The 56,800-nt window shown below is 70.4% G+C and carries 48 protein-coding genes and 1 pseudogene (1 of these 49 only partly in view); 20 read left to right on the top strand and 29 right to left on the bottom strand.

Going from position 1 to position 56,800, the window contains the following annotated elements; translation table 11 throughout:
* Positions 1-205, bottom strand: the start of a protein-coding gene (locus MUN74_RS12090) for a GIY-YIG nuclease family protein (RefSeq protein WP_244852457.1). Its footprint begins 410 nt before the window's first position; only the first 205 of its 615 coding nucleotides appear in the window; its start codon is at positions 203-205; its stop codon lies off the left edge, out of view.
* 187 nt (positions 206-392) lie between these two features.
* Between MUN74_RS12090 and MUN74_RS12085 the strand changes: the two genes are divergently transcribed.
* Positions 393-956, top strand: a complete 564-nt coding sequence (locus MUN74_RS12085) for a DUF1643 domain-containing protein (RefSeq protein ID WP_244852456.1) — start codon at positions 393-395, stop codon at positions 954-956.
* A 152-nt stretch (positions 957-1,108) separates the two neighbouring features.
* Complete coding sequence (locus tag MUN74_RS12080) at positions 1,109-1,918, top strand: nuclease-related domain-containing protein (RefSeq protein ID WP_244852455.1); 810 nt, start codon at positions 1,109-1,111, stop codon at positions 1,916-1,918.
* 507 nt (positions 1,919-2,425) lie between these two features.
* On the opposite strand, the gene MUN74_RS12075 is transcribed toward MUN74_RS12080, so the two are convergent.
* The 5 genes from MUN74_RS12075 to MUN74_RS12055 form a co-directional block, all read right to left on the bottom strand.
* The gene (locus MUN74_RS12075; RefSeq protein ID WP_244856439.1) at positions 2,426-2,776 is read right to left on the bottom strand and encodes a hypothetical protein; all 351 of its coding nucleotides are present in this window, start codon (positions 2,774-2,776) and stop codon (positions 2,426-2,428) included.
* A 119-nt stretch (positions 2,777-2,895) separates the two neighbouring features.
* Positions 2,896-3,096: a hypothetical protein gene (locus MUN74_RS12070; protein WP_244852454.1), complete on the bottom strand. Its 201-nt coding sequence runs from the start codon at positions 3,094-3,096 to the stop codon at positions 2,896-2,898.
* A 152-nt stretch (positions 3,097-3,248) separates the two neighbouring features.
* Complete coding sequence (locus MUN74_RS12065; protein ID WP_244852453.1) at positions 3,249-3,677, bottom strand: Hsp20/alpha crystallin family protein; 429 nt, start codon at positions 3,675-3,677, stop codon at positions 3,249-3,251.
* A gap of 237 nt (positions 3,678-3,914) precedes the next feature.
* The gene (locus MUN74_RS12060; protein ID WP_244852452.1) at positions 3,915-4,292 is read right to left on the bottom strand and encodes a hypothetical protein; all 378 of its coding nucleotides are present in this window, start codon (positions 4,290-4,292) and stop codon (positions 3,915-3,917) included.
* Positions 4,293-4,434: 142 nt separating this feature from the next.
* Positions 4,435-5,628 carry a hypothetical protein gene (locus MUN74_RS12055; protein WP_244852450.1) on the bottom strand — a complete coding sequence of 398 codons (1,194 nt, stop codon included), beginning with the start codon at positions 5,626-5,628 and terminating at the stop codon, positions 4,435-4,437.
* A gap of 274 nt (positions 5,629-5,902) precedes the next feature.
* Here MUN74_RS12055 and MUN74_RS12050 point away from each other — a divergent pair, with 274 nt between their 5' ends.
* Positions 5,903-6,238: a putative antibiotic biosynthesis monooxygenase gene (locus tag MUN74_RS12050; protein ID WP_244852448.1), complete on the top strand. Its 336-nt coding sequence runs from the start codon at positions 5,903-5,905 to the stop codon at positions 6,236-6,238.
* Between the two features lie 55 nt (positions 6,239-6,293).
* Here the strand turns inward: MUN74_RS12050 and MUN74_RS12045 are convergent, their stop codons facing one another.
* The 3 genes from MUN74_RS12045 to MUN74_RS12035 form a co-directional block, all read right to left on the bottom strand.
* Positions 6,294-6,758 (bottom strand): pyridoxamine 5'-phosphate oxidase family protein, encoded by a 465-nt coding sequence (locus tag MUN74_RS12045; protein WP_244852446.1) that lies wholly within the window; start codon positions 6,756-6,758, stop codon positions 6,294-6,296.
* A 106-nt stretch (positions 6,759-6,864) separates the two neighbouring features.
* Complete coding sequence (locus tag MUN74_RS12040) at positions 6,865-8,175, bottom strand: MFS transporter (protein WP_244852445.1); 1,311 nt, start codon at positions 8,173-8,175, stop codon at positions 6,865-6,867.
* Positions 8,176-8,381: 206 nt separating this feature from the next.
* Complete coding sequence (locus tag MUN74_RS12035; protein WP_244852443.1) at positions 8,382-8,642, bottom strand: hypothetical protein; 261 nt, start codon at positions 8,640-8,642, stop codon at positions 8,382-8,384.
* Between the two features lie 162 nt (positions 8,643-8,804).
* On the opposite strand from MUN74_RS12035, the gene MUN74_RS12030 reads away from it, so the two are divergent.
* A complete protein-coding gene (locus MUN74_RS12030) occupies positions 8,805-11,738 on the top strand; it encodes an ATP-binding protein (protein WP_244852441.1) in 2,934 nt (977 codons plus the stop codon).
* 9 nt (positions 11,739-11,747) lie between these two features.
* On the opposite strand, the gene MUN74_RS12025 is transcribed toward MUN74_RS12030, so the two are convergent.
* The 4 genes from MUN74_RS12025 to MUN74_RS12010 all read right to left on the bottom strand — a co-directional run bounded on the left by MUN74_RS12025 (position 11,748) and on the right by MUN74_RS12010 (position 15,679).
* Complete coding sequence (locus tag MUN74_RS12025; protein WP_244852439.1) at positions 11,748-12,026, bottom strand: nickel-binding protein; 279 nt, start codon at positions 12,024-12,026, stop codon at positions 11,748-11,750.
* Between the two features lie 207 nt (positions 12,027-12,233).
* Positions 12,234-13,400, bottom strand: a complete 1,167-nt coding sequence (locus tag MUN74_RS12020) for an RtcB family protein (RefSeq protein WP_244852437.1) — start codon at positions 13,398-13,400, stop codon at positions 12,234-12,236.
* Between the two features lie 372 nt (positions 13,401-13,772).
* On the bottom strand, positions 13,773-14,537 hold the full coding sequence (locus MUN74_RS12015) for an HAD-IIB family hydrolase (protein WP_244852435.1): 765 nt from the start codon (positions 14,535-14,537) through the stop codon (positions 13,773-13,775).
* Between the two features lie 29 nt (positions 14,538-14,566).
* Positions 14,567-15,679, bottom strand: coding sequence for a LacI family DNA-binding transcriptional regulator (locus tag MUN74_RS12010; RefSeq protein ID WP_244852433.1), 1,113 nt, complete (start codon positions 15,677-15,679; stop codon positions 14,567-14,569).
* 218 nt (positions 15,680-15,897) lie between these two features.
* Between MUN74_RS12010 and MUN74_RS12005 the strand changes: the two genes are divergently transcribed.
* The 3 genes from MUN74_RS12005 to MUN74_RS11995 are packed head-to-tail and all read left to right on the top strand — an operon-like array spanning position 15,898 to position 18,824.
* Positions 15,898-16,839, top strand: a complete 942-nt coding sequence (locus MUN74_RS12005; protein ID WP_244852431.1) for a carbohydrate ABC transporter permease — start codon at positions 15,898-15,900, stop codon at positions 16,837-16,839.
* Positions 16,836-17,708, top strand: a complete 873-nt coding sequence (locus MUN74_RS12000) for a carbohydrate ABC transporter permease (protein ID WP_244852430.1) — start codon at positions 16,836-16,838, stop codon at positions 17,706-17,708. The genes MUN74_RS12005 and MUN74_RS12000 overlap by 4 nt, the downstream gene beginning before the upstream one ends.
* Before the next feature lie 30 nt (positions 17,709-17,738).
* Positions 17,739-18,824: a glycoside hydrolase family 130 protein gene (locus MUN74_RS11995; protein ID WP_244852428.1), complete on the top strand. Its 1,086-nt coding sequence runs from the start codon at positions 17,739-17,741 to the stop codon at positions 18,822-18,824.
* Positions 18,825-18,999: 175 nt separating this feature from the next.
* Here MUN74_RS11995 and MUN74_RS11990 read toward each other — a convergent pair whose 3' ends face one another.
* The gene (locus MUN74_RS11990; protein ID WP_244852426.1) at positions 19,000-22,815 is read right to left on the bottom strand and encodes a galactose-binding domain-containing protein; all 3,816 of its coding nucleotides are present in this window, start codon (positions 22,813-22,815) and stop codon (positions 19,000-19,002) included.
* Between the two features lie 130 nt (positions 22,816-22,945).
* Complete coding sequence (locus MUN74_RS11985) at positions 22,946-24,241, bottom strand: ABC transporter substrate-binding protein (protein ID WP_244852425.1); 1,296 nt, start codon at positions 24,239-24,241, stop codon at positions 22,946-22,948.
* 443 nt (positions 24,242-24,684) lie between these two features.
* Here MUN74_RS11985 and MUN74_RS11980 point away from each other — a divergent pair, with 443 nt between their 5' ends.
* From MUN74_RS11980 to MUN74_RS11970, 3 genes are all read left to right on the top strand, one after another.
* A complete protein-coding gene (locus MUN74_RS11980; protein WP_244852423.1) occupies positions 24,685-27,258 on the top strand; it encodes a glycoside hydrolase family 5 protein in 2,574 nt (857 codons plus the stop codon).
* Positions 27,259-27,347: 89 nt separating this feature from the next.
* The gene (locus tag MUN74_RS11975; protein WP_244852421.1) at positions 27,348-27,836 is read left to right on the top strand and encodes a GNAT family N-acetyltransferase; all 489 of its coding nucleotides are present in this window, start codon (positions 27,348-27,350) and stop codon (positions 27,834-27,836) included.
* Positions 27,837-27,890: 54 nt separating this feature from the next.
* The gene (locus MUN74_RS11970) at positions 27,891-28,232 is read left to right on the top strand and encodes a hypothetical protein (RefSeq protein WP_244852420.1); all 342 of its coding nucleotides are present in this window, start codon (positions 27,891-27,893) and stop codon (positions 28,230-28,232) included.
* A gap of 27 nt (positions 28,233-28,259) precedes the next feature.
* Here the strand turns inward: MUN74_RS11970 and MUN74_RS11965 are convergent, their stop codons facing one another.
* The 6 genes from MUN74_RS11965 to MUN74_RS11940 all read right to left on the bottom strand — a co-directional run bounded on the left by MUN74_RS11965 (position 28,260) and on the right by MUN74_RS11940 (position 33,565).
* Complete coding sequence (locus tag MUN74_RS11965) at positions 28,260-29,915, bottom strand: hypothetical protein (protein WP_244852418.1); 1,656 nt, start codon at positions 29,913-29,915, stop codon at positions 28,260-28,262.
* A gap of 163 nt (positions 29,916-30,078) precedes the next feature.
* Positions 30,079-30,501 carry a VOC family protein gene (locus MUN74_RS11960; protein WP_244852416.1) on the bottom strand — a complete coding sequence of 141 codons (423 nt, stop codon included), beginning with the start codon at positions 30,499-30,501 and terminating at the stop codon, positions 30,079-30,081.
* Positions 30,502-30,510: 9 nt separating this feature from the next.
* Positions 30,511-31,608: a LacI family DNA-binding transcriptional regulator gene (locus MUN74_RS11955; RefSeq protein ID WP_244852415.1), complete on the bottom strand. Its 1,098-nt coding sequence runs from the start codon at positions 31,606-31,608 to the stop codon at positions 30,511-30,513.
* Positions 31,609-31,636: 28 nt separating this feature from the next.
* Positions 31,637-32,224 (bottom strand): PfkB family carbohydrate kinase, encoded by a 588-nt coding sequence (locus MUN74_RS11950; RefSeq protein WP_244852413.1) that lies wholly within the window; start codon positions 32,222-32,224, stop codon positions 31,637-31,639.
* A gap of 2 nt (positions 32,225-32,226) precedes the next feature.
* Positions 32,227-32,529, bottom strand: coding sequence for a PfkB family carbohydrate kinase (locus MUN74_RS11945; protein WP_244852411.1), 303 nt, complete (start codon positions 32,527-32,529; stop codon positions 32,227-32,229).
* 34 nt (positions 32,530-32,563) lie between these two features.
* Positions 32,564-33,565, bottom strand: coding sequence for an SIS domain-containing protein (locus MUN74_RS11940; protein ID WP_244852409.1), 1,002 nt, complete (start codon positions 33,563-33,565; stop codon positions 32,564-32,566).
* A gap of 282 nt (positions 33,566-33,847) precedes the next feature.
* Between MUN74_RS11940 and MUN74_RS11935 the strand changes: the two genes are divergently transcribed.
* From MUN74_RS11935 to MUN74_RS11920, 4 genes are read left to right on the top strand one after another with little or no spacing between them, the layout of a single operon-like run.
* On the top strand, positions 33,848-35,170 hold the full coding sequence (locus tag MUN74_RS11935; protein WP_244852407.1) for an ABC transporter substrate-binding protein: 1,323 nt from the start codon (positions 33,848-33,850) through the stop codon (positions 35,168-35,170).
* Positions 35,139-36,143, top strand: coding sequence for a carbohydrate ABC transporter permease (locus MUN74_RS11930; protein ID WP_244852405.1), 1,005 nt, complete (start codon positions 35,139-35,141; stop codon positions 36,141-36,143). Before MUN74_RS11935 ends, MUN74_RS11930 begins: the two co-directional genes overlap by 32 nt.
* Positions 36,143-36,976, top strand: a complete 834-nt coding sequence (locus tag MUN74_RS11925; protein WP_244852403.1) for a carbohydrate ABC transporter permease — start codon at positions 36,143-36,145, stop codon at positions 36,974-36,976. Before MUN74_RS11930 ends, MUN74_RS11925 begins: the two co-directional genes overlap by 1 nt.
* Complete coding sequence (locus tag MUN74_RS11920; protein ID WP_244852401.1) at positions 36,976-37,827, top strand: TIM barrel protein; 852 nt, start codon at positions 36,976-36,978, stop codon at positions 37,825-37,827. The genes MUN74_RS11925 and MUN74_RS11920 overlap by 1 nt, the downstream gene beginning before the upstream one ends.
* A gap of 115 nt (positions 37,828-37,942) precedes the next feature.
* Here the strand turns inward: MUN74_RS11920 and MUN74_RS11915 are convergent, their stop codons facing one another.
* The 5 genes and pseudogenes from MUN74_RS11915 to MUN74_RS11895 all read right to left on the bottom strand — a co-directional run bounded on the left by MUN74_RS11915 (position 37,943) and on the right by MUN74_RS11895 (position 42,761).
* Complete coding sequence (locus MUN74_RS11915) at positions 37,943-39,118, bottom strand: NAD(P)/FAD-dependent oxidoreductase (protein WP_244852400.1); 1,176 nt, start codon at positions 39,116-39,118, stop codon at positions 37,943-37,945.
* Between the two features lie 48 nt (positions 39,119-39,166).
* Complete coding sequence (locus MUN74_RS11910; RefSeq protein WP_244852398.1) at positions 39,167-40,249, bottom strand: Gfo/Idh/MocA family protein; 1,083 nt, start codon at positions 40,247-40,249, stop codon at positions 39,167-39,169.
* Positions 40,249-41,019, bottom strand: coding sequence for an amino acid ABC transporter ATP-binding protein (locus tag MUN74_RS11905; RefSeq protein ID WP_305038246.1), 771 nt, complete (start codon positions 41,017-41,019; stop codon positions 40,249-40,251). The genes MUN74_RS11910 and MUN74_RS11905 overlap by 1 nt, the downstream gene beginning before the upstream one ends.
* Positions 41,016-41,804, bottom strand: coding sequence for an amino acid ABC transporter permease (locus MUN74_RS11900; protein ID WP_244852396.1), 789 nt, complete (start codon positions 41,802-41,804; stop codon positions 41,016-41,018). The genes MUN74_RS11905 and MUN74_RS11900 overlap by 4 nt, the downstream gene beginning before the upstream one ends.
* An 81-nt stretch (positions 41,805-41,885) precedes the next feature.
* A pseudogene (locus tag MUN74_RS11895) lies at positions 41,886-42,761 on the bottom strand (ABC transporter substrate-binding protein).
* A gap of 212 nt (positions 42,762-42,973) precedes the next feature.
* Between MUN74_RS11895 and MUN74_RS11890 the strand changes: the two are divergent.
* The 3 genes from MUN74_RS11890 (at position 42,974) to MUN74_RS11880 (ending at position 46,081) form a co-directional block, all read left to right on the top strand.
* Positions 42,974-44,038: a LacI family DNA-binding transcriptional regulator gene (locus MUN74_RS11890; protein ID WP_244852394.1), complete on the top strand. Its 1,065-nt coding sequence runs from the start codon at positions 42,974-42,976 to the stop codon at positions 44,036-44,038.
* Positions 44,039-44,132: 94 nt separating this feature from the next.
* A complete protein-coding gene (locus tag MUN74_RS11885) occupies positions 44,133-45,245 on the top strand; it encodes an epoxide hydrolase family protein (RefSeq protein WP_244852392.1) in 1,113 nt (370 codons plus the stop codon).
* A 155-nt stretch (positions 45,246-45,400) separates the two neighbouring features.
* A complete protein-coding gene (locus MUN74_RS11880) occupies positions 45,401-46,081 on the top strand; it encodes a DUF305 domain-containing protein (RefSeq protein WP_244852390.1) in 681 nt (226 codons plus the stop codon).
* A 162-nt stretch (positions 46,082-46,243) separates the two neighbouring features.
* Here MUN74_RS11880 and MUN74_RS11875 read toward each other — a convergent pair whose 3' ends face one another.
* Positions 46,244-48,046 carry an LVIVD repeat-containing protein gene (locus tag MUN74_RS11875; protein ID WP_244852388.1) on the bottom strand — a complete coding sequence of 601 codons (1,803 nt, stop codon included), beginning with the start codon at positions 48,044-48,046 and terminating at the stop codon, positions 46,244-46,246.
* Positions 48,047-48,303: 257 nt separating this feature from the next.
* Complete coding sequence (locus MUN74_RS11870) at positions 48,304-48,888, bottom strand: dihydrofolate reductase family protein (protein WP_244852387.1); 585 nt, start codon at positions 48,886-48,888, stop codon at positions 48,304-48,306.
* A 231-nt stretch (positions 48,889-49,119) separates the two neighbouring features.
* Here MUN74_RS11870 and MUN74_RS11865 point away from each other — a divergent pair, with 231 nt between their 5' ends.
* From MUN74_RS11865 to MUN74_RS11855, 3 genes are all read left to right on the top strand, one after another.
* Positions 49,120-49,683 carry a hypothetical protein gene (locus MUN74_RS11865; protein WP_244852386.1) on the top strand — a complete coding sequence of 188 codons (564 nt, stop codon included), beginning with the start codon at positions 49,120-49,122 and terminating at the stop codon, positions 49,681-49,683.
* A 61-nt stretch (positions 49,684-49,744) separates the two neighbouring features.
* The gene (locus MUN74_RS11860; RefSeq protein ID WP_244852385.1) at positions 49,745-51,967 is read left to right on the top strand and encodes an ATP-binding cassette domain-containing protein; all 2,223 of its coding nucleotides are present in this window, start codon (positions 49,745-49,747) and stop codon (positions 51,965-51,967) included.
* Entirely contained in the window at positions 51,964-52,797 is an 834-nt protein-coding gene (locus MUN74_RS11855; protein WP_244852384.1) for an ECF transporter S component family protein, read from the top strand. The genes MUN74_RS11860 and MUN74_RS11855 overlap by 4 nt, the downstream gene beginning before the upstream one ends.
* A gap of 167 nt (positions 52,798-52,964) precedes the next feature.
* On the opposite strand, the gene metH is transcribed toward MUN74_RS11855, so the two are convergent.
* A complete protein-coding gene (metH, locus tag MUN74_RS11850; protein ID WP_244856437.1) occupies positions 52,965-56,558 on the bottom strand; it encodes a methionine synthase in 3,594 nt (1,197 codons plus the stop codon).
* Positions 56,559-56,800: the final 242 nt, after the last annotated feature.

Genomic DNA, 56,800 nt, shown 5'->3' with positions numbered 1-56,800 from the left:
CCTTGCCCACATAGAGCGGGCCGTCAGACGATTCCAGTCCGAGAAGGAGCCACACTGAGGCATCCGCGTGGAACGCGTACAGGCCTGGGAGGTCGGGGACGGATGTGCGTAGGACGTCGATTTGTTCACCCCGCCTCGCGAGCATCTCGGCTGCCTCGTTCACGGCGTCTTCGTCGATGTCGAGATTCTCGCCCCTGCGCGGCATCCAACGCCCCTCCCCTTGGTACGGATACGAGCGTACGAAGAAGCCCCGGGCTCGTCAGCCACTTGCGCCGAGTTGCGCCCCGGAATGGGGGCGACCGGTCTCCACTCAACCTCGGGTCGCCACCGATTTGCATCCTGCCCGCTTCGGTACTGGGTGGCACGTCCGAGGCGTCCGGTACCTTCGCAGCGTGGATGAGTTGATCGCAAGCCCTGACATCCCGGCAGTTGACCAAGAGTGGATTTACGAGCATGCTGCTGACGGTTCAGCGAGGTTCGTACTCGGAACCGTGGGCTCCAACCCGCTGGTCTGTTTCGGGATCAACCCCAGCACCGCGGTACCGAACGCGCCTGACCGCACCATCTCGCGGGTGAGCAGCTTCGCGGCGCACAACGGCTTTGACAGCTGGACGATGCTCAACGTGTACCCACAGATCGCGACGGACCCGAAGGACCTCGACCGGGTGTATCGCCCAGACCTCAAGGCTGAGAACGATCGCCAGATCACCAGATTCATCGACGGCCGGCCGCTGACTCTGCTGGCGGCATGGGGCGGGCTGATCGAATCCCGGCCCTATCTCCAGCCGATGCTCCTCGACATCCTTCAGCTGACGGCGTCCGCAGGCTGCGACTGGATGTCACTTGGACAACCCACGAAGCGTGGGCACCCTCGCCATCCTCTCTACATGCGAGGCGACACGCCACTTGAGTCCTTCGACACGGGCCGCTATCTCAGCAGCTCCCCGCAGCCGTAGCGAGCTGGCCCCTTCCGTTGGCCGTTGTGTGCCACACGGCAGGTGTGTTTCACACGCGAACGGGGGCTCACGAACACGTGACGCCGCCCAATACGGTCGAATTCAAGCGTTCGCCAGCCGAGCGACCGCGCGACGGGGAGGGCGAACTCATCATGACTTCCACCGCGCCTGTCTCGCTCGCCGCACGTCAGCCCGCGGCATCCGTGATCACCGAGTGCCTTCGGGCGCAATCGAACGCAACGCCGCGATCGGCGGGAGCACGCCTGTTCGGACGCACCCCGCTGAGCGCGGACTCGGAGCCCTGGTACCTCGGTGCGCTCGGCGAGCTCGAGGTCGCCCGCCGGCTCGATGCGCTCGGGCCCGACTGGCGCGTGTTCCACTCGGTGCCGATCGGCCGCGGATCGAGTGACATCGACCACGTCGTGATCGGCCCGCCCGGCGTCTTCACGATCAATGCGAAGCACCACGAGGGCCGAGACATCTGGCTCGGCGCGAAGCGACTGCTCGTCAGCGGACAGCGCACCGATCACCTGCGCAACGCCGGCTTCGAGGCGAAGCGGGCATCGCAGCGGCTGTCGGTCGCGGTGCGCGCACTCGTCGATGTCACGCCGATCATCGCGATCGTCGGAGCCCGCAAGATCATCGTGCGCGAACGACCGACGACCGTCGTCGTGCTGCGCGAGCGCGAGTTGGTCAAGTGGCTGGGTTCGCGGCCGGCGACGGTTCCGCCCGGTGAGATCGAGCGGCTCGCGGATGCCGCGGCCCGACCGTCGACGTGGCATGAGGCGCCGACGCTCGACGTAGCCGATGTCGCCGCGTTCGAGCGGCTGCGGCGCGAGGTCGACGGCGCGCGCGGGCGTCGGCGGTGGTGGGCGGTCGGCGGCCTGCTCGCGATGTTTGCGGCGTTGCCCATCGCGGCGGTCGCGGCGTGGACGTCGGTGATGTCGGCGTTGATGCCCTGACGTTCGTCGGCCTGCCGGGTGATTGGCGACCGGCGACAGAGTGACCCTCGGAGAGGGGTCTTTACGAAATCACCTCACAATCGAAGACTTTCGCACATGCGCCAGAGGGCGCATCCGCAAAGGAGCGCATATGAGAGTGTCACCGTATTACTCGATCAACCCGTCTGACCCGGACGTTCACCACAATCAGAGCGAATGTCCTAGCGGCCAGCAGATCCCCGGGTACAACAAGCGTCAGGGGACTGGTGGTCACCCGCTCTGCAAGCACTGCGCGTCGATGTGAACCGCGGAGCGTCGGCGGTCTGCTCGTGGCGTGGACCGTCGGCGCTCCCACTACCGTGTACGAACCAGGGCGTGAGGGGTCAGCGTCACCTTGACGAGGTGCAAGTCCGCTGCTGGCGAGACACGGAGCCGCCATCGACCGACGGCCCGAGGCGGCGGCCGGCCAGCACATCCGCGCCACAGCACCCGGGCTCCCGCCACTCATGGGGCCGCCTTCAAGCCAGTTCACTCCCCGTAGATGAACCGCTCCGCGTGCGCGACCGCCTTCTGGAACGAGTCGTTGCGCAGGGTCACTTCGTCGCCCACCCGCCCCGATGCGGATTCGATGTAACTGGTCAGACCCGGTGGCCGGAGCACCCAGATCCCGCCGCTCGGCGGAAGGTAGAAGACCGCGAACGAACGGGTCGTCGGGTCGTCCTCCCAGACTGGTACCACCGCGACGGCGGCCCCCGTGTCGACGTTGATCCATTGGGCGCGGGGCCGGGGTTGCTCCGCGTCGTAGACGCTCGGATCGAGGAACGGCGCCGTGCCCTCGCCCCACTTCTCCTCGAACCGCTCGTGGAACACGGGGAACATCGTGTGATCGTATCGACGCCAGCCCGCACCGCTCTGGTTCACGATTCTCTCCTCTGGTCGTCGAGCAGACACACCCGGGAGCGGGGTGCACCGCACACCCGCATCCCGGATGCGACTGCTCAATGCCGCCGGCAGCTCACAGTCCGCCACCCCTGCGGAACCCGCGCCTTCGCCACCGCGAGCGCGTGCTCCTCGCTGACGCCTTCGCCCTCGAGGACGAGCGCGTCGCCGGTCGGCGGGTTCGTCGCGATGATCGACACCTTGACTGTGTCGACCGTCGACGTACGCCGGCCACGGAGTCGGGTCAGCGGTGCGGGCACGCTCGCACGATTCGGCGATGCGACGTCGGAAACGGCAATCCCTTGCATCATCAGCTCCCTGTCGGGGGCCGGCCACCGGGCCCGGCGGACGACGGCCGTTCGCAGCCGAACGCGCCACGAACACCGGGCACCGGATGGCCGCCCGGTGCGATCTACTTCGCAGTGACTTGCTTGTCGGCGTGCGGCGTCGACGTGACCGCGATCTTGCGCGGCTTCGCCATCTCGCTGATCGGGATGATCACGCTCAGCACCCCGTTGTCGTAGTGGGCGCTGATCTGCGTGGTGTCGAGCCCGTCACCCAGGGTGATCCGACGCTGGAACGACCCGCTCGGGCGCTCGCGAACGAGCCACTCGGTGCCGCTCTCCGAACGCAGGGTGCGCTCCGCCCGGATCGTCAGCAGCTGCCCGTCGACATCGACGTCGACCGACCCCGGATCGACACCGGGAAGGTCGGCTGCCAGAACGTAGTGATCTCCGTCGCGGTGCAGATCGATGGGCATCACCCGCGGCCCCTGCGTCGCGTCGCGCATGGACTCGGCGAGGCGGTCGATCTCCCGGAACGGATCCCAGTACATGGCCATTGGTCTCGTCTCCTTCCAGTTCACCATTGACCTGAGTGAGTCATCCTCACCCGCCTACCAGATTAGCACTCTCGGCACGCGAGTGCTAAGTGCGAAGAGCGTGCTGCGAGCCGCCGGATCGTGTCGCTCGCCTACGGAATTCACGAGTGCGGGGCATCCGTCATCGCGGAGAAGGGTCGAATGGTCGGAACGAGAACGGTAGCGAGTCCGTCGCGAGGCGGGCGACGCAGCGCGCGATTACGCCGGGTCGGCGCCCGAGAGGTCCTCAACCGCTTGCGGCGTCGTTCCCTCGAACAGCACGCCGATTCCGAAGGGGTCGGCCATCTCGAGGCTCGACTCGACGAACCGCAGCATCCAGGACCCGTCAGCCCAGATCACGGCCTCCGGTTCGCCGAACGGCACCTCAGGAGCGTCCAGCTTCACGAGTTCGGACTGCCCGAGGGCGAACTCCGGCTCACGCAGCCGTTCGCGCAGATACTCGCCGGCGAGCTCGGCGAACTCGCCGAACCGAGTTCCGACTGTCGCTGCAAGCTCAATCACCGCCGGCTCCGGCACACCGGCCGGCTCGATGACCAGGCTCACAGCTCCGCCGTCACCAACCGCGTCGACGCCCATGACCGAGGTCCAACACGCGATCGAGTCGTCCGAATCAACACGGGAGAAGGCTGCCCCACCGTGACGAGGCGCTCCGGAAGGTCATCCACGAGCCCAGTCAATCACGGCCGCGTACGGGAGCCGCCCACGGTGTGCGCTGCAGTCAGTCGAGCATGGCGCTCCGCCGCCCGGCATCCTGCAAGCGGGCCGCGCGGATGTCGCGCCGGGCCAGGTGCAGGGCTTCGCCGGCGAGGTCGGCGACGTGCTGCGCCATGGCGATCACGTGCGCTCGGTGGTCTTCGTCGGCCAGGGTGACCCGCGCGGTCGAACTGCCGAGGTAGTGGCCGAGATCGATCCGGACGCGCTCTGACTGGGCCAGCTGCGCCAGGGCCTCGGGGCCGATCCAACCCGGGTGGCCGACGATCGTGTCGCGCACCAGCTCGAGCTGCTGGTCGGCGTCGTAGACAGCGTGGCGTACGTGCTCGGGCGACGAGGCGGGGTGCGTCGCACGCTCGCGGACGGCTGCGATCGCGGCATCCAGTGCGTCGTTCGCGGCGTGCAGCCGAGCGAGGCAGGCGAGCGGGTCGGTGTTCACGCCGGCCGCCGGCAGATCGGCGAGGGCTGACTTGAGCTCGGCGATCGCGCCTGCGACGCCGCGCGACTGCGGCTCGTGCTGTGCGGCGGCGAGGTGCCGACGAGACTGCTCGACGAGCGCCGCGAGCTTGGACTCGGCGTGCAGTGCCTCGACCTCGTAGGTCTCGACCGCATCGAGCGCGGCCGCTGCTCGGTGTACCGCTTCGGTCGCGGCCTCGAGCGCGAGGTTCGCCTGCTCGCGCAGACCAGCCGCCCGCCGCCGCTCGGCCACGCGCGCGCTGTGCTCGGCGAAGTCGAGCAACCGTTCGGCCTCGACGGGGTTGACCGCGACCTCGGCGAGCGCCTCGCTCGAGTAGCGGGCGGCCAGGTGTTCGATGATGTCGCGGGTTTGCGGTATCCGCGAGCGAATGCTGGCGGCATCCGATCGGACGCCGGCGATGGCCTCGGGTGCGCGCCGCGCCAGTGTCAGCCGGCGCGCGAGGGTGGCGGACTGCTCGTCCATCCTGCTCATCGCCGACGCGCACAGTTCGACGATGCGCGCGTCGCGGGCCCGCACCTCGTCGGGCGTGCCGCGCACGACGTCGTGATTCGCCCGGTTCACCCGGAACGCCTCGCCCAGGAGTTCACGGCCGACGACGATCGCCTGGCTCAAGCCCTCGGTCGAGTCCGATCCCAGTTCGGCCTCGGCGAAGGCGAGCTCGTCGACGGCGACGCGGATGCGCTCGTCGCAGGCGAACAGGGCCGATCCAGCCCGCTTCGCCAAGTCTGCGTCGTGGACCTCGAGTTCGTGCGCATCGCGTCTGCGCCTGACCCCGAACCAGGCCATGCTCCATCATAAGATCGCGGTTCGGGGGCCGCCATCGTGCGTTGCGGGGCGGGGGCGCGGGCGCGGGTGCGGGCGGTCGCGAGGTCACGATCGCGCCGCGGCACCCGACCCGCGTTCGGGCCGTAGCGGCGCTCGCGTCGCGGGAGGAGAATGAGACGAGCCGGTCGCGTGCGTCTCGACGCCGAGGCCGCACCCGATCACGGAGCCCGTGATGTCGACCACACCTCCTGAGCACGACGTACCCGCACCCGAGGCCGAAGGCCTCGAGCAACTCGCCCCACCACCGGAGGCGGAATCGCCGCCGGCGCGGCCGAACATCCACGTGTCGGCGTTCATCGTGTGGCTCACGATCTTTCCGCTCGTCGCCATCGTCGGCCTGCTGTCGGAACCGCTCGTGCGGGGCTGGCATCCCGTGCTGCGGGCCTTCGTGATCACGCTGATCGTCGTGCCGATCGCCTCGTACTGGGTCATGCCGCTGATGTTCAAGGGGTACGCGGCGCTCGAACGGCGGCGGGCGGCGCGGCGGGCGGCGAAGCACGTGGGGTAGGCGGGGCGCGGATGCAACGGCGCTTGCGCCGGCGCCGCGCATGCGCCTATCGCGCCTACAGCAGCGGCACCCGCCGCTCGCGCTCGTCGAGCACGTACACCTGCGACGCCGTCGTGCGGAAGAGACGGAACGGCGCCGAGCCGCTCACGTCGTCAGCGGTCCACCGCTGCAGGCCACGCGCCACGGACTTCGCGTCGTAGACCGCGATCGCCGCCTCGAGCTCCTCATCCGGCACCTCGGCCGCGACCCCCTCGACGTACACCGCGATCGCCTCGCCGACGGCGACCGTCGAGTCGAACACGGCGAGCGCGACCTCGGATCGCTCGGCGAGATTCTGCGAGTGCCGTGTCTCTGGACGCGAGACCCAGAAGAACTCGCGCAGGTCACGCTCGGCGAACCAGACGGGGGTCGCCCAGGGACGTCCCGATGCGTCGGCGGTGGCGATCGTCAGGTAGGACGCGGCGTCGATGACTCGGCGGGCGGCTTCGAGCGGGGCGGCGTTCACATCGTCGGTTGGCATGTTCATGGGTATCAGCTCCCGGGGTGTGCCGGAAGGGTCGGTTCCACGGAGCCGTGGTCTCGATACGGCGCTGCGCGCCTACTCGACCGACGGAGGCCGACGGCGTTCACGCGAACGCCGGCTCCGGCGCGGCATCCTCGACCTCGAGGTCAGCCGGCTCCGCGGTATCCAGCGGGTGCGCGACCTCGTCGCGCCGCATCCGGGCCGCGACGATCGCGACGACCGCGATCACGAGCGGTGCGAGTCCGGCGATGAGGAACACGACGGGCAGCCCGACGAGCTCCCCCGCGGGCCCGGCGATCGCCATCGAGACGGGCATGAACGCGAGCGAGACGAAGAAGTCAAGGCTCGAGACGCGGCCGAGCATCTGCGGCGGAACCCGGCGCTGCAGCAGCGTGCCCCAGATCACGACGCCGCCGTTGAACGCGGCGCCGACGGCGAACGCGGCGAGCGCCATCACCCACACCTGGTCGGTCAGCCCGAAGACGAGCAGCGGCAGGCATCCGAGTCCCCACAGCAGGTTCATGACGGTCAGGTACCGGCGCGGCAGCTTGAGGGATGCGACGATCATCGACCCGACCGCACCGCCGATGCCGAACGCGGCGAGCACGAGCGCGTGGCCCTCGGGGCCGGCGCCCGCGACGTCTTTGATGACGAACGGCACGAGCACCTCGAACGGCCCCATGATGATGAGGATCAGGAGCGACGCGAACGCGAGCGTGCCGAGCAGCCACGGCGTGCGCACCATGTAGGAGAACCCGTCGCGCACGTCGACGAGCAGGGCGACGGCCGGATGCCGCGTCCCGTCCGCCCGCTCGACGCGGAGCGGCTGGTCGGGCACGCGTCGCAGGCACACCGCCGCGACGACCCCCGTGAGGGCGGCGACCGCGAGCGCCGCACCCGGTGATGACACCGCGATGAGCGCACTCGCGAGGGCGGGGCCGCCGGCCTGCATGAGCACCGGACGTGCCATCCCCTCGAAGCCGTTCGCGGCGAGCAGCTCGTCCTCCGACACCACGCTCGGCAGCAGCGCCGAGTACGCCGGGTAGTAGAGGCCGGCCATCACGCCGCCGACGAGCGCGACGGCGACGAGGTGCCAGACCTCGAGGGATCCGGCGAGCGCGAGCACAGCGACCGCGCCGACGCTCGCGGCGCGCACGACCTCGACGGCGATGAGGATGCGACGCTGCGGAACCCGGTCGGCGAGGGCGCCGCCGAGGAGCGTCGTGAGCAGCATCCCGATCGCACTGGCACCGGCGACGAGCGACAGCTCACCTGCCCCGCCGCCGATCGCGACGATCTGCCAGACGAGGGCGACCATCCAGATGCCCGCGCCGATCATCGACGCGACGAGTGCTGTGGCCAGCCAGCGATAGGCCGGGTTGCGAAGGGGGCGAAGGGCCCGCGGTGTCGCCATGATCTTGCTCCTTGCCGTTCGGTGTTCGGATGCTTCGTGAAGCGGTCGTGCGTCGTGCACAGGTGCTTCTACTCATGCGTCGAACGGGGAGCGGCGAGATCGACATCGCGGCCGGCCGGCTTTCGAGACGTCGCCGGCTCCTCCTCGATCGTGCTCCAGCACGACGAACGGATGCCTCGCAGCATCCGTTCGTCGTGCGTGATCGTTCAGTCGGCTTGCTCCTGCAGCCGCTCCCGCTGGTACCAGCCGAGGCTCAGGTCGTCGTCGATCGGGTCCACGGTCGGTGTGCCGCAGAACCCCTTGGGAGCGTGCACCCTGATGTACGAGGGCTGGTTGCACACCTCGGTGGAGACCTTCGGCACGGTCAGCTTCGCCGTACCGTCGCCCGCGGTCGTCAGGCCGCATCCCGAGAGCAGGAGTGCCACGGCCACGACCGGAACCGCGACCGCCATCGCTCGCGTGTTCATGATGATTCCCTTCATTCCGGCGCTTCATCGCGGCCGGCTGAGGCCGACGCTACGGAGCCGGTGCCCGCGCCGCATGACGCGGATCGGTCATCTTGGGCTCGACGTCGGCATGGGCAATTCGGGTCATCGACGCCGACCGGTGCCGGGTCTATCGTGAGGGGCATGCAGGCCTGGTCGATCCCGGCCCTGCCGCCGGGCTGGATGAGCACCGGCGCCCCGCCGTTCGTGGCCCGGCGCGCAGAGCTGCGCGCGCTGCATGCGGCTTACACCGACGTCGAGTCGGGCGCCGGGCGAACGGTCTTCGTGAGCGGCGACCCCGGCACGGGCAAGTCGCGCCTGCTCGGCTCGATCGGCGGCGCGCTGCGCGCGCTCGGCGCGGCCGTGCTGTACGGCGACTGCATCCAGGAGTTCGGCCGGCCGCTCGAACCGTTCGACCACGCGCTCGCACCGCTGCTCGCGGCCCTCGAGGCCGCGGGCGCCGTCGGCGCGGCGGGCTCGGCGAGGTCGGCTGGGTCGGCGGGCTCGGTGGGGTCGGCGGGCGGCGAGCCTGCGCCCGACGAGGATGCCGCGTTCCGCGTCGTGCGCGACCGGTTCGCCGCACGCGAGGGCACCGGCGTTCCGTCGATCGGCCCCGACCGCCTGTTCGACGCCGTCGTCGACGTGCTCGTCGCCGCGTCGCGGACGCGGCCGATCGTCCTCGCCCTCGATGACCTTCACTGGGCGGGCGACGACGCCGTGAAGCTGCTGCTTCGCATCATCGTCGGCACGACCGACGCGCGCGTGCTCGTGATCGCCGCGCTGCGGCCCGCGCCGCCCGATCGGTCCGAGCCGCTGTCAGCGATCATCCGGCACGTCGCCCACCTGCCGTCGGTCGAGCAGGTGTCGCTCAGTCCGTTCACCGCGGCCGATCTCACCGAGTACCTCGAAGCCGGCGGCGTGCCCGCCGACGAAGCGCGGGCCTCGGCGCTCGCCGTCGAGGAGGCGACCGGCGGCAACCCCTTCCTCGTGCGCACGACGTGGCGCCATGTGCTCGAGGCCTGGGCCGCCCACGATCGGCGCGTCGAGGTGCCCGAGTCGGCGTTCGAGCTGCTGCGACCCCGCATCGCGATGCTCACGACCGACGAGCTCGCCGTGCTGCGGGTTGCGGCGCTGCTCGGGCACGAGGTCGATCTCGTCGAACTGCTCGCCGTGAGCGACACGTCGCAGGCCGACGCGCTCGCGGCGATCGACGCGAGCGTTCACGCCGGCCTGCTCGAACCCCCGGCGGGTCCCGCCGACCCGTACGCCTTTCCGCACGCGATCGCCCGGCAGGCCGTGCTCGACGGCTTGACGCCCTCTGAGGCAATGCGCATCCACGCACGGATCGCCCAGACCCTCGAGGCGCAGTTCCCCTCGGCGACGCGCCGCGTGCAGCGCCTCGCCCACCACTACCTGTCGGCGCGCGCCCTCGGCTTCGGCGCGCGCGCCGTCGAATACCTCGTGCGCTCGGCCGAGTCCGCGCGGCTGCGACTGGCGCACGAGGAGGCCGGTCGACTGTTCGAGCAGGCGGCCGACGTGACATCGCGGGCCGACGAACGCGACGCGCTGCGCCTGCGGTCGGCCGAGAGCTGGGAGGACGCCTCCGACTTCGCCCGTGCCCGCGCGCAGTACGAGCGCATGATGGAGGCGTCCGATCCGCGCCAGCGGCTGCGTGCGGCGATCGGCTACGAGGATGCCTCGTGGCGGCCGGGTCTCGGCGGACGACGCAGCCGTGACCTGCTGACCCGCGCGCTGGCGGGAGTGCCCGACGACGATCACGACCCGCTCGTCATCCACGGTCGCGCGAGCCTCGGTCGTGCGATCGCATTCACGGGAGACCTCGCGACGGCCGCGACGACCGGCGACCGGGCGATCGCCCTCGCCCGGGAGCTCGGCGACGAACAGGCGCTCGCCGCCGCGCTCCGCGCACGGGTCTCGCAGACCCTCCGACCCGAGGGCGTGCACGACCGACTCGTCGAGGTCGACGAGCTCGCGCCACTCGTCGAGGGGATGAACAACGACTGGAGCGGCATCTGCGCCATCGCCTCGAGCTGGGGCGGATACGTCATCGGCGACGGCACCCGAATCGACCTCGCCGAGTCGGCGCTCGCCGCGACGGCGGAACGCTGGGGCGCGTACTGGAACTACTGGGCCGAGTGCGCCCGCTTCGGACGCGCGTTCGCCGACGGCCGTCTCGCCGACGCGAACGCCAGCCTGCACCGGCTCGGCGTCATCGAGCAGGGCTTCCTCTCCGACGCGACCCCCGGCGTCGGAGCGGTCCAGGGCTTCATGCTGCGGCGTGAGACCGGCCGGCTCGGCATCGCCGCCGCGACCCTTACGGGCGAGGAGCAGCCGACGCGATCGTGGGCGCCCGGGCTGCTGGCGCTCTACACGGAACTCGACATGTTGGAGCCGAGCCGACGGGTGCTGCGCTGGATGCTCGAACACGACGAACCGGCCGCGCACGTCTCGAGCGACTGGCCGATCCGCCTCATCGCGATGTGCGAGGCCGCTCTGGCCCTCCACGACCGGGATGCCGCGGCGAAACTGCGACCGCTGCTGCACGAGTACTCGGGCTTCAACCTGCTGTCAGGCTTCTACGTCGCACAGTTCGGCCCGGCCGACCGCTATCTCGGCGAACTCGACGCGCTCTGCGCGACCGGTGACCCGGCCGCCCTCTTCGGGCGTGCGATCGCGCTCGCGGAGCAGCTCCAGGCGCCGCTGCACATCGCCTATGCGGAGGCCTCCGCCGCGGCGCACTTCCGCCGCACGGGCGACACCGGCTCGGCCGAGGCGTCGGCCGCACGGGCGCGCACGATCGCCGAGCCGCTCGGGCTCGGGCGGGTGCTGAAACTGCTGCCCGAGGCATCCGCGACAACGAACCTCGGCGGGCTCACGGCTCGCGAGACCGAGGTGCTGCGTCTCGTCGCCGACGGGCTCAGCAACCGCGAGATCGCGGCCGAGCTCGTGATCAGCGAACACACCGCGGCGAACCACGTGCGCAGCATCCTGAGCAAGGTCGGAGCACCGAACCGCACCCGGGCGGCGCGCTTCGCGCGCGAGCAGGGACTCGCGTGAGCCGACGTCCTATTCGACCGCGGCGAACGTGCCGCTCGGCAGCATCCGTCCGTCGACCTCGGTGACCACGTCGGCGGGCAGGCCCGCACGGGCCGCCGCCGCGATGATCGCCGCCACGGACTCCGCCTCGTAGACGCAGTAGGTCTTGCGCCGGTCGACCGACAGGAACGAGTACAGCCAGCGCACCTCCTCCTCGTCGTTGATGAGGTTGAGTGCGTCGAAGGCGCCCAGGGGGGCCGGCACCTGTACCAGCTCCGCGTAGTTCCGCTCGATGATGAAGTAGGGCATCGCAACCCCCAAGCCTTCGCTCGTGTGCACTCGAGGGTACTCCGGGTGCTGATCGGCCGGTAGGCCTGAGGGAGGGGTCCCCCGGCTGCGGCCCGCGCAAGTTCCCCCTGTGCGCGGGCCGCAGCCGAGGCATCCATGGATGCGGCGGAGCCGCGGGTTTCGAGCTGACGTTGCGCGTCTGCTCGGCCCCACGGCCCCGCCTCCCCCTCAGTTCCCCTTCACGTTCACGATCTGGCGCAGGGTGTGCCGCACCTCCACGAGCGGGGCCGCGTCGGCCATGACCTGGTCGATCGGCTTGTACGCCTGCGGGATCTCGTCGATGAACGCGTCGGTGTCGCGGAACTCGATACCGACCATCGCCTCACGCAGCTGCTCGAGCGTGAAGGTCTGCCGGGCCTTCGACCGCGAGTAGGTGCGGCCGGCGCCGTGCGGCGACGAGTTCAGCGACATCGCGTCGCCGAGCCCCTCGACCACGTACGACGCGGTGCCCATCGAGCCCGGGATGAGGCCGGGCCGACCCGCGTCGGCCTGGATCGCGCCCTTGCGCGACACCCACACCCGCTTGCCGAAGTGCTCCTCGCTCTCGGTGAAGTTGTGGTGGCAGTTGATGCGCTGCCGCTCCTCCACCGGGGTGCCCACCCATTCGGAGACCTGCCGGATGACCCGGTCCATCATCTCCTCGCGGTTGAGCAGCGCGAAGTGCTGCGCCCAGCGCAGCTCGGCGATGTACCGCGTGAACTCGGGCGTGCCCTCGACGAGGTACGCGAGGTCGGGGTGCGGCAGGTCGATCCACCACTGCTTCGCGAGCCGCCTGGCGACCGCGATGTGGTGCTGCGCGATCTTGTTGCCCACGCCCCGGCTGCCCGAGTGCAGGAACAGCCACACCCGGTCGGCCTCGTCGAGCGACACCTCGATGAAGTGGTTGCCGCTGCCGAGCGATCCGAGCTGCTCACGCCAGTTGCCCGCGTACCGCGCCGGGTCGAAGCCCTTCGCCTCGGCGAGGGCCTCGAGCTCGGCGACGCGCGGCAACGCCGTGGCGACGATCTTGCGGTTGTGCTTGCCCGCCGAGAGCGGGATGGCGCGCTCGATCTGCTCCCGCACCTCCCGCCGGTCGGTGGGGAGGTCGGATGCCGCGAACTGCGTCTGCACGGCGATCATGCCGCAGCCGATGTCGACGCCGACCGCCGCGGGGATGATCGCACCGAGCGTCGGGATGACCGAGCCCACCGTGGCCCCGAGGCCGAGGTGCGCGTCGGGCATGAGCGCGAGGTGCGGGTAGATGAACGGCATCGTCGACGAGACGCGGGCCTGCTCGATCGTCAGTTCGTCGAGCAGGCTCGCCCACGAGACGAGCCGCTTGGAGAGGGTCTCCATGGTTCCTTTCCTGTCTGGTCTGGTGCGCTCCGCGGCTGCGGGGCGCACCGTGCGAGTTCCTCGGGCCCGAGGGTCTCGTCGCGCGCAGACAGAGAAACACCCCGGGCCTCGAGCGGCACGGGGTGACGGATTCGCGAGTGGTCGCGGTGTCAGGGTGCCTGGTCGAGAAGCTGGTCGAGTTCGCGATCGAATCCGCGCTCGGCGGGCTGGTTCGCGGGCTCGACGAAGGCCGGCTTGTTCGTGCGCTGCAGATACACGCTCATGACCGCCTCGATTCCAGATTCCGGGGATGCTGCGCGGTTGGCGCAGCTTTGCGACACTAGCGGGCGTTCGGGGCGGGGGTCAAGAGGATCATCGGCGAACCGCGAACGATCAGGGCACCGCCGAGGCGGCGCGCACCGGCAGGGTGGGGACGAGCGCCGCGAGGTAGGCGGCCGTGTCCTGCCAGCCGGTCACCGCGTGACACTCGACCCCCATGGCGAGCACGGGATAGTCGTTGCCCTGCTCGTCGAGCCGATCGCCGAGGAAGAGCATGTCGTCCAGCGCGATCCCGGTCTGCTCGGCGAGCCGCGTCATGCCGTAGGCCTTGTCGATGCCGCGGTCGGTGACGTCGACCGAGGTCGAGCCGCCCGACCGGACCTCGAGGTCGGGCAGGCGGGCTGCAGCCGCAGTGCGAAGCGCGTCCTTCTTCGCACCGGTCGGGTCCCATGCCGACTTGGCGGCGACGGGCGCCTGCTGTCCGAGCGCGGAGAACGTGATCTGGGAACCGCGGTCCTCCAGGATGTCGCCCCACGTCCGCGACTCCCACAGTCCGAGCCGCCGGGCCTCGGCCTCGACGACGGCGAGAGCGCGCGACTTCTGGTCGTCGGTCAACGGATGCGTGTAGACCATGTCGATGCCCGCGATGCCGACCCGGTAGTACTGCGTACCGCAGGCGGGCAGCAGGTGGAGGTGTGAGAGCTGCTCCGGCCCGGCGTCGGGGAGGCGATCGATCACCTGGGACCGGAACTGTCCGAGCTGTCCGCCCGAGATGATCGCGACTTCGACCCGACCGGCGAGCTCGACCAGCAGCTCGCCGATCACGGGCTCGATCGCCGTCTTGGAGGGAGCCAGCGTGTCGTCGAGGTCGAAGGCCACGAGCCTCGGCGCCGGCGTCGGGCGCGCGCTCACTCGTCGACGCCGGAGGCCTGATCAGCGCGGTTCCGCGGCGGTGCAGTGCTCCCGCGCACGACGAACTCGACGGGCGGCAGTTCGACCGGCGCCGGCGGCTCACCCTCGACGATCGCGACCAGCGTCCGGGCGCAGGCACTCCCCCACTGGAAGACGTCCTGGCGCACCGTCGTGAGGGGCGGGATGACGTACGGCGCAAGGGGGATGTCGTCGAACCCGACGATCGAGAGGTCGCGCGGCACGCGAACGCCCCGATCGATCGCCGCGGAGACGCCCGCGATCGCCATGATGTCGTTCGCGTAGATGATCGCGGTCGGCGACTGCGGGTGGTCGAGGAGCTCGTGCGTCGCGCGCGCTCCCGATGCTCCGGTGAAGTCGCCCACCACGACCGGGCCGGGCTCGAGCCCCAGGAGCAGCATCTCGTCGGCCCAGGCATGCCTGCGCACGCGCGAATGCACGTACCGGTCCGACCCGGCGACGTGCGCGATCCGCTGATGCCCGAGGGCGTGGAGGTGACGCACCGCGCGCCGCACGCCGGCAGCGTCGTCGAGGCCGATCAGCGACGGGTCGTCTTCAGCCGAGCCCAGCTGCACGCACGGCATGCCGAGCGCCTCGAGCGCGGCCGGCCGGCCGTCGTCGATGCGGAGATCGGTCAGGAACACGCCGTCGACGCGCGCCTCGTGGGCGAACCTCGAATAGGCGTCGCGTTCGGCCTGCTCGCTCTGCACGACCTGCAGCACGAGGGCGTAGCCCACTGTCGAGAGCGTGCTCTCGACGCCCGCGACGAACTGCGGGAAGAACGGGTCGGTGCTCAGCAGCTCGGGCTCGCGCCGGATGACGAGGCCGAGCGCCTGCGCGCGACTTCGCGAGAGCGCGCGCGCCCTCGCGTCGGGACGCCAGTCGAGCTCCCTGGCCGCCTCGAGGATCCGCTCCCGCGCGGTGTCGCCCACCCCGGGACGCCCGTTGAACACGAAGGACACCGCACTCTTCGACACGCCCGCCCGCGCGGCCACGTCGCCGATCGTGACCTTGCGCTCGCGCTGTCCGTTCCTGATGCCTGAGGCGGCTGAGCCGCTCGGGCTCCCCTCGTCGGTGGGTGTCACGTCCATGCTCCGAAGCATAGCGGGTGTTTAGCGTGATTTAGCCTCATCCTCGCGAGGGAAATCACCGCAGAATCCCGGCGTTCATGGCGGATCGGCCGCGAACGACGATACAGAGTTGACCGAACCTTGCAAAACCGGTTTACTAGGGATTCGTCACCGACGGACGGCTCCTCTCGACGGGAGCGGCCGCCGCGTCGGTCGTACCGAACGTGAGGAGCATCGCGATGGGCAGTGCCGCGCCAACGCATCATCCGGGCAGCGCCCACCCTCGACGCAGCGGGGGTGTTCTCCGCCGGTGGCTCGGCGAGAACCCGCTCGGCATCCTGCTGAGCGCGCCGTACCTGCTCTTCGTGATCGTGGTCTTCCTGATCCCGTTCGGCTTCGGCATCTGGATGTCGTTCCACGACTTCTACTTCACCGCTCCCGGTGTCGAAGTGCCCCATCCGTTCGTCGGACTCGACAACTTCACGACCGTGCTCGGCGACCCGGCGGTGCAACAGGCGTTCGGCAACCTGCTGATCTTCCTCGTCATCAACGTGCCACTCACCGTGGTTCTCGGGCTGCTCTTCGCCTCCGGGCTCGACGCCGCCGTGCACTGGCGTGGCTTCTTCCGGATCTCGTATTACATCCCGTACATCACGGCCTCGGTCGCGACGCTCGCGGTCTGGATCTTCCTGTTCAACAGCAACGGCGTGGTGAACTCACTGCTCGGCCCGCTCGCGCCCGAACCCTCGTGGCTCGCGAATCCGACGCTGATCATGCCGCTCATCGCGCTGTACGTGACGTGGAAGAACCTCGGGTTCTACATCCTGCTCTATCTCGCCGCACTGCAGAACGTGCCGGCCGAGCTGCACGAGGCGGCCCAGCTCGACGGCGCCGGACGCTGGCAGCGGTTCCGCTCGGTCACCCTGCCCGCGGTCCGCCCGGTGACCTCGCTCGTCGTGCTGCTGTCGATCATCACCACGGCCCAGATCTTCACCGAGCCGTACCTGCTCACCGGCGGCGGCCCAAACGGCGCGTCGATGACGCCCGCACTGCTCATGTACCAGCTGGGCATCCAGCAGGGCAAGCCCGACATCGCCGCCGCGATCGGCATGATCCTCGTCGTCGTCGTGCTGATCGTCTCGCTCATCTCACGCCGCATCACGGAGGGCAAGGACCGATGACCGCATCGACCCCGACGACCGAGCAGCACGTGCGACGAAGCCGCGTGGGCGGAGTCCTCCGTTTCGTGCTCCTGCTCGTCGGCGCGCTCCTGGCCCTCGTGCCGTTCTACTACATGGTGATCGGCGCGCTGCAGCGGGAACGCGACACGAGTCCGCTCGGCCTGCTGCCGCTGCCCGGCAACCTCACGCTGAACAACTTCGTCGAGATCAACGAGTCCGTGAACCTCCTCGGCTCGCTCCTCAACTCGCTGATCTTCACCGTCGGCGTCGTCGGCTGCACCCTCGTGTTCGGCCTGCTCGTCGGCTACGCCCTCGCCGTGCTCTCGTTCCGCGGGCGGGGCGTGGTGTTCGCCCTCGTGCTCCTCGTGCAGACGATCCCGTTCCAGCTCCTCATGATCCCGCTCTACGTGATGGTCGTGCGGTACTTCGGGCTCGCCGACAGCTTCGTCGGCATGATCCTGCCCTTCGCGATCAACTCCGTGGCCGTGCTGATCTTCCGGCAGTACTTCCTGCAGATCCCGCGCGACGTCTTCGACGCGGCGCGAATGGATGGGGCGAGCGAGCTCCGCATCCTGGTCTCGATCGCGGTGCCGCTCGTTCGCCCCGCTGTGCTGACGGCGATGCTCGTGACGTTCATCGGCCCGTGGAACGAGTTCCTCTGGCCGTTCCTGGTCACCAAGGATGCCTCGAAGCAGACGCTCGCGGTCAGCCTGGCGAACTTCTCCCAGACGAACGGCGCGTTCCTCGACAATCCGATGGGCGCCGTCCTCGCCGGTGCCTGCGTGCTCGCCGTGCCCGTCGTCGTGCTCTTCCTCCTGTTCCAGCGGAATTTCACCTCTGCGAACCTCGGCTCCGCCATCAAGGGCTGAGCCGTCTCCACCACCCTCCAAGGCAAGGTAATGACCCGACTCCACGAGACCGCACGACCGACCACGATCCCGTACGCACTGCGTCGACTCGGCACGATCATGTCCGCGGACCCGAGCGATCCGCTCGAGGTCGAAGGGGTGCTCAACCCCGCGACGGCGTGGGGCGCCGACGGCGAGCTCTATCTCTACCCGCGGGTCGTCGCGGCGGGCAACGTCTCGCGGATCGCACGAGCGCGGGTCACCATCGTCGACGGGGTCCCCGTCGGCGTCGAGCGGCTCGGAGTCGTGCTCTCTCCCGACGAGCGCTGGGAGCACGGCCGGCAGAACGCCGGCGTCGAGGACCCGCGCATCACCTTCCTGGAGCCACTCGGCCTGCACGTGATGACGTACATCGCCTACGGACCGCTCGGGCCGAAGCCGGCCCTGGCGGTCTCCCGGGACACGGTCGAGTGGCAGCGGCTCGGGCCGATCCACTTCGAGTACCAGCCCGAGCTCGAGAGCGATCTCAACCTCTTCCCGAACAAGGACATCGTGTTCTTCCCCGAGCTCGTCGCCGGGCCCGACGGCCGGCCGAGCATCGCCCTGCTGCACCGCCCGATGTGGGACCTCGACTGGCTCCGCCCGGGTGAGGGCGCGCGGACCCCCGCGGGGATCGACGACGAACGTCCGTCGATCTGGATCGGCTACGTCGATCTCGAGTCGGTCCAGCGCGACCCGGCAGCGCTCGCGCATGTGCACGGCTCGTCGATGATCGCCGGGCCGGAGATGGCCTACGAGACCGCCAAGATCGGTGCAGGCCCCGCTCCGTTGCGCGTGCCCGAGGGCTGGCTGCTGCTGCACCACGGCGTGTCGGGGGCGACGCCGAAGGGCTTCGAGCTCGCGCACGGCTCGCGCTACTCGGCCGGTGCGATGCTGCTCGACGCCGACGACCCTCGTCAGGTCATCGCGCGGTCTGCCGAGCCGCTGCTCGCGCCCGAGACCGCGGAGGAGCTGCAGGGCACCCTCGGCAACGTCGTCTTCCCCACCGCGATCGAGCAGATCGGCGATCGCCGGTTCGTGTTCTACGGCATGGCGGACTCGTCGATCGGCGTCGCGGAGCTGACCGGCCAGGAGTGACCAGCACGCAGCGCCCGGGACGCGAGTCCCGGGCGCTGCGTCGTTCGTGCACACCGGCGTTCCTGCCCGTGCACCGTCGCCCCCGGGCCGAGCACGCCCACGTGACCCCACGACAAGACCCCGATCCAGTGCTGGATCGGGGTCCGACGTTCAGCGCCTCGGCGCCGTCAGTGCCTCATCGCGCGTCGAGCCCGTCGACGGCGTCCGCGAGGTCGGCGGTGGCGGCGTCGACCTGCGCCTGCGTCGAGGAGGTCGCGGCGAGAACCGCCTTCGCCGTCTCGAGTGCGCGCACCATCGTCGTCCAGGTCGAGACGGTGTACTCGCGACTGTCGAGACCGTTCGCGGCGTTCACCTGCTCGACGAGGTCCGCTCGGTCGGCCGTCACGGTCACGTCGCACCACGCCAGCTCGTCGCCGCCCGCGTGGCGGAGCAGCACGCTGGTCGCGCCCGGCTCGTACGTCTCGATGCCGACCTCGACCCGGCCGTCGTCGCCGAGGCTCGGCTCGTCCGAGATCGTCACGACCGAGGCATCCATGGATGCAGCGCTGAAGGCGTCGTCCGGGTCGGCCGGTGACACGACCCCGGCGAGCACGGCGCTCCCGTCGCGCTCGACGACGAGCGACTCCGCGCAGTCGAACGTGTAGCCGCCGTAGAGCTCGAGCTCCCAGATGTTGAGGCCGTACTGCGTCGCCGGCAACCCGGCGACTCGCACGTAGCGCACGTCGACCGGGCCGAAGTCGTGGACGTGCTTCAGCGACGGCTGCGCCGACGCCACCCGGGCGAGCTCGGTCCACTCGCCGCCGTCGACGGAACCCTCGACCCGGTAGTCGTTCGACGTGCCGGTCTCCCAGTTGATGATCGCCCGGGAGACGGATCGAGCGCTGCCGAGATCGACCTGCAGCCAGTGCTCGGCGCTCTGCCGGGCCGACGACCACTTCGTGCCGAGCGATCCGTCGGTCGCTTTGGTCGCCACGATCGTCGGATTGTCGTTGTAGACGCTGTCGGCGGTGGTCGGCCGGTTCAGGGCGAGGTTCTCGGGGCCGCTCGGCACGCTCGGGGCGTCGACGACGGCGCGGTCGGCGAAGACCTCGAACTCCCAGAGCGACGGACCGTAGTTGAGGGCCCGCTTCACGGTCTGCATCCGGACGAATCGGGCGGTCTCGCCCTCGAGGCCGATCACGTCGACGCCGCCATCGCTGCCCGCGGTGGGTGTCGAGTACGCGTCGCGCCACGTGACGCCGTCGTCGGAGAGCTGGATCCGGTACGACTTGGCGTAGGCGGCCTCCCAGCGGAGCCGGACAGCACCGACGGCCTGGGGGCTGCCGAGGTCGACCTGCGCCCATGCACTGTCGGAATTGTTGCCCCGCCACCTCGTGGTCGGGTCGCCATCGGCCATCGTGTACACGAGGTTGTATCCCGAGTAGCCGGACGCCCTCGTCGCAGCATCGACGGCGAGGTTGACGCCGCTCTCGACGTTCAGCTCGCGGATCGCGAACTTCTCGGCCTCGCCCTCGAGCATCAGCACGCGGACGAACGTGGCCGACGTCGGCTCGACGGCCACGTCGGTGACGCCTCCCGCGCCGTCGGTGACATGTGTCCGGTCGGTCCAGGTGGTGCCGTCCTGCGAGGTCTGGATGAGGAAGTCCTCGGCGAAGGCGTCGCCCCAGTCGATCGTGACCCCCGTGACCCACGAGCCGCGCTCGAGCTTCGTCTGGACCCAGGTCAGGTCCTCCTCGCGGGAGGCCCAGACCGTGCTCGGGTCGTCGTCGCCGAGTGCCGCGACGCGGCGGCCGGGGGCGGTGCTGCTGGCCGCGAGGTCGGAGGCCGGGCTCAGCCGGCCCTTGTCGAGCGCCGCGGTCACTGTCCTGCCCTGGTCCTCACCGGAGCCGAGGTCGACGACGCCGCTCCAGTCCTTGCCCTTGCCGGTGATGGCGAGTGCCACGGTGAGACCGGGCCGGTCGGGGTTCGAGATGCTCACCACGGGCGTCTTGCCGCGTTCGTCGAGGATCACGACGCTCGGCTGGTCGACGGTCATGGTGCGACCGTCGCCGAGCTCGACGGAACCCGCGCGGTAGAAGGTCGCCATCGTCACGCCGAGCTCGTCGTGTCGCACCGCCTGCACCTCGGTGTCGTTGCGCAGCGTGCGCACGGCGGGTCGCTCGGCGTACGCCTCGACCACGGCCGGGGTGGCGGCGGGCAGCACCGTGTAGTCGTAGGTCGCATCCGTCGGCTGTGTGCCGTGGTCGACGACGAGCGTGAACGCGTCGCGGCTCACGGGGTCCTCGCCCTCCCAGCTCCCGCTCTGCGACGTGTTGGAGACCTTCACGTCCTGGTCGGGGGCCCACACGTACCCGACTTCGTCGTTGTACGCCCAGTTCGCGTCACCAACGGTCGCGGCCTCGGTGCCGGCGTCGACCGCCTGCCCGCCGACCGTGGCGTTCGGCTTGGCCACTGCCTGGTTGAGGGTCGTGTGCACCGGCGCGGCACTCGACGAACGGATGCCGGCGCCGAGGGCGACCATCTCGTCGTCGAAGGTGAAGTAGCTCTTCTGCGCGTTGGTGCCAGCGCTGTCGAGGGTCAGCACGCTCGCCCCGAATTCCCCGTCGGAGGCGCCGCCCGTGAAGCTCGCCCCGTCGCCGTTGCGCCCGCGGTTCTCGAAGCCCCGCTCCGTGCGCTTCTCGTCGGGCGCCGTCACTCCGGGATAGTGCCACCAGTCGAACGTCGGACCGAGGTCGAGGTACTCCCGGTTGTTGACCTGGATCGCGGTCGACCCCATGGCGTTCCAGTACACGGGGTTGCCGAGCTCGGGGCGGTAGGCGGTCCGCAGCTCGGCACCGAACGTCCGCGAGGAGTTCAGGCGGGTGAAGATGCCGTAGTCCTCCCGGATGTGCGAGCTGAACTCCGAGCGCCAGAAGTACTTGTCCCCGGTGACGCCGTTGGTGCGCGTCTCGCCGGTGATGCCGTCGAGCACGGCGGCATACTCGGTCGAGTAGAGCGCGTCCGTGCGCACCATCCGCTGCAGGGGCTCGATGAACTCGGACGCCTGGCTCGTGACGCCCTGGATCGTCTTCGCGGGCCGGTAGTTGAGGTACAGCATCCCGATCTCGCCGCGGATGAGCCAGCGCGTGCCGTTGATGATGTAGAACGCGATCGAGTCGAGCTGGTCGCGCGCGAAGGCGAGCGAGGTACCGCGCGCCACGTCGGCCCAGAGCGCCGCGTAGGTGAAGAGCACCATGCCGTAACCCTCGCTGTAGAGCTGCGCACCGTGTGCCCAGAAGCTCCCGTCGGGCTGGACCGCCTCCTTGACAGTGCCCGAGTGGTCGACGGCGATGGTCGCCACGATGGTCGCGAAGCCCTCGTCGATCTTGTCGAGGTCGTGGGTCGCGAGCGCCTCGAAGAGGTAGTTCGAGGTGCGCCAGGCGCCGTTGGCACCGACGGGGTCGAGCTTGCCGGTGTTGTGCTCGAGGCTCACCTCGAAGGCCGCGTCGTCGAGTTCGTCGCCGAGGAACATCGAGATGCGTCCCATGGCGATCGACTCGCCGATCTCGGTCTCCCACCAGTTCTGGTTGCCGGGGTCGACGCGGTCCCACTGCAGCAGCGCGCGCCCGACGGCGTCGACCAGGCGCTCGTCACCGAAGCCCTCGGCCTGCGGGTCGCGGTAGGCCTGCGTCATCGCGAGCATGCGATAGAGGGCGATGTAGGGGGACCAGACCGAGCCGTTGGCCGAACTCGTCCGGTCGGCGTAGTTCACGTCCGACCACGACCCGTCCTCGTTCTGTGTCGCGACGTAGTCGAGCGCCTCGGAGGTGCGCGCGAGGTAGATGCCGTTGGCGATGATGATCTCGTCGCCCTGATCGAGGTAGTACTCCTCGAGGCGCGACACGACGGTCGCGACGTCGTCCTCGGCCGCGGCGGCTGGGGCCGCGACGAGTCCGGTCGCACCGATCACGGCGGCGACCGTGATGGCGATCGATGTGGTGAAGCGTCGCATGGCGGGGCTCCTTTGCCGTTCTGCCGGATGCTGGTTTGCGAGCGCCGCGGCGTCGGCCGGCGCTCGATCGTGGAGTGGTACGGGTCGCCCGGGATGCGCAGCGCTCGGCCGCGCATCCCGGGTGCGGGCGTCAGCCCTGCGAGATCAGCGTGTCGATCTCGTCGGCGGCGGTCGTGAACGTCTCCTCGAGGTCGCCCTCGCCCGCCTGCACCGCCTGGCCCCAGGCGTCGCGGAAGGTCTGCCAGATCTCGGTGGCGTTGGCGATGTTCGGCACGTCGACGGTCAGCGGGACGGACTCGGCGAACGTCGAGAGCACGGGGCTCGTCGCGAGGAACTCACCGGCGATCTCGTCGACGTCACCGCGGATGGGGAACTGCCCCGTGGTCTCCAGGAGTGCCAGGTCGTTGTCGGCGTTCATCGAGAACTTCGCGAAGTCCCACGCCGTCTGCTTGTTCTCGCAGGAGGTGTAGAGGCCGACGTTCTTCGAGTCACCGAACGTGTAGGTGTCGGCCGCTGGCGTTCCGTCGGCGGTCGGCAGCGGCACGATACCGTAGTCCACCTTGCCGTCGAACGCTCCAGCGCCCCACGGGCCGGCGATGCCGAGCGCCGCGACGCCGTCGGCGAACGGACCGGCCCACGCGTCTCCGCTGTACGGCTCGGCCGAGGAATAGCCCTCGCCGTAGAGGGTCTTCCAGAACTCCAGCGTCTCGAGGCCCTCTTCACCGGCGAACGATGCCTCGCCGTCGGTGACGAGCTGGGTGCCGCCCGAGTTCGCGAGGAAGAACGGGTAGAAGTCGAACAGCGCATTCGTGTAGTCGCTGGATGCCGGCGGGTAGAGGACGAAGTCGGCTGCACCGCTCTTCTTGATCGCCTCGGCGGCGGCGAGAACATCGTCGTAGGTCGCGAGCTCGGGGTTCTCGGGGTCGAGGCCGGCCGCCTCGAAGACGTCCTTGTTGTAGTAGAGCATGAACGGGTTGGCCTTCCACGGCACCTGGTAGAGGTCGCCGTCGGGCGAGCGGAACCCGTCGGCAGCTTCGCCCGACCGCTCCGTGATGAAGGACTCGCCGTCCTCGAACGTCTGCGAGATGTTCACGAGGCCGCCCTGCTTCTGGAAGGCGGGGACCGCGGCCGGGGCCGTGTTGTAGACCAGGCAGGGCGTGTTGCCCGCCGTGATGGCCGCGCCGATCGCATCCTCCGAGGACTTGCCCGAGGGGATGGCCTCGGCGGTGACCTGCTCGTCGGGGTGATCGGCGTTCCATGCGTCGACGACCGACTCCGCCCAGGCGATCTCCTGCTCGTTCGTCGAGTACCAGATGGTGATCGGGCCTGAGGTCAGTTCGGTGCTATCGGGGGCACCCGACGACGCGCACGCCGTCAGCGGTACCGCGAGGGCGGCCAGGGCAACGGTGGCTGCGAAACGCTTCATTGCGAGGAACTCCTTGGTCTGGAAGGCGCTCGCGCGCACTTCCTGCTGTGCTGGGGCCCTTCCCCTGCCGCTCGCCCACACGTGCGCGAGGTCGTCGCATCCTCGGGTAAGGGATTGAACACGGATAGTAAACCGGTTTTGGTCAGGAATGTCAACCGGTCCAATCCAATGTACTTCGGGGCTCCCAGAACAGGCCGCATAACCCGTGAATACTGGGTGTCCGCCATGGATCAGGCAGAGCGCGTGGAACTAAACCGCCCTAAACTCTCGTCGCACGGCTCGCCGCCCGGGTCAACGCCGGGGCGCCGATCACCTCGTCGATCCGACTTCAGGCGCGTGCACCGAAAGGTCACAACTGGGTCACTTGTCCCACTGCACTCTTGACCGACAGTCACCAAGTGCCGATGCTGTTCTGACCCGAACCACCGTCACGATGGAGTGCCATGCGCGCATTGCGCCGTCCGATCGTCGCCGTCGCGACGACCGCCCTGCTGCTGATCATCCAGGCCGTCATCGACCCGACGGGCCTGCTCGCCCTCGTCGGCTGGCCCGGCGGCACGCCGCGGTTCGACCTCTGGTGGCCCGTCGCGCGCTACGTCGTCTTCGTTCCGGTCATGCTCGCCGTCGTCTGGTGGGCTGCGGTGCGGGCAGGCGCCCGCTTCTGGACGCTCACCGCCGGCGTCGTGCTCGCGGCACTGCTCGCGCAGGCGGCCGCCTGCTTCGCCATGACCGGGGATGCCGCGCTCGCGGCGTGGGCGGGCGGCTACGTCACGGCGAAGGCGGTGCCGTCGGCGTTGATCGTGGCTGGTGTCGTTCGGGTGGTCGAGTGGGGTGTTGGGCGGAAGCGTCGGTCGAGTAGCGACGGAGGAGCGTATCGAGACCACGCCGACGGTGGTCTCGATACGGCGCTGCGCGCCTACTCGACCGACCGACGCACGGTGTGGCCGGCGGCGATCGCGGTGGGCGCGGTCGCACCGCTGCTCGCCGGATCGTGGTGGACCGGCGCGACCTATGCCCCCGGCATCCCGACGCCGCGACCCGAAGACGGCCCGGTCTCGATGATCGTCTCGATGCTGCTGCTCGTCGGCGCGGCGTGGCTCGCGATCCGGTGGATGCGGCGACGCGTGCCGGGCTTCCTCGGCACCTGGCTCGGTGCGCTCGTCGCGGGCGGCCTCTTCGGAATCGTGCAGGGGCTCGTCGGCCTCGTCGTCGACGACGGGTTCCGCGGCGACCTGTGGCCGCTCATGGCGACGTACATCCACGTCGCCGACGGACTCGCGTTCGGCGCGTGCACCGGCTGGATCCCGGCGGTCGTCGCGGTCGTCGCCGACCGGGTGGTCGCGCGGCGGGCGGCGCGCGAGGGCCTCGAGACGCGTTCCGGTGGTCGAGTAGCGCCGACGCGAAGCGGCGACGCGTATCGAGACCCGTCGGGCGCTCCTCAACCAGCGGAAATCCCCACGACGAGCGAGACGGATGCCTCGCCCGCACGCGTCGCGACGGGCGTGGGCGTCGGCCTCGCCGTCGTGGCCGTCGCCGCGGTGACCGCTTCGCTCCTCGTCCCGGCGGCGCCGGCGGTCGCGACCGTCGCGAACGAGGCATCCGTGCCGGCCGGGTTCTTGCGCGTCGAAGACGGGCGGTTCACCGACGGCGAGGGGCACCAGGTGCTCATGCGCGGTGTGAACGTCAACCAGCTCGTCGACTTCTACCGGCCGCGCGCCGACGTGCCCGCGACCCGCGAGCTCACCGAGCAGGACTACGCCGACATGGCCTCGTACGGGTTCAACGTGGTGCGGCTCGGACTCTCGTGGTCGGCGCTCGAGCCGACCCGCGGCGAACTCGACCCCGAGTATGTCGCGCAGATCAAGCAGGCGGTTTCGTGGGGCGAGCAGCACGGCATCCGCACGGTGCTCGACATGCACCAGGACGGCTGGTCGAACCTGCCGACCGCCGAGGGCACCGAGTGCCGGCCGGGAACCGACCCGATGTGGGGCTACGACGGCGCACCCGAGTGGGCGACGCACTGGGACGGCGCGCCGCGCTGCTCGTTCACCGGCCGCGACATCTCCCCCGCGGGCGACCGCGCCTTCGAGCACTTCTGGTTCGACACCGACGGCATCCAGACGGCGCTCGCGCGCACCTGGGGCGAGCTGGCCGGCGAGTTCGCCGACGAGAAGTCGGTCGCAGGCTTCGACCTGCTCAACGAGCCGGGCTTCGGCGAGACGGCGCCCGTGACGACGTCGAAGCAGAACGGCGAATTCTCGGCGAAGGCGATCGCGGCGATCCGGGAGGCGGGCGCGCCGCAGATCGTCTTCGTCGAGCCGAGCATCCTGTGGTCGGGGCTCGGCTTCGACTCCGGGCCGGCGCGCGGCTTCACCGATGACCTCAACGTGGCGTTCTCGCCGCACCTGTACGCCGAGTCGATCACCATGGATGCCTCGCTCGGGCTCCCCACGATCGTGAGCACCGAGCGCCAGTTCGAGCTCGGCCAGCGCGTGGCCGACGAGCTCGGCATGCCGATGTGGTCGGGCGAGTACGGGTATTGGGGCGACGACGACGCGACCGCGGCGCACCTCGAGCGGTACGCCGCCGAAGAGGACCGACGCATGCTCGGCAGCGCCTACTGGGTGTGGAAGCAGGCGTGCGGCGACCCGCAGAACGGCATCGGCGAGTTCGGCAACGGACTGCTCTCGGAGGTCTGCGCCACCGGTGAAGAGGCACCGCGCAAGGACCACCTCCTCGGCATCCTGTCGCGGGCGTACCCGCAGGAGGCGCCGGGCCTGCTCACGAGCCTGCATGCCGGGGTCTCCGGCGAGGCGGATGCCGCGGCGACGATGTCGCTCACTGGCTCGGTCGCGACCGCGACCTGCGGCCTGCAGGTGTGGGTGCCGGGGTCGATCGAGCCGACGGTCGAGTCGACCGGGCTCGGCGACATCGCGGTCGACGAGGTGCCCGGCGGGTGGAAGCTCACGGGCTGCGCCGACGGTGGGGACTACGCGCTGTCGACGTCGGTCGAGTAGGGCTTCGTCTCCCCTCGTCGGTCGAGTAGCGCCCGACGAAGGAGGGCGCGTATCGAGACCACCCGCGCGACCAGAACTACGGTGGACGCATGCCCGAGATCATCCGCGTCGACCCGGCGAGCGCCGCCGCCACCACGATCCTGCGTCGCTACTACGACGACATCATCACGCGGTTCTACGGCCGGCCCGCAACCTCCGACGAGATCGCGCATGAACTCCACGGCCATCCGGCGGGCGACCTGCTCGGCGATCTCGGCACGTTCTTCGTCGCGCTCGGCGACGATGGCGACCCGCTCGGCTGCGCCGGCGCACGATACGTCGACGCCGGCACGGCCGAGCTCACCCGCGTGTTCGTCTCACCCGACGCCCGCGGACTCGGGCTCGGCGCCGCGCTCATCGCGGCCGTCGAGGGCGACGTGCGTCGCGCCGGGCGATCGGTCGTGCGGCTCGACACCCGGAACGACCTCGTCGAGGCCCGCGCGCTCGACGCGAAGCTCGGCTACGCCGAGGTCGAGCCCTTCAACGCCGAGCCGTACGCCGAGCACTGGTTCGCGAAGGACCTCACCGGCGAGAGCTGACCTGCCGAGGCATCCCCGCGCGAAGTACGGTTGTGTCGTGCCCAGGAGAATCGCATGACGCAGCGACGCAAGAAGCCCTGGGTCGTCCGCAAGGGACGCAACTACCCGCCGAACCGCGGGCCGGGCACGATCATCGGCATGGCGATCATCCTGCTGTTCGCCCTCGGCGGTTTGGCGCTCTGCGCCTACGGTCTCGTGGTGCTGGTGGTCGCCTTCGTGCAGGACCCGGCGATGATCTTCGCCACCGCCGGGAAGGCGAAGCCCACGCCCGCGTGGGTGGCGCTCATCGCCGTCGTACTCGGTGTGATCGGATGCGGGCAGATCCTGCGGTCGGGTGTGCCATTCATGAAGAAGCTGCTCGTCGGCACTCCCTGGACGAGCCGCCGCCGCGGGTGAGGCTCGGGCCCGGCCGAGCGCGAGGCGCTACGCCCCGAGCATCTCCCGCGCGTGGCGGTACTTGTCGGCGAGGCGCTGCTGCGTCTCGAAGTCGAGCTTGCGCACGCGCCACGCGGCGGAGTTGTCGTCGACGTCGGCGATCTTCACGCTGCGGGCGACCGCGTGCCGGCGGATGCGTCCGTAGTACTCGGCCTCGGGCACCTCGGGGGTGCGTGTCAGCAGCACGACGATCTCGACGACCTCGGGCAGCACGCCCGCCTCGAGCAGCTCCTGGGCGGTGAGCCCGGTGTCCTCGATCACGTCGTGCAGCCAGGCGGCGGCCGACGCGACCGGCTCGGCGATCGGGTCGAAGCGCTCGGCGACGCGGCCCGGGTGATCGATGTAGGCCGCGCCGACCTTGTCGACCTGGCCGCGGTGCGCGACGAACGCGATCCCCTTCGCGAGCGCGACCTGCGCGGCGGCCGCGACGACTGCGTCGGCGTCAGGCTGCGGCGCGACGGCCCAGATCGGTGTCACGGATGCCCCGCCACCGGGCTGCTCGAATGCGTTCGTCGTTCCCGTCACCATGCGGTCGGTCTCCTCGTTCAGGTCTGGTCGGTCGGTCTGGTCGGTCGGGTCATTCGGCGCGGGGCGCACGTCGGCGACGAGTTGTTCGTCGTTGCGCTGCGGTGCCTCGACGAGCGGCGAGACAGGCGCCATAGGCGGCAGGATCGCGCTCGGCTGCGGCACGGTGGGCGACGCGACAGGCTCAGCGTCGGGCTCGGGCTCCGGCTCCGGCTCCGGCTGGGCGTGCTCGGGCTCGGCCGACGGCGCGGGCGCGAGCCACCACGGGGTGCCGGCGATCGGGGCGGGCGTCGGTGCGGCTTCGTGGTCGAACTCGTCGAGCGGTTCGGGTTCGGGCGAAGCGGATGCCTCGGGCGCAGCATCCGCATCGATCTCATCGCCGATCGGACCGACCGGAAGCAGGCTCGCCAGCAGCGGCTCGAAGTCGGCCGAGGTCGACTCCTCGGGCTCGGGCTCGGGCTCGGGCTCAAGGGTGGCCTCGAATCCGAACTCGAACTCGGGCTCGAGGTCGGGAACGGCGTTCTCGGCCGGGTCGGGCTCGGCCTTCGGTGCATCCGCCTCAGCAGGCTCATCAGCCTCGACCTCGAGGGCGACCTCGGCGAGCGGATCGCGACCACGCACGGTGCGCACGAAGCCCAGCTCGGCCTCGAGCTCGGCCATCTCGCGGGCGTCGAGCTCGAGCAGCGAACGGGCGTCGCCGAGGCTGCGGTGCACGAAGTAGTCCTCATCCACCTCGACGAGGCGCGCTCCGTCGCTGGTCGTGAAGTAGCGGCGCCGAGCGCCGTCGGTGACCGCGACGATCACCTCGACGAAGTCTCCGCTCGGCACCTCGCAGCAGAGGTAGTAGCGCTGCTGCTCGGGCGACGCGGCCGTGGCGGCACCCGTCGTCGCGATGGGCACGGCACGAGCCGGCGCACCCTGACCGGGCGGCACGGTGACCGGTGCGGCCTGTCCGACGGTCGCGATCGACGGCGCCCACAGGTTCGTCGACGGTGCCGGAAGGCGACGGGGCCGCAGCGTTCCACCCTGTTCGGCGCTCCGCCGGGCGGAACGCGACGTCAGGTCGTTCGCCGAGACGCCGGCACCAGGTGCAGACGGCTCGTCGGCATGGTTCGTCATGGTGGCTCCTGGGGGTCGGCGCCTGGGTGGTCGGGGATGCGGCCGTGGGGTGCGGCACGCCCCTCCGATGGTAGGCGCTCGTCGCGCCGGAATGGCGAACTTCGCGAGCGGGTCGGGATCGGGGTGCCGCCGAGGGGTTTCGAGACGGTCGCGCGCTCCCTCCTCAACCCGCGTCGGGCTCCTGGAAGATCGTCACCTGCAGGCCGGCCGGCGCAGCCAGCCGCGAGTTGATCGAGCGCCATGGGGTCTCGCGCGGGCTGGCGAGCAGCTCGGCTCCCCCGTCGACGAGCTCGTCGGTCACCGCGGCCGTGTCGGCGACCTCGAACGCGACCCGCAGGCGCGGGCTGCGCACGCCGTCGGTCTCGACGCGGTCGATGTACTCGACCTGCGCGGGGTTCGACAGCTCGAGCGTCGCCCGCCCGACGTCGAGGATCATCACGCGCGCACCGCCGTCGGCCTCGTACGACTCCTCCTCGGGCAAGCCGAGCACGTCGCGGTAGAACGCGACCGCGGCCTCCCAGTCGTCGGCCTCGACCACGAGGCGGAGTTGCCGTACCTGGCGCGGAGTCGTGTCGTCATTGGTCATGCCTGCACCCTACGGGGAGGTCGGTGCGGCGGGCGGGGCGACCGACGCCCGTGCGACCAGCCGCGTGTCGAGCGTGTGCACGCGCGCCTCTACAGCCTCACCGTCGATCGCGGCGAACAGCACCTCGGCCGCCCGCGTCCCCAGCGCGAGCATCGGCTGCTCGATCATCGTCAGCGGCGGCTCCATGACCGCCGCCCACGAACTGTCGTCGAAGCCGATGAGCGAGATGTCGCCGCCCACCCGCAGGCCGGCGGCCCGGATCGAACGCAGCGCACCGGTCACCGCATCGGTCTCGGTGCAGAACAGGGCTGTCGGCGGATCGTCGAGCGCGAGCATGCGCGTGACCTCGGCCTGCGCGTGCTCCTCGGTCTTCGGACCGACCATGACGAGCTCGGGATCGAACCTGATGCCCTCGTCGTCGAGCGCGTCGAGGTAGCCCTGGAGACGCTCGCCGTCGGTCCAGAGGTTGCGCATCGCGAGCTCGATCAGGTCGCGTCGCCGCAGTGGCCGTTCGTCGACCGGCGGACCCCAGATGAATCCGATGCGCCGATGCCCTGCCGCGATGAGCGTGTTGACCGCTTCGCGCGACGCCGATCGGTTGTCGATCACGACCGCGTCGAGTGCCAGCCCCGGTATGGCACGGTCGACGAGGACGACCGGGATGCCGTGCGCCTGCGCCTGGGCGATGTGCTCTGCGGATGCCGCGTCGAGCGCCGCCGACGCGATGATGATGCCGTCGACGCGCTTGTCGATGAGCACGTTCGCGGCGGCGACCTCTTCGCCGAGGTCTTCGTGCGTGCTGAGCACGAGCGTGTCGAACCCGCGCTCGCGCGACGCGTCGGAGATGCCGCGCACCACGCCGCCGAAGAACGGATTGCCGATGTCGGCGACGATCACACCGAGGGTGTGGCTCACGCCCGTCGACATGCTGCGGGCGAGCGCGTTGGCGCGGTACCCGATGCGTTCGGCCGCCGCGAGGACGCGCTCGCGCACCTCGGGGCTCACGTAGCCGTACCCGCCGAGCGTGCGTGCCGCGGTCGAGCGACCGACGCCGGCTTCGGCCGCCACCTCCGAGATCGTGGGCGGTGCGGAGCGCTCGGAGGTCATCGCCCTCGCCCCTTTCCGCGTCACTCGTTCACCACATGCTAGCGGCGGCCGGCGTCGGTCGGCCGTGCCCGAACGCCCCCTCGACGAAGCACTGGTCGTGGGCCGCATCGGCGCCGGCGTCGAGGGCCGACTGCAGCGCCGCCGCATCCGGTCGCCGGTCTCGCCGCCACCCGCTCGCGTACAGCGACACGAGGAACCCGGCCATGAACGCATCGCCGCACCCCATGGTGTCGACGATCTCGGCGTCGGGCGCGACGACCCGTGCAGGAGCCGTGCGATGGACCCGTCCGTCGGTGGTGAGCGCCCCGTCGGTGCCGCGGGTTCCGAGCGCGAGACCGGCGCCGCGGCGCACGGCCTCGTCGAGGAGCGCGAACGATGCGGACTCGTCGAGTCCGGCGCACGAGAACAGCACGACGTCGCAGTGCGGCGCCACCCGGTCGAGGTACTCGGGCGTGCGGAACTCGGGCTCACTCGAGAGGTCGAAGCTCACGAGCGGCCGACGCGTGCGGAGCCTCGGTAGCACCGACTCGGTGCCGGAGTACACGCTCGAGTGCACGAGGTCGAAGCCGGCGAGGTAGTCGTCCCGACCGCCGTCGAGATCGATCGGGTCGCGCACCGTCACTCCGCCGCCGTTCCAGCCGAGGAAGACGCGGTCGCCGTCGACGACCCGCAGGGAGGAGACCCCCGACTCCCCCTGCGGACGACACTGCGCGCCGTTGCGACGCCGGCGGCTTCGATCGACGCACGCAGGAAGCCTCCGAGCTCGTCGTCGCCGAACACTCCGAGGTACTCGGCCTGCGCGCCGAGCCGGCGCGCGTAGACGGCGACGTTGACCGCGTTGCCGCCGGGATAGTCGACACCCCGGTCGACGAAGCGGTCGACGATGTTGTCGCCGAAGCCGAGCACCCGCATAGTCGTCATTCCCCTTCGATCAGGCTCGTCGATCAGGTGCCGCTCAGTAGTCCATCACCCGGTAGTAGCGGCGCAGGTCGAGCGAGTGGTCGCGCACGCGCTCGAGGTGCTTCGACACACGGCCCATCACGGTGTCGAGCACGATCGGCGCGATCAGCGCACGGTTCTCGGGGCTGAACCCGTCGAGCGCGTAGTCGCGCGTGTCGAAGACCGTGACATCGCTCGTGATGCGCTTCGCGAACGCCTCGGCGCGATCGGTCAACGGGCGCGTCGCATCCTCGCCCTGGAACAGGAGGACCGGGGTGTCGGACTCGAGCAGCTCGAGCGAACCGTGGAAGAACTCGGCGCTGTGCACACGCGTGGTGCGCAGCCACTGCATCTCCTCGAGGATGCACATCGAGTACAGGTAGGTGAACGCCCACAGCGGGCCGCCGCCGATGAGGAAGTAGTAGTCAGCGTCCTTGTGGGCCTCGGCGAACGCCTCCGCCACCGGCTCAGCCTCCTTCGCGACCTCGACGAGCGCGTCGGGCAGGCCCGCGAGCTCGTCGGCGAGCGAGGTGTAGCCGTCGAACTCGCCGCGGCGCTCGAGCAGCCGGCCGACGAAGAGCAGCAGCTGCATGTCGAAGGGCCACGTCTTCGGTTCGCTCACGAGCGCGTGGTCGACGCACGTCGCGATCGGCGACTCGGGATAGCCCGTGAACGCGATCGTCGTCGCGCCGGTGCCCCGCACGTAGTCGATCGCCTTCACGACGTCCTCGGTCGTTCCCGATACGGAGGTGAAGACGACCGCGCTCTTCTCGCCGAGGAGGGCATCGCCCGTGAGCACGAGCTCGGCGGCGATGACCGCCTTCACCGGCAGGGTCGAGCGCTCGCGGGCGAGCAGCTCGTACGGCCACATCTGGGCGTAGGTGCCGCCCGAGCCGACGAGCAGCACGTTGTCGACGCCCTTGGCGAGCAGGTCGTCGACGAGCTGTTCGATCTGCGGGCGGAGTGCGACGGCGCTCGCCGTCTGGGAGCGGAAGGCGGATTCGTCGAAGCCGAGCATCTGAGGTCCTTTCGTGTCCGGCCGCGGGAGCCGAGCCGGGTTGTGGAATCACATTGTGGTACCGGTGTCAGGTCGGAGTCATGGTGGCACACTTGGAGCCGATCGGTCAACAACCCTTGATTTCAAGCGGTTCTGAACGTTCTTGGCGGTAACTCGAAATTGGGGCTGGTACCGGTACTAGGTTTTGGCTACACTCACGAGCCAAGGCATGCACCGAATTCCAACGGCGGAACGCGTCGCTCCCCGCGATGGTGGCTCCGCTCCCCCTCAGAGAGGCAGATCATGCGAACCAAACGCACCATCCCAGCCGTCGCGGCCGCCGCGGTGGCAGCGCTGGCCCTCGCCGGGTGCTCCGGCGGCACGTCGGGCGCGCCGGCCGCCGACGTCACGGCCGAGCCGACCTACGAGGGCAAGCTCAGCCTCCTCACGAAGTTCGCGGGCGAGCCGCTCGAGTCGTACTTCCAGGACCTCGCCGACGCGTACACGGCCGAACACCCCGACGTCGAGATCGAGCTCATCCAGGAGACCGACCAGTCGATCAAGGACAAGACGAAGACGCTCACCGCGTCGCAGGCGCTGCCCGACATCTACTTCACGTGGACAGGAGACTGGGCCGAGAACTTCGTGTCGGGCGGCCTCGCCGCCGACCTCTCCGAGGTCATCGCGCCCGGCACCGAGTGGGGCGACAGCTTCGGCGAGGCATCCGTGTCGGCGTTCGAGTACGACGGCAAGTACTACGGCATCCCGCTCTACAACAACGGCAAGTTCATGGGCTACAACACGCAGGCCTTCGCGGACGCCGGCATCGAGGTGCCGACCACGTTCGACGAGCTCATCGACTCGTGCGCGCCGCTGCGCGATGCGGGCTACGAGCCGATCGCGTTCGGCAACAAGGACGGCTGGCCCGCGCTGCACTACCTCCAGCAGCTGTTCGCGTACAACGTGCCGACCGACGTGCTGCGCGCCGACTTCGACCCCGAGACGGCGAAGTGGGACGACCCCGGCTACGTCGACGCGCTCGAGCAGTTCACCACGCTCGTGAACGAGTGCACCGACACCGGGGCGGGCACGAACGGCGTGCTCTACACGACCGCCCAGGAGGCGCTCGCCGGCGGCAAGGCCGCGATGTACTACCAGGAGGTGCTCGAGTTCGACACCATCACCGCCGAGGGATCGTCGCTCACCGAGGACGACTTCGGCATCTTCCAGCTGCCCGCCCCCGACGGCGCGGCGGGCGACCCGGCCGCGATCGAAGGCGCTCCAGAGGGCTACCTCGTCAACGCCAGGTCACCGCAGGCCGCCCTCGCCGTCGACTTCATGAAGTTCGTCACCGACCCGGAGAACGCGAAGACGCTCTCGTCGCCGCCGTACGGACAGCCGAGCGCCGTCGTCGGCGCCGTGACCGAGGACACGTCGAGCCGCGCCGTGTACGAGGGCATCACGAAGGTCAACGAGGCCTCGCAGCTCGTCGGCTGGCTCGACACCGTGACCGTGCCCGAAGTCGCCGACGCCTGGCTCGCGGGCGGCGAAGCGCTCATCAGCGGCAGCGCGACCCCCGAAGAGGTGCTCGAGAGTGTCCGGGCAGCCAACGAAGACGCGCAGTGATGCGCGGTCGGGGGCCGGTTTCGACCGGCCCCCGACCCTCACGAAGGCGATGGTCGCGCCGGGCGGCGGGCGCGTCGACCGGCACGCCCGCAGCCGGTTCGCCCGCCTCGCCGGCCTCGCCTGGGTGCTGCCCGCCGTCGTCGTGCTGCTGGTGTTCGTGTACCTGCCGCTCGTGCAGAACTTCGCGTTCTCGACGCAGGAGTGGGACATCTACTCGGGCGCGACCGAGTTCGTCGGCCTCGAGAACTACGAGAAGCTGCTCGACGACCCCGTGTTCTGGACGGCACTCGGCAACAACGTGCTCTACGCGGTGCTGTCGATCGTGTTCCAGGTCGCCGCGGCACTCGTGCTCGCGGCACTCATCGAGAGTCTCCGCGGGCCGCGCTGGCGCAAGGTGCTGCGTGGCATCTACTTCGTGCCCTCGGCGATCTCGCTGACGGTCGCGGGCCTCTTGTTCTACTTCATCTACGAGCCCAACCTCGGCCTGCTCAACAACTTCCTCGAGGCGATCGGCCTCGGCGCGCTCGCCCAGCCCTGGCTCGGGCAGGAGTCCACCGCGATGGTCTCGATCATCGCGATGAGCCAGTGGCAGGGCTTCGGCTACTCGACGCTGCTGTTCGCGGTGGCGATCCAGCGCATCCCGACCGAGCTCTACGAGGCGGCCTCGCTCGACGGCATCGGCGCCGTGCGCCGCTTCCTCCACATCACCGTGCCGCTCGTGCGCGAGATGACCGGCCTCATGATCATCGTCACGATCTCGGGCGCCTTCCAGGTGTTCAACGAGGTCATGGTCATGACGAGCGGCGGGCCGAACAACTCGACCCAGGTGCTCGCCACCTGGTTGTACCGCAGCGGCTTCGTGCGCAACGACTTCGGCTACGCCGCCGCGATCGCGACGGTCATCTTCGTCGTGACCATGATCATCGCGCTCGTCCAGCTCTGGTACACGCGACGCAGAAGGGTGGAGTTCTGATGACCCGACTCGGATTCCTCGGCGCCATCGGTCGCGTCTTCGTCTGGGCGTTCCTGCTCGGACTCGTCGTGGTCGTCGTCTATCCGCTGCTGTGGATGGTCATGAACGGCTTCAAGACGAACGCCGAGCTGTTCGGCGACCCGTTCGCGATGCCCGTGCAGTTCGACTGGGAGAACTACGTCGACGCATGGAACCGCGGTGTCAGCGACTACCTCACCGCGAGCGTGCTCGTGACGATCACCTCGACGGTGACGACCGTGTTCATCAGCGCGTGGGCGGCATACGGGCTGACCCGCGTGCGGATGCCGTTCGGCCGCGCCGTCTCGGGTCTCATCCTCGGCGGGCTCATGCTCGCACCGGCGGTCGCGCTCGTGCCGCTCGTGCGGATGTTCCAGGCGATGGGCCTGTACAACACGTTCTGGGCGCTGCTCATCCTCTACACGGCCTTCCGCATCCCGTTCACGACCTTCCTCATCAGGGCGTACATGATCGACCTGCCGCGCGAGGTCGACGAGGCGGCCGAGGTCGACGGCGCGAGCCGCTGGACGACGTTCTGGCGCATCACGCTGCCGATGTGCCGGCCGATCATCATCTCGACCGTGCTGCTGCACATCCTGTTCGCGTGGAACGAGTACCTCTTCGCCATGGTGTTCACGAACGGCACGTCGATCCAGACGCTGCCGGTCGGTCTCACGAGTCTCATGAGCAAGCACGGCACCGACTACCCCGTCGTGTTCGCCGGGATGGTCATCGCCGCACTCCCCGTGATCGTGCTGTTCTTCGCGAGCCAGCGCTACTTCATCAAGGGGCTCGCCGAGGGCATGGGCAAGTGATGGATGCCACGGGCACGACGCTGCTCGACCGGGTGACCGGCTCGAACTTCGCGTACCAGCACCTTCCGCTCACTCGGAGTCTCGACGACGCCGCAGAGCTCGGCCGCACGCGGTTCGAGCTCTGGGGCGTCGCCCCGCACGCGCACGTGCCGTGGCTGAGCAACGCCGACGCCCGGGGCATCCGCGAACAGGCTGCCGCCCGCGGGCTGTCGATCGCGTGCTTCACGCCCGAGCAGGTCGCGTATCCCGTGAACATCGCCTCGCCCCACCGGCGGCTGCGCGCCGAGAGCATCGCGATGTTCCGGCGGGCGGCCGAGCTCGCCGTCGAGCTCGGGGCGCCGCTGCTGTTCCTGACCTCGGGCCGCGGCGGCGAGGACGAGGCGCGCGAAGCCGGCTGGACACGGGCGGTCGATGCACTCGGCGACATCGTCGGGTACGCGGCGACGCTCGGCGTCGACTGCGTGCTCGAGCCGCTCCAGCGGGTCGAGTCGAACCTCGTGAACACGGCGGCCGACGCCGCCCGGATGCTCGACGAGGTCGCTACACCGACCCTCGGCGTCGCGCTCGACACGGTCGCGGCCGCCGTCGCGGGCGACACGATCGACGGGTACTTCACCACCCTTGGTGAGCGTGTGCGGCACGTGCACCTCATCGACGGATCCCCGGCCGGGCACCTCGCCTGGGGCGACGGCGAGCTGCCGCTCGCCCGGATCATCGCCGCCCTCGACCGCAACGGCTACGCCGGGCTCGCGACGATCGAGCTCTTCGGCGACGGGCGCTACGCGCGCGACCCGAAGCCCGCCCTCGCGCGCTCACTCGCGGCGATCGCCGGAGTAGCGAATGGCCGATGAGCTGAGCACGTCACGAACCGCGCCCCACACTTTCAGGAAGAAGTAGCCCCGTCAGGATGAATCGCGCGGATTCGTCCTGACGGGACGCTTTTCTCCTGAAACGGTGCGGTCCAGCTCAGCGCTGGGGCACGGGCGCCCAGGCGCCGATGCCGACCTCTCCGAGATCCGCACCCTCGGCGAAGCGACCGAGCCCGAAGGCCGCGAGTACGGGCGAGGGCGTTCCGGTCAGCACCTCCTCGGCGACGAGCTCGCCGAGGATGAGCCCGAGCGTGGCACCGGAGTGCGTGAAGATCACGTGCAGGCCGTCGATCGCGGGCACGGCCCCGACGACCGGGTCGCCGTCGCCCGGGATCGGCTTGAGACCGGCACCGACACGCTGTGCGGTCAGCACCGGGTTGCCGGCGAGCACCTTCGACGCCTCGTCGAGGAGCCCCTGCACCGACTCCTCGGGCACGACGAGCGCGCCGTCGTCGCCGACGACGATCGACTTCTCGGCCCAGTCGGCGTCGAGCACGAGGCGCCCGTCGGGGGTCGGGCGCACCGCGACGCGGGGAGTGTTGAGCACGGTCGTGACCGCGACGTCGACGGGGTCGGTGAAGAGCACGAAGGCCGCGGGCGTCGCATCGGGCACCTCGACGCCGAGCTCCGCGAGCTGCGCCGGCACCTCGCCGCCGGTCGCGAGCACGACGTGATCGGCCGGCACGACGGTGCCGTCGGCCAGCACGACGCCGGTCGCGACGTCGTCGGTCACCTCGACCCGGGCACGGCCGGCGTGCTGGAGCACGCGGGCACCGGCATCCACGGCCTCGGCGGCGAGCACCGCGACCAGGTCGGGCAGGTTCACCCAGCCCTCACCGGGGTTGAAGATCGCGCCCTCCTCGGCGACGGCGTCGGCGTTCACGTCGGGCGTGATCGTGGCGACGTCGGCCCGGTCGAGCCAGACCGAGTCGTACCCGCCCGCCCGCTCGTAGCCGAACGTCTGCCGGAAGCTCTCGCCCGGACCCGCCCACTTGAGGGCGCCGTCGAACCGCAGGTAGTCGCGGCTCTCGGGGCGGCGCGCGCTCCAGGTGCGGTAGCGGTCGAGGCCGAGCAGGCGCAGGTAGTGGTACGGAGCCGACCGGTCGCCCGACGAGTTGAGCCATGCGATCGAGCGACCCGAGGCGCCGTCGGCGAGGGCGCCGTCGGTGACGAGGGTCACCTGCGCACCGGCGCGGGCGAGGTGCGCGGCGGTCGAGACGCCGAGGATGCCGCCGCCGATGACGACGACGTGGGCAGGCTGCTGGGTGGTCATGTGCGTTCCTTCGTGTGTTGCGTGATGTCGATGAGTCGAATCGTGCGCTCAGCGCAGCGGGGTCTCGGCGTGGATGCGCTCGATGAGTTCGAGCACCGCGACTGGGGCGGCGGGGTCGACCGGCAGCGGACCACCGCGGAGCATCGCGTCGGCGAGCGTGCGGTAGAAGGCGCCGTAGTCGCCGCGCTCGGTCGGCAGCGGCTCGAGGGCGCCGTCGACGCCGACGACGCCCCAGTGCTCGGGCTGCGTGACGCCGAAACCGGGGTCGTCGGGCGAGGTGCCGGCGGCCAGGGCCGCCTCCTGCCCGTCGAGCCCGTGGCTCGTGTAACCGCCGTCCGATCCGAGCACGTGGAACCGCGGGCCGAACTGCGGCGCCAGCGAGCTCATCCAGAGGTGCGACGTCGTGCCCGACTCGTGCCGGAGCGCGACGAAGGCGTCGTCGTCGGCGAGCCCGCCGAAGCGTCGCACGGCGAGTTCGGCGTAGGTCTCGACGACGGGCCCGAACAGGGTGATCGCCTGGTCGATGAGATGGGTGCCGAGGTCGTAGAGGATGCCGCCGCCGTCGGCGACGGTCGCCGCCGTCTTCCACGACGCGCGAGGCTCGGGCTTCCACCACTCGAACCGCGACTCGAAGCGGCGCACCTCGCCGAGCGCATCCGACTCGACGAGTCGGCGCACGGTCAGGAAGTCGCCGTCCCACCGCCGGTTCTGGAACACGGTGAGTCGCCGCCCGAGTCGCTCGGCCTGGGCGACGAGCGCCCGGCCCTCGACCGACGTCACGGTGAACGGCTTGTCGACGACGACGTCGAGCCCGGCGTCGAGGGCGCGCGACGCGAGGTCGGCGTGCGTGCCGGGCGGTGACCCGAGCACGACGAGGTCGAGCTGGTCGGCCCGGCCGAAGACCTCGTCGACGGTCGAGACGACGGATGCCCCGGGGTGGAGCCGTACGGCTTCGGCGGCGCGGTCGCGGTCGGCGGTGACGATCAGGTCGAGCGAGAACTCGGGGTTCGCGGCGACGAACGGTGCGTGGAACACCCGGCCCGACACCCCGAATCCCACGATCGCGGTCCGGATCGGCGCCGACGCCGAGGCATCCCCCTCGATGCGGTCGGAAGGAGCAGGCGCAGCCATCACAGGACCTCCGACAGGAATCGCTGGAGGCGTTCGCTCTTCGGGTGGTCGAAGAGCTCGGCCGGCTCGCCCGACTCGACGACGCGCCCCTCGTCCATGAAGACGACCTGGTCGGCGACCTTGCGGGCGAAGCCCATCTCGTGGGTCACGACGAGCATCGTCATGCCGCGCTGCGCGAGGCTCGCCATGAGGTTGAGCACGCCCTTCACGAGTTCGGGATCGAGCGCACTCGTGGCCTCGTCGAAGAGCATGACCTCGGGCTCCATCGCGAGGGCCCGGGCGATCGCGACGCGCTGCTGCTGACCGCCCGAGAGGTCGCGGGGGCGGTGGTCGGCGCGCTCGGCGAGTCCGACCTCGGTGAGCCGTTCGCGGGCGACACGCCGTGACTCGGCCTTCGAGAGGCCCTTCACGTTGCGCAGCGCGAGGGCGACGTTCTCGAGCGCGGTGTGATCGGGGAACAGGTTGAAGTGCTGGAAGACCAGCCCGATGCGTCGGCGCACGAGGTCGGGCTTCTGCGTGAGCACGCTGTCGCCTGCGAGCAGCACGTCGCCCGACTTGGGTTCATGGAGGCGGTTGACCCCGCGCAGCAGGGTCGACTTGCCCGAACCCGATGGTCCGATGATGCAGGTCGTGGTGCCCGGAGCGATGTCGATCGAGACGTTCTTCAGCACCTCGATGTCGCCGTAGGCCATGGTGACGTCGCGCAGCGCGAGGCTCGAACCCTCGTAGAAGTGGCCGTCTGCGACGGGCACGGGAGACGTGTAGGTCATGAGTTCTCTCCGTAGGTGAGGGTCGTCGTCGGGTTCTGCTCCTCGACCTCGTCGAGGCCCGACTTCGGCGGGGTCGCCTTGCGGCGCCCGGTGCGGAAGCGGTCGTCGAAGTAGTTCACGAGGTGGGTGAGCGGCACCGTGATGATGAGGTAGAACAGGCCGGCCAGCACGAGTGGCGACAGGTTGCCGGTGAGCACCGCGGCGTCCTGTCCGACGCGGAACAGTTCCCGCTCGCTGACGAGGAGCCCGAGGAAGTACACGAGACTCGAGTCCTTCACGATCGCGATGAACTGGTTCACGAGCGCGGGCAGCACCCGGCGCACGCCCTGCGGCACGACGACGAGGCGCATGGCCTTGCCGTAGCTCATGCCGAGCGCGCGGCACGCCTCGAGCTGGCCGCGGTCGACCGACTGGATGCCGGCGCGGAAGATCTCGCCGATGTACGCCGAGGCGATCAGGCTGAGGGCGAGGATGCCGAGCGGGTAGGGCGACGGGCCGAACAGCTGCTGGCTGAACCGGGCGAAGCCCTGCCCGATGAGCAGGATCGTGAGGATCGCGGGCAGGCCCCGGAAGATGTCGGTGTAGATGCGAGCCGGGTAGCGCAGCCAGCGGGTCTTCGAGATGCCCATGACGGCGATGACCATGCCGAGCACGACGCCGATGAGTGTCGCCCAGATCGAGATGACGAGGGTGTTGACCAGCCCGATGCCGATGAGCTGGGGCAGTACCTGCGCCATCGCCTCGAAGTCGAGGAAGGTCTTGATGAGATTGTCGAGCCAGTCCATGATCTGCTCCGTTGTCGAGATGAGATGCGGGTCGGATGCCGCGTGGTCGATGCCGCCGCGGCATCCGACCCGCTTCGATGCCTACTCGGCGGGCGCCTCGGTGGGCTCGCCGGTCTGCTCGGCCGACGGCAGGTACTGGTCGGGCATCGGCGAGCCCGGGAACCACTTCTGGTAGAGCTCCTTCCAGGTGCCGTCCTCCATCGCGGCGTGGAGCGCCTCGTTGAGCGCGGCCTGGAACTCGGGCTTGCCCTTCGCGATCGCGAAGCCGGCCGGCGCGTCGAACGACGGGATGTCGATCGCGTTCACGAGGCCGTACTGCTCGGCGTACTCCTTCGCGGCTTCGTAGTCGAGGAAGTGCGCGTCGATCGAGCCGCTGTTGACGGCCGAGATCGCGGCGTTGTTGTCGGGGAAGCGCACGAGTTCGGTGTCGGTGAAGTGCTTGACCGCGTAGGCCTCCTGCAGGGTGCCCTGCACGACGCCGAGTCGCTTGCCCGCGAGGCTCGCCTCGTCGGTGATGCCCGAGTCGGCCGCAGCCATCACGGTGAGGTAGCCCGCGAGGTAGCCGTCGGAGAAGTCGACGGTCTGCTTGCGCTCGTCGGTGATGCCGATCGCGGCGACGCCGACGTCGAACTGGCCGTTGGCGACCGCGGCGAGCAGGCCCGAGAAGTCCTGTCCCGTGAAGACGACGTCGTCGTAGCCCATGCGGTTCGCGACATCGGTGAAGAGCTCGACGTCGAAGCCGGTGAACTCGCCCGACTCGTCGGTGAAGGTGTAGGGCTTCGCGTCGCCGAGGCTCGCGACGCGGATCTGGCCGGGGGTGATGAGTCAGTAAGGGTTGTCGTCGGCCGACTCGCCGATCGCGGCATTGCCGCCCGACGAGCAGGCGGCGAGCGCGACGGCTGCGGTGAGCGCCGCTGCGGCGAGGGCCGCGCGGCGGAAGGTGGAGCGGATGCTCATGGGGGTGGTTCCTCTCTGAACTGCGGGTGGTACGTGGTCGTCGGTGCGGGCGGATGCTGCGTGGCGGAGGTCATCCGCCGGACGAAAGTTGTTGAGACCGGTCTCAGTCTCGTAGAGTGAGACCGGTCTCAATTCGTTTCTCGGGAGAGTACTCGCGCAATCGCCGCGCGTCAACCAGTACCGTCGAGAGACGTCCGATCAGAGGAGGTGACGTGAGCGAGAACGGCAATGGCCGCCGCGAGGTGACCGTGAGCGACGTCGCCGCCGCCGCGAAGGTCTCGAAGGCGACCGCGGCACGGGCGCTCGGCGACTACGGGGCGGTCAGCGACGCCGTGCGCGACCGCGTGCAACGCGCCGCCGAAGACCTCGGGTATCGACCCAACGCACTCGCCCGCACCATGAGCACCGGCCGCTCGAACACGCTCGGCATCGTCGTCGGCGACATCGAGAACCCGTTCTTCGCACAGGCGACTCGGGGTGCCGCCGACGTCGCCGTCGCCGCCGGGTTCGACCTCATCCTCTCGAACTCCGACGAGGTCGCGGCCGCCGAGGCGAAGGCCATCGCCGTACAGCTCGCGAAGCGCGTCGACGGGCTGCTCGTCGCCCCCGCATCGTCGCTCGACGCGACGAACCTGCTGCCCGTCGTCGAATCGGGGCGACCGCTCGTGCTCTTCGACCGCGCCGTTCCCGGACTCGCGGTCGACACCGTCATCGCCGCGAACCGCGCGGGCGCTCGCCGCCTGACCGAGCTGCTGCTCGCCGCAGGACATCGCCGCATCGCGTTCATCTCGACGATCGCCCACGACGGCGACTACCGGTTGGGCGACACCCTCTCGTCGACGTCGGTCGCCGACCGCGTCGAGGGCTTCACGTCGGCACTCGCCGAAGCGGGGGTACCGCACCCCGACCGATTCGTGCACGTCAACGCGCGCCGCGACGGCGTCGAGGTGCTCGCCGAGCGCATCCTCGGATCGGCCGAACCGGCGACCGCGATCATCGCCTCCGACAGCCTCGTCGCGCTCGCCGCATTCCGCGCCGCGCGCCGCATCGGCGTCTCGATCCCCGACGAGGTCTCGCTCGTCGCGTTCGACGACGCGGACTGGACCGAGCTCACCACCCCCGGGGTGACGGTCATGTCGCAGCCGATCCACGAGATCGGCGCGGAGGCCGCCCGGCTGCTGATCCGCCGCATCGGCGGCGACGGCGCACCCCCGGTCACGAAGGTGCTCGACCAGCATCTCGTGGAGCGAGACTCGGTGGCGCCGCCGCGCGCGTAGCCGCGACCGGCCGGGCGGCTGCCGGCGCTCCGAGCCGGCGCCCCGCGCCGACCAGCGGCCTTCGATGTCGGCGGGCCCGCGTAGCCTCGGGCGCATGAGCGAGCTCGAACCATTCGAGATCCGGGTCCACGACGACGTGCTCGACGACCTTCGAGCGCGCCTCGCACGCAGCCGCCTGCTCGACGACTCGCCACGCCGGCCGGCCGCGGGCATGGGCCGCGACTACCTGCGCGGCCTCATCGACAGCTGGGCGACGTGGGACTGGCGGTCGCGCGAGGCGTGGCTCAACCGGCATCCCCAGTTCATCGCCAACGTCGGCGGCGCCGACGTGCACTTCGTGCACCTGCGCTCGCGGCGGCCCGATGCACCCGCGCTGCTCGTGATGCACGGCTGGCCGCACACGTTCGCGCTCCAGCTCGACTTCGCCGACCTGCTGCACGACTTCCACGTCGTCGTGCCGAGCCTGCCGGGCTTCGCCTTCTCGACGCCGTACGCCGACGGGCCCATGAGCGAGCGACGTCTCGCCGAGACGATGCACGCGCTCATGACCGAGGTGCTCGGCTACGAACGCTACGTCACCTACGGCGAAGACGTCACGGCCAACGTGAGCGACCTGATCGCGGCGACCCATCCCGACGAGGTCGCCGCGATCGTCGCGACCCACGCGCACTTCCCCACGAGCGGCGAGCGCGAAGCGCTGACCGACCCCGCCGAGCGCGCCTTCTTCGCCGCGCTCGCCGACCGGCACGAGACCGACGGCGCGTACGGGCACGTACAGGCCACCCGGCCCGACACCCTCGCGGTCGCGCTCAACGACTCGCCCGCGGGCCTGATCGCCTGGCTCGCCGAGAAACTCGTCGAGTGGAGCGACACCCCGCCCGGCGACCCGAGCGCGGTCGAGCGGCGCATCTCGCGCGACCGCATCCTCACCGAGGCGATGATCTACTGGGGCACCCAGTCGATCGGCTCGTCGTTCCGGCCCTACTACGAAGGTGCCGACCAGCCCGACCCGATCCCGCCGACCGGTGTGCCGGCCGCCGTCTTCATCCAGCGGCACGAGGCCGCCTACCCCGAGTCGCTGGCCCGTCGCCACTACCGCGACCTGCGCGTCTTCGAACGGCTGCCCGAGGGCGGCCACTTCACGGTCGGCGAGGTGCCCGAGGCGATGGCGGCGCGGGTGCGCGAGTTCGTCGGCACGCTCAGCTGAGCACCGACGCGACCGCCGTGGACGCGCGCGGACGGGACCGGCCCGATTCCCACCGCGACCCGACTCGGGTTAGATGGAGACATCGTGCGGAACGCCGCGAGGCGCCCCGCGACGCAGTGCCATCGACTGCCCATCGACGAAGACGAGGTAAGCGGATGACGTCACGGCGCCCCTACAGCGCACGCACGGCCCTCCTTGCGGCATCCCCGATCGTGCTCGCGGTCGCGCTCACGGCGTGCACGCCGTCGCAGCCCGACTCCCCCGAACCGACGAGCCCCGTCGTGCAGCTCGGCGCCCCCGGCGAATCGAACCGCACGCTCTCGCCCGAGGAGGCCGCCGGCCTCGACACGCCCGAACACAACGAGGTCGACTCGGCGTTCATGCTCGCGATGATCCGGCACCACCAGCAGGCCATCGAGATGACGACGCTCGTGGACGACCGCACCGACGACCGCGACATCCGGCTGCTCGCCGAACGCATGTCGGTGAGCCAGACCGACGAGAAGGCCCAGATCACGAGCTGGCTGCAGGAGCGGTTCATCCCGGTGAACGGCGACGGCAGCGGCCACGACGGGCACGACGCGGCATCGATGCCGGGCATGCTCACCTACGAGCAGTTCGCCGAGCTCGAGGCGGCGTCGGGCGACGAGTTCGACCGGCTCTTCCTCGAGTACATGATCCAGCACCACGAGGGCGCCGTGCAGATGGTCGACGACCTCTACGCCGACGGCGGCGGGCAGGAGTCGGCGACCGACCAGTTCGCCCGGCACGTCGAATCCGACCAGGGCATCGAGATCGCGCGGATGCAGCAGATGCTCGCCGAGCGCGAAGGCTGACGCCGCGCGCGGCGAGGCCCGCGGCATCCCGCACCTGATGCCCGCCGGGACACGCCCACGCGATGCAGCGCCGCGCCGCAGACGCGACGGGGCCCGGCGGTCGTCGACCACCGGGCCCCGGTTCGTCGGCGGGGAGGCCGACCGGCCTCCCCGCCGTCTCGCTCACTGGAAGGTCGCCGCCAGCGCGGTCAGCCCCTCCACGAGGTTCGAGTCGGCCGGAGCACCCGACTTGCGCACCGCGTTGTCGAGCTGCGCGACCACCGCACGGTCGGCGGCCGAACCGCCGGCCAGCTTCTCGGCCTTGTCGACGTGCTTGCGCACCTCGGCGAGCGCGGCACCGCTCAGGCTGCCGTCGCGCTCGGCCTGGTCGACGTACGACCGGGCGACCGCGAAGCTCGGCGTGTGCACGATGCCCGGCTGCAGCTGGGCGTTGAACTGGTCGAAGCGCACCTCAGCGGCCGCCTCGATCTCGTTCGCCGACAGGTCGTCGCTCGGTGTGAGCGCCATCGTGTCGAAGCCGCGCGCGATCTCGCTGCCGAGCACGTTGCCGTTGTACCAGTACGTCGACCAGTAGCCGCCGAGGTTCAGCCCGCTCGCGTTCGGGGTGTTGATCGGCCCGCGGTCGAGGAAGGCGATCTCCTTCGGGTGCGCCGTGTCGGTGAAGTCGATCACCGAGAGACCGCCCTGGTACCACGCCTGCACCATGATGTCGCGGCCCGGCACCGGGATGAGCGAGCCGTTGTGGGCGACGCAGTTCTCCTGCGTCGTCTGCGGCACCGGAAGCTTGTAGTAGCTCGCGAACTGCAGCTTGCCGTCGACGATGTCGAACAGCGCGTCGGCACCCCACTCGGGCTGGTCGGTCGAGCGGCACCGCGCGGCCGTGCCGCCACCCCACTCGTCGGTGAAGATGACCTTCGTGCCGTCGTTGTTGAACGTCGCCGAGTGCCAGTACGAGAAGTTCGGGTCGGCGACGGCATCGATGCGCACCGGGTTCACCGGGTCGGAGATGTCGAGCAGGATGCCGTTGCCCTGGCAGGCTCCGGCCGCGAGCCCGATCTCGGGGTAGGCGGTGATGTCGTGGCACGTGTTCGTGTTCGGGTTCGGCGAGTACCGCGTGCCCGACGGGTGCAGCGGCTGGGTCGGCCCGTTCTGCAGGCCGTTGAACGCGCCCGTCTCGGGGTCGGTGAAGATGCGCGGCTGGCTGACGATCGCCGCCGTCTCGGGCGCCGCGAGCGGCACCTTGATGACGTCGATGCGCCACTGCGTCGGGTTGCCCGTCGTGACCGGCTCGGTCGTGGCCGGTGGGTTCTCGCAGCCGGCGAGCTCGAGGCCCGACCGGACGCCCGAGGTGCCCGAGTTGTAGATGTAGAGGTTCTCGGCGTCGTCGGGGTCGGTGACGAGGGTGTGCGTGTGCGATCCGCGACAGGTCTGCACGCCCGGCAGTTGCACCGGGTTGTCGATGTCGCTGATGTCGAAGATGCGCACGCCGCGGAACCGCTCGGGGTTCACCGAGCCGGGCGCGCCCTGCGTGCCGCAGTCGATGCGGCCGCGCGTCTCCTCCACCGACATGAACAGCAGGTCGCCGTACACCGACACGTCGCCCTGGCCGCCGGGGCACACGAACGACGACCGCAGCGTGGGCGCGGCCGGGTCGGAGACGTCGTAGACCTGGAACCCGTTGAAGTTGCCCACGATCGCGCTGTCGCCCGTGAAGGCGAGGTCGGAGTTGACGAACCCGAAGTCGCCCGGCACCGCGTTGAACGGGTCGACGCGCGGCGTGCTCGACAGCAGGTCGAGGTTGCTCGTCGCGACCTCGGCATCGAGGTAGCCGGCGGGCAGGTCGACTCGCGGGTCGTCCTCTGCGACCGCAGCGGTCGCCGTCATCAGGGATGCACCGAGCAGCAGTGCTCCCGCGGCGGCGAGCGCACGTCGCCGCGCGTTCGGGGGTCGTTGTCCGGATCTCATCGTGGCCCTCATCTCTCGTTACGACTGAACGTTGCGTTTCGACACGACGATCAAGCCCTCCGATGGACGAGCACCCACGACATCGTGAGCGACCGCGGCCCCGGAAGGCCGACCATGCCCCCAAACTAGCGACAAACGCGGCGTGCGCGCAGCCGGTATTTCGGGGGACACGGGCGGTGGGGTTTCGAGACGCGTCGCCGCTCCGCGTCGGCGCTCCTCAACCCGCGTGGGGCCGTCCCCGCTCCGCTCGGCGCTCCTCAACCGGCGATGGGGCGAGCGACGTCGTAGACGGCCTTCACGATGCCGTTCGAATACGCCGCCTGGTCGACGAGGTCGAGCTTCGTGGTGAGACCCGGGTCGTCGCCGAAGAGCCGCTTGCCGCTGCCGAGCAGCACCGGGAAGACGAGCAGGTGGTACCGGTCGACGAGTCCGGCAGCGGCGAGGCCCTGCGCGAGGGTCGCGCTGCCGTGCACGATGATCGGGGCGCCGTCGCCCTCCTTGAGCCGGGCGACGTCGTCGAGCGAGCGCAGCAGGTTCGTGTCGTGCCACTCGGGCACGAGGTCGGCCTCGTCGAGGGTCGTCGAGACGACGTACTTCGGCATCGCGTTGTACTCGGCGAACTCCTCCACCATCGAGGGCCAGACCGGCGCGAACTCCTGGTAGCTGACCCGGCCGAGCAGCAGCGCCCCGGCCTCGAGCTGCTCGGAGCCCTTGAGCTCGTACGCCTCCTCGACGAAGGGCACCTCCTTGAACGTCCAGCCTGCGCGCGGGTGGTCGCCGCCGCCGGGTGAGTCGACGACGCCGTCGAGGCTGATGAACGCGGTCACGATGATGGAGCGCATGGTCGTTCCTTCCGGGATGAGTGAGCGGCGGAGCATCCGCCTTCATTCTGGACGTCGAACGGGGCGCACCGATATCGACAGATCGCGGCAGATGAGTTCTTCTTCCCGGCAACTACGGCTCTGGTGCGCCTGGCGCACCAGAGCCGGCGCTCCCGGGTGGGAAGGGTCTGTGCCGATGCGGTCGGCGGTCATGCGGCGTCACAGCGCGCAACGTCCGCCTACGCTCGAAGGATGACTCGACTTCGGCCCGTGCTCGCGGCCCTGCCCCTGCTCGTGCTCGCCCTCGCCGCGTGTTCGGCGTCGCCCTCCGGATCGCAGGGCGAGTCGGCCGAGCCCACCGCGGCCGCGACCGCCGAGGCCACCGCCGACGCCGCCACCGTGCTCGACGAGTGCGCCGGTGTGGCCGTCATCGTCGACTCGGGCGACCTCGAGGTGCCCGAGCCCATCGACCTCGCGGCGTGCGTCGACACCGACGGGCCGATCCTCGCGGCCGACGCGCTCGACGAGGCCGGCGTCACGACCGAGGGCACCGACGAGTGGGGCGACCAGGTCGTCTGCCGCGTCAACGGCGAGCCCGCCGAGTCGACCCTCATCACCGCGGCCGACGGCACCGAGTACCACGAGACCTGCGCGTCGATGCCCGCCGCGTTCGCGTACTGGGCGCTCTGGCAGCGCACCGCGGGCGGCGAGTGGGCCTACGCGCAGGAGGGCCTGCCGACCCTCGAACTGCAGCCCGGCGACGCGGTCGAACTGCTCTTCACGCTCAACGACGCGCCGGCCTCGCCGGCGGAATAGTCGGGTTTCGAGACGCTCGCTGCGCTCGCTCCTCAACCCACCCACCCGTATCCTGACCCCGATGTTCCGGTTCCGACCCGCTCCGCTCCGCCTCGCGATCGTGCTCGCGGCGGTGTTCGTCGCGACCCGCGTCGTGTACCGGGTGCTGTTCGCCGGCGCGGGCGGATCGGGGGTCGTGCTCGTCGACCTGCCGGTCGTGCGGCTGCCCGCGCCGTTCGAGCATGTGGCGATGTTCGGGCCGATCACGACCGGCGGACTCGTCGCCGCGGTCGAGAGCGCACTGCCGATCGCGATCGTCATCCTCGCGTTCGGCGTCGTCAACGCGTGCATCGATGTGTCGCGGGTGTTCGCACGGGCCGCCCGTGGCGGGCCGCTCGCGGGCTCGGCCCGGGCGCTCGTGATCGCATGGTCGACGTTCCCGGCCCTCGCCGACGCCGTGCGCCGGGTGCGGATCGCCCGTCGACTTCGCGGCGAACGTGGCGCGGGCGCGCTCGTCGTGCCCATCCTCGAGCACACCATCGAACGCTCGATCGCGATCGCCGCGGCCATGGAGGTGCGCGGGTTCGCCGCATCCCACCGGGTCGAGGGCGACTGCGCGCGGCCCGTCGAGGTGCGCGGTGCGGTGCTGACCCACGGCGCTGACGGCGGCGGGCGGGATGCCGCTGCCCAGGGTGCGCAGGCCACCGACTGGTCGCTCTCGGTGCCCGAACTCCGACTCGAGCCCGGCACCCTCACGGTGCTCGCCGGCCCGACCGGCTCGGGCAAATCGACCCTGCTCGACACGCTGAGCGGCGTGCACACACACGTCGACGGCGGACGCGCGAGCGGCTCGATCACCGTGGGCGGGGTCGATCGACTCACGGTCGCCGCGCGCGACACCGCCGGGTTCGTCGGTGTGGTCGCCCAGGATCCTCGACTCGGCTTCACGAGCGAGACCGTCGACGACGAGATCGGCTTCGCGCTCACGGTGCGCGGCGTCGCGCCCGTGATCGTCGCGTCCCGCGTGGCCGAGGTGCTCGCCCGCATCGGCGCCGAGCACCTCGTCGGCCGCGACCTGCGCACGCTGTCGGCCGGCGAGGGCGCGCTGGTCGCGATCGGGGCGGCGATCGTCGAGCAGCCCGTGCTGCTGCTCGTCGACGAACCACTGGCCGACCTCGACCCCGAGGCCCGGGCGCGCATCACCGCGCTCCTCGGACGCATCGCGCACGAGGCCGGCGTCTGCGTGCTCGTCGCCGAGCATCGCGCCGATGCGTTCGCAGCGGTCGCCGACCGGTGGCTCGAGATCGCCGACGGCGTGCTCGTGGAGGGTACGGCCGGCTCCGTCGGTCGAGTAGGCGCGCCCGCGCCGTATCGAGACCACACACGCGAGGGTCTCGATACGGTCCTTCGTCGCTCCTCGACCACCGGAGTCGACGTACGAGGGTCTCGATACGCTCCTTCGTCGCTCCTCGACCACCGGGAGGGAGATTCGTCGCTCCTCGACCGGCAAGGCGGGGGGCTTCGGGTCGACGGCATTACGGTGCGGCACGGCGACCGGGTCGCGGTCGACGACGTGTCGTTCTCGGCCGCGCCCGGCGAGATCGTCGCGATCGGCGGACCCAACGGCGCCGGCAAGTCGAGCCTGCTCACCGCGATCGCGCTCGGCGGCGACGCCGGCACGGTCCGCACCGCCGACGAGGATGCCCCGGGCCGACGCCGCGACCGATCGACGCCTCGCTCGGTGGCCCTCGTGCCAGATCGCTCCGACGACCTGCTGTTCACCGACACCGTCGAGGCCGAGTGCCGCCGCGCCGATCGCACCGGGCGACGTCCGCGCGGCACGACGTGGGCGCTGTTCACGGAGTTGCTCGGGGCCACCGTCGGTCGAGGTGGAGCGAGTGAGTCGACACCTCACGAACACCCGCGCCCGACGCGCGGTTTCGAGACGCGTCCGACTTCGTCGGGCGCTCCTCAACCAGCGATCGACCAACTCGCCGGGCGGCATCCGCGCGACCTGTCGGCCGGACAGCGGCGGCTGCTCGTGATCGCGGTGCAGGCCGCGGGCGAGGCATCCGTGCTGCTCGTCGACGAACCGACCCGGGGACTCGACCCGCAGGCGCAGGCCGCCCTCGCGCGATCCCTGCGCCTCATCGCCGACCGGGGACGCACGGTCGTCGTCGCGACCCACGATCGCGGCTTCGCCGCGGACGTCGCCGACCGCGAGCTCACGATGGTCGACGGCCGGCTGGCCGAGTCGCGTGTAGAACGTACCGACGCGCCGACCCCGGCGGGAGGTGCCGCATGAGCGCGCTCACGGCTCCGCCCACTCCCCCGGTCGCCCCGGCGTCAGGGCGCCGGCGTCGCCTGCCGTCGTGGTCGACGCTGCTGCTCGCCGGCGGCAGCCTCGTCGCGGCCGCGGCGTTCGCGTGGCCGCTCATCGCACCCGCACTGCCGTCGGACGCGCAGGCCGCAGCCCCCTGGGCGGCGCTCGCGCTCGCGCCCCTCATCGCGATCGTCGCGGTGCTCGCGGTCGACGGCGGATTCCGCTCGGCGAAGACGCTCGCGCTGCTCGGGACGCTCACCGCGGTCGCGGCGGCGGTGCGCGTCGTCGGCACGGGGGTCGGCGGGGTCGAGGCGGTGTTCGTCATCCTCATCCTCGCGGGGCGGGTGTTCGGTGCGCGGTTCGGCTTCCTGCTCGGCGTGCTCGCGATCGCCCTGTCGTCGACGATGACGGGCGGGTTCGGGCCGTGGACGCCGTTCCAGATGTTCGCGTGCGCCTGGGTGGGTGCGGGGGCCGGGATGCTGCCGCGGAGATGGGGGCGCGGCAGCCGGCTCAGCGAGGTCGTGCTGTTGTCGGTCTACGGGGTCGCCGCGTCGTACGCGTTCGGGCTCATCATGAACCTGTGGTTCTGGCCGTTCGCGGTCGGCGGCGGCACCGGCATCTCGTACGAATCGGGAGCGCCGCTCGCGCAGAACCTCGCGTCGTTCTGGCTGTACTCGCTCACGACATCGACCCTCACGTGGGACACGCTGCGCGCCGTCACGACCGTCGTGGGCCTCGCGGCGTTCGGGCCGGCCGCGCTCGCTGCACTGCGGCGGGTGCGGTTGACTCCGGCCGCTCCGGCGGTCGAGTAGCGCGCGACGCAGGAGCACGCGTAACCACCGGCGGTCGAGTAGCGCGCGACGAAGGAGCACGCGTATCGAGACCGGGTGACCCGCCCCCGAGAGCGGCTCGCCGAGGGTCTCGATACGCTCCTGCGTCGCTACTCGACCACCGGTGTCTCCCGACCAGCGGAATGCGGTCAGACGGAGAAGTACTTCGCCTCGGGGTGGTGGAAGACGAACGCGTCGGTCGACTGCTCGGGGTGCAGCTGCAGCTCCTCGCTGAGCTCGACGCCCATGCGCTCGGGGCGCAGCAGTTCGACCACCTTGCGGCGATCCTCCATCTCGGGGCACGCCGGGTAGCCGAGCGAGAACCGCGCTCCGCGGTACTCGAGCTTGAAGAGGCCGGCCGTGTCGGTCGGGTCCTCGCCGGCGAAGCCGAGCTCCGATCGGATGCGCGCGTGCCAGAACTCGGCGAGCGCCTCGGTCAGCTGCATCACGAGGCCGTTGACCTCGTAGTAGTCGCGGTACTTGTTCTCGGCGAAGAGCTTCGCGGTGAAGTCGTCGATCTTCGCGCCGGCGGTCACGAGCTGCACGGGCAGCACGTCGACCTGCCCCGACTCGCGCGACCGCACGAAGTCGGCGAGGCACAGGTGCCGGTCGCGACGCTGCCGCGGGAAGTGGAAGCGCAGGCGGTCGGCGCCGATGGTGCCGCCAGAACCGCCGTCGGGCGCGAGCAGCCCGGGCACGCCGAGCACGCCGGCCGGGTCGTCGCCATGGTGCAGCACGACGACGTCGTCATCCTCCGACACCACGGGGAAGAAGCCGTACGCCACCGAGGCATCCAACAACCCCTCGGAGAGGATGCGGTCGAGCCAGTACCGCAGGCGCGGCCGACCCTCGCGCTCGACCAGCTCTTCGTAGGTCGCGCCGTCTTCACCGCGTCCGGGCTTGAGGCCCCACTGCCCCATGAACGTCGCCCGCTCGTCGAGGTAGGCCGCATAGTCGGCGAGCGCGATGCCCCGCACGATGCGAGTGCCCCAGAACGGCGGCGCAGGCACGGGATTGTCGGTCGCGACATCCGACCGCGCCGGCATCGCGTCGGGCTCGGTCAGCGTGAGGCGCGAACCGGCCGCGTGGATGCGCTTCTTGAGCGGCGGCAGCCCGACCTCGTCGGGGTCGGCGCCGCGGGCGATCTTCACGAGCGGCTCCATGAGGGCGAGCCCCTCGAAGGCGTCGCGGGCGTAGCGCACCTGGCCGTCGAAGATCCCGTCGAGGTCGTCCTCGACGTACGTGCGGGTGAGCGCCGCGCCGCCGAGGATGACCGGCCAGCGCTTCGCGAGCCCGCGCGAGTTCAGCTCGAGCAGGTTCTCCTTCATCACGACGGTCGACTTCACGAGCAGGCCCGACATGCCGATCACGTCGGCGTCGTGCTCTTCGGCGGCCTTGATGATGTCGGCGATCGGCTGCTTGATGCCGAGGTTGATCACCTCGTAGCCGTTGTTCGTGAGGATGATGTCGACGAGGTTCTTGCCGATGTCGTGCACGTCGCCGCGGACCGTCGCGAGCACGATGCGGCCCTTGCCCGACGAGTCGGACTTCTCCATGTGCGGTTCGAGCAGCGCGACCGCGTTCTTCATGACCTCGGCCGACTGCAGCACGAACGGCAGCTGCATCTCGCCGGCGCCGAACCGCTCGCCGACGACCTTCATGCCCTCGAGCAGGTGGTCGTTGATGATGCCGAGCGCCGTCATGCCCTCTGAGCGCGCGAGGTCGAGGTCGGCCTCGAGGCCTTTGCCCTCGCCGTCGATGATGCGGCGTTCGAGGCGTTCGCCGACGGGCAGCGCGGCGAGCTCTGCCGCGCGCTGGTCGCGCAGCGCCGACGTGTCGACCCCCGCGAACAGGTCGAGCATCCGCGCAAGCGGGTCGTAGGTCACGTTCCCGTCGGCGTCGAACTCACGGCGGTCCCAGACGAGGTCGAGCGCGACCTCGCGCTGCTCGGGCGAGAGCGACGCGAGCGGCACGATCTTCGCGGCGTCGATGATGCCCGACGTGAGTCCCGCTTCGACGGCCTCGTGCAGGAACACCGAGTTCAGCACGCTGCGCGCCGCCGGGTTGAGCCCGAACGACACGTTCGAGACGCCGAGGGTCGTGTTGATGCCGGGGTACTTCGTGGTGATGCGGCGGATCGCCTCGATCGTCTCGATCGCGTCGCGGCGGGTCTCCTCCTGGCCGGTCGCGATCGGGAACGTCAGCGCGTCGACGATGATGTCCTCGACCCGCATGCCCCACGTGCCCGTGAGCTCGTCGACGAGGCGCGACGCGATCGCGACCTTGCCGTCGGCCGTGCGGGCCTGGCCCTCCTCGTCGATCGTGAGCGCGACCACGGCCGTGCCGTGCTCCTTCACGAGCGGCATGATGCGACCGAATCGGCTGGTCGCGGCATCCCCGTCTTCGTAGTTGACGGAGTTGACGACCGGGCGCCCGCCGATGAGCTCGAGCCCCGCGCGGATCACCTCTGGCTCGGTCGAGTCGACGACGAGCGGCAGGGTCGACGCGCTCGCGAAGCGCGACACGACCTCGCGGATGTCGGCGACGCCGTCGCGCCCCACGTAGTCGATGCACACGTCGAGCAGGTGCGCGCCGACGCGGGTCTGCGACTTCGCGATCTCGACGCAGTCGTCCCAGCGGCCCTCGAGCATCGCCTCGCGGAACGCCTTCGACCCGTTCGCGTTCGTGCGCTCGCCGATCGCGAGGTACGAGGCGTCCTGCTGGAACGGCACGTGCTGGTAGAGCGAAGCGACGCCGGGTTCGGGGTTCGGGGCGGGATGCCTCGTGACCGGCGCGTCCCCGACAGGCCGCAGCTTCTCCACGACCGCCGCGAGGTGGTCGGGCGTCGTGCCGCAGCAGCCGCCGACGAGCGAGAGCCCGAACTCCTCGACGAACTGGGCGTGCGCGGTCGCGAGCTCGGCGGGCGTCAGCGGATAGTGCGCGCCGTTCGCGCCGAGCACGGGCAGGCCGGCGTTCGGCATGCACGCGACGGGCACGCGCGAGGTCTTCGACAGGTGCCGCAGGTGCTCGCTCATCTCGGCCGGCCCGGTGGCGCAGTTCAGGCCGATCGCGTCGACGCCGAGCGGCTCGAGCGCGGTGAGCGCCGCCCCGATCTCGGAGCCCATGAGCATGGTGCCCGTCGTCTCGACCGTCACCTCGACGAAGATCGGCAGCCGGATGCCGCGGCGCACGATCGCGAGCTTGCACGCGTTGACCGCGGCCTTGGTCTGCAGCAGGTCCTGGCTCGTCTCGACGAGGAAGGCGTCGGCCCCACCCGCGATCAGCCCCTCGGCCTGCAGCGCGAACGTCTGCTTGAGGTGGTCGTAGGTCGTGTGGCCGAGGCTCGGCAGCTTGGTGCCCGGGCCCATCGATCCCAGCACCCAGCGCATGCGGCCGTCGTCGGCCTCGGATGCCTCGACCCGCGCCCGTGCGATGCGCGCGCCTGCCTCGGCGAGCTCGAAGATGCGCTCGTCGATGCCGTAGTCCGAGAGGTTCGACCAGTTCGCGCCGAACGTGTTGGTCTCGACCGCGTCGATGCCGACCGCGAGGTACGCGTCGTGGATGCCGCCGATCACGTCGGGGCGGGTGACGTTGAGCACCTCGTTGCAGCCCTCGTGCCCCTCGAAGTCGACCTCGATCGAGAGGTCGTGCTGCTGCAGCATCGTGCCCATCGCGCCGTCGGCGATGACGACGCGGGTCGCGAGGGCCTCGAGCAGGGCCTCGGCACGGGCGGTCCGCGGCACCGGGTCGATGTCGAGCTCGAAGCGCGGTTCGCCGGTCGCCGTACCGACGGTGGAACTGGGGGTGGCACTCACATCGCGAGTGTAGTCACGCGTGCCGGGCGCCGCCCGGTGCGTTACGCGAGGTCTCGGCGGGGCGGCCGGACCGAATGCAGGATGAGCCGACCGGCGTGCCCGTATGCGGGGGTACCGGCCGGCTCATCCTGTGACTCGGCGGTCCACGACCAGCGCGAACCCGTCAGGGT

Origin of the sequence: Agromyces sp. H17E-10 (assembly GCF_022919715.1) — a bacterium.
Classification (GTDB): domain Bacteria; phylum Actinomycetota; class Actinomycetes; order Actinomycetales; family Microbacteriaceae; genus Agromyces.
The sequence above is the reverse complement of the archived record's forward strand: the minus strand, read 5'-3'. Positions and strand labels throughout refer to the sequence as shown.

What these genes read in the sequence shown, in the direction of transcription:
- MUN74_RS12080 (WP_244852455.1), top strand. Translation starts at nt 1,109, where the DNA reads ATGACTTCCACCGCGCCTGTCTCGCTCGCCGCACGTCAGCCCGCGGCA.
- MUN74_RS12020 (WP_244852437.1), bottom strand. Translation starts at nt 13,400, where the DNA reads ATGGAGACCCTCTCCAAGCGGCTCGTCTCGTGGGCGAGCCTGCTCGAC.
- MUN74_RS11970 (WP_244852420.1), top strand. Translation starts at nt 27,891, where the DNA reads ATGACGCAGCGACGCAAGAAGCCCTGGGTCGTCCGCAAGGGACGCAAC.
- MUN74_RS12030 (WP_244852441.1), top strand. Translation starts at nt 8,805, where the DNA reads ATGCAGGCCTGGTCGATCCCGGCCCTGCCGCCGGGCTGGATGAGCACC.
- MUN74_RS11875 (WP_244852388.1), bottom strand. Translation starts at nt 48,046, where the DNA reads ATGAGATCCGGACAACGACCCCCGAACGCGCGGCGACGTGCGCTCGCC.
- MUN74_RS12040 (WP_244852445.1), bottom strand. Translation starts at nt 8,175, where the DNA reads ATGGCGACACCGCGGGCCCTTCGCCCCCTTCGCAACCCGGCCTATCGC.
- MUN74_RS12045 (WP_244852446.1), bottom strand. Translation starts at nt 6,758, where the DNA reads ATGCCAACCGACGATGTGAACGCCGCCCCGCTCGAAGCCGCCCGCCGA.
- MUN74_RS11885 (WP_244852392.1), top strand. Translation starts at nt 44,133, where the DNA reads ATGAGCGAGCTCGAACCATTCGAGATCCGGGTCCACGACGACGTGCTC.
- MUN74_RS12035 (WP_244852443.1), bottom strand. Translation starts at nt 8,642, where the DNA reads ATGAACACGCGAGCGATGGCGGTCGCGGTTCCGGTCGTGGCCGTGGCA.
- MUN74_RS11940 (WP_244852409.1), bottom strand. Translation starts at nt 33,565, where the DNA reads ATGCTCGGCTTCGACGAATCCGCCTTCCGCTCCCAGACGGCGAGCGCC.
- MUN74_RS11925 (WP_244852403.1), top strand. Translation starts at nt 36,143, where the DNA reads ATGACCCGACTCGGATTCCTCGGCGCCATCGGTCGCGTCTTCGTCTGG.
- MUN74_RS12050 (WP_244852448.1), top strand. Translation starts at nt 5,903, where the DNA reads ATGTCGACCACACCTCCTGAGCACGACGTACCCGCACCCGAGGCCGAA.
- MUN74_RS11860 (WP_244852385.1), top strand. Translation starts at nt 49,745, where the DNA reads ATGTTCCGGTTCCGACCCGCTCCGCTCCGCCTCGCGATCGTGCTCGCG.
- MUN74_RS12025 (WP_244852439.1), bottom strand. Translation starts at nt 12,026, where the DNA reads ATGCCCTACTTCATCATCGAGCGGAACTACGCGGAGCTGGTACAGGTG.
- MUN74_RS11855 (WP_244852384.1), top strand. Translation starts at nt 51,964, where the DNA reads ATGAGCGCGCTCACGGCTCCGCCCACTCCCCCGGTCGCCCCGGCGTCA.
- MUN74_RS12075 (WP_244856439.1), bottom strand. Translation starts at nt 2,776, where the DNA reads ATGTTCCCCGTGTTCCACGAGCGGTTCGAGGAGAAGTGGGGCGAGGGC.
- MUN74_RS11980 (WP_244852423.1), top strand. Translation starts at nt 24,685, where the DNA reads ATGCGCGCATTGCGCCGTCCGATCGTCGCCGTCGCGACGACCGCCCTG.
- MUN74_RS11880 (WP_244852390.1), top strand. Translation starts at nt 45,401, where the DNA reads ATGACGTCACGGCGCCCCTACAGCGCACGCACGGCCCTCCTTGCGGCA.
- MUN74_RS11935 (WP_244852407.1), top strand. Translation starts at nt 33,848, where the DNA reads ATGCGAACCAAACGCACCATCCCAGCCGTCGCGGCCGCCGCGGTGGCA.
- MUN74_RS11965 (WP_244852418.1), bottom strand. Translation starts at nt 29,915, where the DNA reads ATGACGAACCATGCCGACGAGCCGTCTGCACCTGGTGCCGGCGTCTCG.
- MUN74_RS11960 (WP_244852416.1), bottom strand. Translation starts at nt 30,501, where the DNA reads ATGACCAATGACGACACGACTCCGCGCCAGGTACGGCAACTCCGCCTC.
- MUN74_RS11995 (WP_244852428.1), top strand. Translation starts at nt 17,739, where the DNA reads ATGACCCGACTCCACGAGACCGCACGACCGACCACGATCCCGTACGCA.
- MUN74_RS12005 (WP_244852431.1), top strand. Translation starts at nt 15,898, where the DNA reads ATGGGCAGTGCCGCGCCAACGCATCATCCGGGCAGCGCCCACCCTCGA.
- MUN74_RS11945 (WP_244852411.1), bottom strand. Translation starts at nt 32,529, where the DNA reads ATGACGACTATGCGGGTGCTCGGCTTCGGCGACAACATCGTCGACCGC.
- MUN74_RS11905 (WP_305038246.1), bottom strand. Translation starts at nt 41,019, where the DNA reads ATGACCTACACGTCTCCCGTGCCCGTCGCAGACGGCCACTTCTACGAG.
- MUN74_RS12060 (WP_244852452.1), bottom strand. Translation starts at nt 4,292, where the DNA reads ATGGGCGTCGACGCGGTTGGTGACGGCGGAGCTGTGAGCCTGGTCATC.
- MUN74_RS11985 (WP_244852425.1), bottom strand. Translation starts at nt 24,241, where the DNA reads ATGAAGCGTTTCGCAGCCACCGTTGCCCTGGCCGCCCTCGCGGTACCG.
- MUN74_RS11975 (WP_244852421.1), top strand. Translation starts at nt 27,348, where the DNA reads ATGCCCGAGATCATCCGCGTCGACCCGGCGAGCGCCGCCGCCACCACG.
- MUN74_RS11910 (WP_244852398.1), bottom strand. Translation starts at nt 40,249, where the DNA reads ATGGCTGCGCCTGCTCCTTCCGACCGCATCGAGGGGGATGCCTCGGCG.
- MUN74_RS12010 (WP_244852433.1), bottom strand. Translation starts at nt 15,679, where the DNA reads ATGGACGTGACACCCACCGACGAGGGGAGCCCGAGCGGCTCAGCCGCC.
- MUN74_RS11955 (WP_244852415.1), bottom strand. Translation starts at nt 31,608, where the DNA reads ATGACCTCCGAGCGCTCCGCACCGCCCACGATCTCGGAGGTGGCGGCC.
- MUN74_RS11900 (WP_244852396.1), bottom strand. Translation starts at nt 41,804, where the DNA reads ATGGACTGGCTCGACAATCTCATCAAGACCTTCCTCGACTTCGAGGCG.
- MUN74_RS11865 (WP_244852386.1), top strand. Translation starts at nt 49,120, where the DNA reads ATGACTCGACTTCGGCCCGTGCTCGCGGCCCTGCCCCTGCTCGTGCTC.
- MUN74_RS11920 (WP_244852401.1), top strand. Translation starts at nt 36,976, where the DNA reads ATGGATGCCACGGGCACGACGCTGCTCGACCGGGTGACCGGCTCGAAC.
- MUN74_RS11870 (WP_244852387.1), bottom strand. Translation starts at nt 48,888, where the DNA reads ATGCGCTCCATCATCGTGACCGCGTTCATCAGCCTCGACGGCGTCGTC.
- MUN74_RS11990 (WP_244852426.1), bottom strand. Translation starts at nt 22,815, where the DNA reads ATGCGACGCTTCACCACATCGATCGCCATCACGGTCGCCGCCGTGATC.
- MUN74_RS11915 (WP_244852400.1), bottom strand. Translation starts at nt 39,118, where the DNA reads ATGACCACCCAGCAGCCTGCCCACGTCGTCGTCATCGGCGGCGGCATC.
- MUN74_RS12000 (WP_244852430.1), top strand. Translation starts at nt 16,836, where the DNA reads ATGACCGCATCGACCCCGACGACCGAGCAGCACGTGCGACGAAGCCGC.
- MUN74_RS12065 (WP_244852453.1), bottom strand. Translation starts at nt 3,677, where the DNA reads ATGGCCATGTACTGGGATCCGTTCCGGGAGATCGACCGCCTCGCCGAG.